This window comes from Streptomyces sp. NPDC002057 (assembly GCF_040296665.1).
Classification (GTDB): Bacteria; Actinomycetota; Actinomycetes; order Streptomycetales; family Streptomycetaceae; genus Streptomyces.
In genome coordinates this window covers 171,536-224,745 of record NZ_JBEOXR010000007.1, presented here as the reverse complement: position 1 = coordinate 224,745, position 53,210 = coordinate 171,536, and the positions used below count along the sequence as shown (strand labels likewise).

Genomic DNA, 53,210 nt, shown 5'->3' with positions numbered 1-53,210 from the left:
TGGGCCGGTGTGGGCCGTCCGGGGCGTTGGGGGGGCGGTGTGGGCCGGGGGGGGCCCACGGGGGGCCCGCACGGCGCCCTTACACCAGCGCGCTGCCCGGCAGCTCGACCTTGGCGCCGAGCTCGACGAGCTTCTCCATGAAGTTCTCGTAGCCGCGGTTGATCAGCTCGATGCCGTGCACCCGGGAGGTGCCCTGGGCCGCGAGCGCCGCGATCAGGTACGAGAAGCCGCCGCGCAGGTCGGGGATGACCAGGTCGGCGCCCTGGAGCTTCGTCGGGCCGGACACGACCGCCGAGTGGAGGAAGTTCCGCTGGCCGAAGCGGCAGTCGGAGCCGCCGAGGCACTCGCGGTACAGCTGGATGTGAGCGCCCATCTGGTTGAGCGCGGAGGTGAAGCCGAGCCGGGACTCGTACACCGTCTCGTGGATGATGGAGAGGCCGGAGGCCTGCGTCAGGGCCACGACCAGCGGCTGCTGCCAGTCCGTCTGGAAGCCGGGGTGCACGTCCGTCTCCAGGTGGATCGCGTTGAGCGAGCCGCCCGGGTGCCAGAAGCGGATGCCCTCGTCGTCGATCTCGAAGGCGCCGCCGACCTTCCGGTACGTGTTGAGGAAGGTCATCATCGAGCGCTGCTGGGCGCCGCGCACGTAGATGTTGCCCTCGGTCGCGAGCGCCGCCGACGCCCAGGAGGCCGCCTCCAGGCGGTCCGGGAGCGCCCGGTGGGTGTAGCCGTCGAGGCGGTCGACACCGGTGATCCGGATGGTCCGGTCGGTGTCCATGGAGATGATCGCGCCCATTTTCTGCAGGACGCAGATCAGGTCCTCGATCTCGGGCTCCACGGCGGCGTTCGACAGCTCGGTGACGCCCTCGGCGAGCACCGCCGTCAGCAGCACCTGCTCGGTCGAGCCGACCGAGGGGTACGGCAGCCGGATCTTGCAACCGCGAAGGCGCTGCGGGGCCTCCAGGTACTGCCCGTCCGCCCGCTTCTCGATGGTGGCGCCGAACTGGCGCAGCACGTCGAAGTGGAAGTCGATGGGCCGGCCGCCGATGTCGCAGCCGCCCAGGCCCGGGATGAAGGCGTGGCCGAGGCGGTGCAGCAGCGGGCCGCAGAAGAGGATCGGGATACGGGACGAGCCGGCGTGGGCGTCGATGTCGGCGACGTTCGCCGACTCGACGTGCGTCGGATCGAGGACGAGCTCGCCGGGCTCCTCGCCCGGGCGGACCGTCACTCCGTGCAGCTGGAGCAGTCCGCGGACCACGCGGACGTCACGGATGTCGGGCACATTGCGCAGGCGGCTCGGGCCGCTGCCGAGCAGGGCGGCGACCATCGCCTTGGGCACGAGGTTCTTCGCGCCGCGGACGCGGATCTCGCCCTCCAGCGGGGTTCCGCCGTGGACAAGCAGGACATCGTCTGTGCCGGTCATGAATCTCGCGTTCCGGAGTGGGGTCGGTCGGGTGGCCAGTGAAAAGGGTAAGGGGCCATGAGACCTCCATCGGGTGCCCCGGGGGGCCTGTCAGATGTAATGAATTCGGCACAACACCCTCTGTTCTCGTGATCTTGCGGAGCGTCACCGTCCGGTTCCCCCGCCGGGGCGGCCCTTGGCCCCCTCTCCGTCCCGGCGGTCACCGACCTGATCTGCGGTGGTCGGCGCGTTCCCGCCGTCCCGTCCGCCCGTCGCCCCCGACGGCCCCCGCGAACGCCGAAGATGCGGGATCATGTGTCGCATGACCGAGGTGTCCTCGCTCACAGGACGGCTGCTCGTCGCCACCCCCGCCCTCGCGGACCCGAATTTCGACCGGGCGGTGGTGCTCCTCCTCGACCACGACGACGAGGGCTCCCTCGGCGTGGTCCTCAACCGGCCGACCCCGGTGACCGTCGGCGACATCCTCGCCCCCTGGGCCGGACTCGCCGGTGAACCCGGCGTCGTCTTCCAGGGCGGCCCCGTCTCGCTCGACGCGGCCCTCGGCGTCGCCGTGATCCCCGGCGACGAGGGACCGCTCGGCTGGCGGCGGGTGTACGGGGCGATCGGCCTGGTCGACCTGGAGACCCCGCCCGAACTGCTCGGTCCCGCCCTCGGCTCGCTGCGGATCTTCGCCGGATACGCGGGGTGGGGCCCCGGCCAGCTGGAGACCGAGCTCGGCGACGGCGCCTGGTACGTGGTCGAGTCCGAGCCCGGCGACGTCTCCTCGCCGCGGCCCGAGTCGCTCTGGCGGCAGGTGCTCCGGCGGCAGCGCGGCGAACTCGCGATGATCGCGACCTACCCCGACGACCCGTCGCTCAACTGACTCCTCGCCCGACCGGGGGCCGTCGGGCGAGGGCCCTCAACCGAGGGCCCCGGCTTTCAGTACCCTTGGCGGTTATGAGCACTCTCGAGCCCGAGCGCGGGGCAGGTACGGGAACCCTCGTCGAGCCGACGCCGCAGGTGTCCCACGGTGACGGCGACCACGAGCGCTACGCCCATTACGTCCAGAAGGACAAGATCATGGCGAGCGCTCTCGACGGTACGCCCGTCGTGGCGCTGTGCGGAAAGGTCTGGGTGCCGGGGCGCGACCCCAAGAAGTACCCGGTCTGTCCGATGTGCAAGGAGATCTACGAATCCATGGGCGCCGGCGGCGGCGACAAGGACAAGGGCGGCAAGGACAAGTAGCCGGGTTCCGGCGTTCGGGTCCTGAAGTCGGGGGCGGCCCCCGGTGCGTGTACTTCGGTACGGGCACCGGGGGCCGTTTCGTGTTCCCCGGGCACTTTTTCCGTGCTCTTCGGACGCTATGGGCGCTCCGGGCCGTTTCGCGTTCCCCGGGTCTTCGCCGTGGCGTTGCGCAGGGTGCTTTCGCCGGTCACGGAGTGGTTGAGGTGGTCGAGACCTCTTGTCGGGCCGCCCGGGGCGCGCCTAACCTCACGCGTGTTGTGCAGAACGAAACGCGCATTGCGCATGTTGCAACGCACCGCATTCGGAGGGGATCCGTCATGAAGCTTCCTGCCCTCCCCCAAGCGCTCGGCTCCGTTCGAGCGGGGGGCACCCCCATCGCCGCCAAGGCGGCCGCACTGCTGCTGGCCGGCCTGACCGCCACCGCCTGCGCGCCCCAGACCTCGGACGGCAAGGCCACGACGGACGAGAAGACCGGCACCCTGCGCGTCTGGCTCTTCCAGGAGGTGAGCAACAAGCCCAAGGAGCAGGTCGTCCAGCAGGCCGTCGCCGCCTTCGAGAAGAAGAACCAGGGCGCGAAGGTCGAGGTCGAGTACATCCCCGTCGAGACCCGCGCCCAGCGCGTCAAGGCGGCCTTCAACGACCCCAAGTCGGCGCCCGACCTCATCGAGTACGGCAACACCGACACCGCCGGATACGTCAAGGACGGCGGACTCGCCGACATCAGCGCCGAGTTCGCGGCCTGGGACGAGGCCAAGGACACCGACCCCACCGCCCGGCAGTCCGTCACCGTCGGCGGGAAGGTCTACGGCTCCCCGCTCTTCGTCGGCGTCCGCGCCCTCTACTACCGCACCGACGTCTTCGGGGAACTCGGCCTCGCCGCCCCCAAGAGCCAGGCCGAACTCGTCTCCACCGCGAAGAAGATCCGCAAGGCCAGGCCCGAGCTCTACGGCATCGCCGTCGGCGGCGCGTACACCTACGGCGCCATGCCCTTCGTCTGGGCGGCGGGCGGCGAACTCGCCACCGCGAACGGCGACACGTACAAGGCCGCCGTGAACAGCGAGGCCGCCGTCAAGGGCATCGCCACCTACACCTCGCTCTTCGGCGACGACAACTGCCCCGCCGCCAAGTGCGCCCAGATGGGCGGCAACGCCACCGTCACCGCCTTCGCCTCCGGCAAGGCCGCCATGGCCATCGGCGGCGACTTCAGCCACGCCGCCGTCGAGGACGGCACCGTCAAGGGCAAGTACGCCGTCGTCCCGCTGCCCGGCACCACCCCGGGGTCCATCGCCCCGGCCTTCGCCGGCGGCAACAACATCGGCGTCCTCAGGAGCACCTCGCACCGCACCCTCGCCGTCGACCTCCTCAAGTCCCTGACCGGCAAGGAGACCCAGGGCCGGCTCTTCGACGCGATGGGCTTCCTGCCCACCTACACCGACGTCCGGGCCACCGCCGCGCAGCGCCAGCCCTTCGTGAAGCCCTTCATCGACACCCTCGGCGCGGGCACCAGGTTCGTCCCGGCGTCCCCCGGCTGGGGCCAGATCGACGCCTCCCTCGTCCTGCCCACGATGTTCCAGGAGGTCGTCAGCGGCCGCAAGGACGTCAAGGCGGCGGCCGACGACGCCGCGAAGAAGATGGACGCGGCCTTCGCGCCGGCGGGCTGAGACGCATGACGACCCAGCTCACCGCCCCTTCGAGGCGGCCGGGGGCGACCGCGCCCCCGGCCCCCCGGCCCGCGCGGCGCGGCGGCCCCCGGGGCCACCGCCCGTGGACCCCCTGGCTGTACCTCCTGCCCGCCCTCGTCGTCCTCGGCGGACTCCTCGTCTACCCCGTCTACCAACTGGGCCTGATCTCCCTCCTGGAGTACACCCAGGCCCAGGTCAGCGGCGGCGAACCCACCACCTTCAAGGGGTTCGGCAACTACACGGCCCTCTTCGCCGACACCCAGTTCTGGCAGGTCCTCCTCGCCACCGTCCTCTTCGCCGCCGCCTGCGTCGTCACCACGCTGGCCGTCGGCTGCGCGCTGGCCGTACTCCTCACCCGGGTCCGGGCGCTGCCCCGGTTCGTCCTGATAGTGGCCGCGCTCGGCGCCTGGGCCACCCCGGCCGTCACCGGCTCCACCGTCTGGGTCTTCCTCTTCGACCCCGACTTCGGCCCCGTCAACAGACTGCTCGGGCTCGGCGACTTCTCCTGGACGTACGGGCGGTACAGCGCCTTCGCGCTCGTCCTCCTCGAAGTCGTCTGGTGTTCCTTCCCGTTCGTGATGGTCACCGTCTACGCGGGCATCAAGGCCATCCCGTCCGAGGTCCTGGAGGCCGCGGCCCTCGACGGCGCCTCGCAGTGGCGGATCTGGCGCTCGGTCATGGCGCCGATGCTCCGGCCGATCCTGGTCGTCGTCACGATCCAGTCGATCATCTGGGACTTCAAGCTCTTCACCCAGATCTACGTGATGACGAACGGCGGCGGCATCGCCGGCCAGAACCTCGTCCTCAACGTGTACGCCTACCAGAAGGCCTTCGCCTCGTCCCAGTACAGCCTGGGCTCGGCGATCGGCGTCGTCATGCTCCTCATCCTGCTGGCCGTGACGCTCGTCTACCTGCGCCTGCTGCGACGCCAGGGAGAAGAACTGTGAGCGCCCCGACCTCCTTCCGCATCCGCCGCCCCGGGCGGCTCGCCGCCGAGGCCGTCACGCTGCTCGTCGCGGCCGCCGTCGCCTTCCCGCTGTACTGGATGGTCCTCTCGGCCTTCAAGCCGGCCGGCGAGATCCAGTCCACCGACCCGCGGCCGTGGACGCTGTCGCCGTCCCTCGACTCGTTCCGGCGCGTCTTCGAACAGCAGGATTTCGGCCGCTACTTCCTCAACTCGCTGCTCGTGGCCGGCACCGTCGTCCTCGCCTCCGCGCTGATCGCCTTCCTGGCGGCGACGGCCGTCACCCGGTTCCGCTTCAGGTTCCGGACGACGCTGCTCATCATGTTCCTGGTCGCCCAGATGGTGCCGGTCGAGGCCCTGACCATCCCGCTGTTCTTCCTGATGCGGGACGCCGGCCAGCTCAACACCCTCGGCTCGCTGATCCTGCCGCACATCGCCTTCTCGCTGCCCTTCGCGATCTGGATGCTGCGCGGCTTCGTCAAGGCGGTCCCGGAGGCCCTGGAGGAGCAGGCCCAGATCGACGGGGCGAGCCGCACCCGGTTCCTGTGGCAGATCCTCTTCCCGCTGGTCTTCCCCGGCCTCGTCGCGACGAGCGTCTTCTCGTTCATCTCCACCTGGAACGACTTCCTCTTCGCGAAGTCGTTCATCATCAGCGACACCTCGCAGTCGACCCTCCCCATGGCCCTGCTGGTCTTCTTCAAGCCCGACGAGAACGACTGGGGAGGCATCATGGCCGGCTCGACCGTGATGACCGTCCCGGTGCTCGTCTTCTTCGTACTCGTACAGCGCCGTCTGGTCTCCGGACTGGGCGGGGCGGTGAAGGACTGACGCGATGACCCACCCCACGGACCTGATTCCCGCCCCGCTGTCGGCCGGGTGCTCGGGGAGCACCCCCGGCCGCCTCCCGCTCGACGAGCGGACCACGCTCGACGCGGGACCCGGCACCGAGTCCACCGCCCGCTGGCTGCGCACCGTGCTGGGCGCCGCCACCGGCCTCCCGTTCGCCGACGGGACGGGCACCCGCGCCGTGCGCCTGCGGATCAGCGAGGAGGTGGCACGGGAGCACGGCCCGGAGGCGTACCGCCTGACCACCGAGACCCCCGACGCCGCGGTCGTCATCGAGGGCGGCGGCCCCGCCGGGGTGTTCTGGGGCGCCCAGACCCTCCGTCAGCTGCTCGGCCCGGAGGCGTACCGCACGGCGGCCGTGGGGAAGGGCCCCCGGGACCTCCCGTACGTGACGGTCGAGGACGCCCCCCGCTTCGGCTGGCGCGGCCTCATGCTCGATGTCTCCCGGCACTTCACGCCCAAGGAGGACGTGCTGCGGTACCTCGACCTCCTCGCCGCCCACAAGCTCAACGTCTTCCACTTCCACCTCACCGACGACCAGGGCTGGCGCATCGAGATCAAGCGCCACCCCCGGCTCACCGAGGTCGGCTCCTGGCGGGCCCGCAGCCGGTGGGGCCACCGGGCCTCGCCGCTCTGGGACGACACCCCGCACGGCGGGTTCTACACCCAGGACGACATCCGCGAGATCGTCGCGTACGCCGCCGAGCGGCACATCACGGTCGTCCCCGAGATCGACCTCCCCGGCCACTCGCAGGCCGCCATCTCCGCGTACCCCGAACTCGGCAACACCGACGTCGTCGACACCGCCGCCCTCACCGTCTGGGACACCTGGGGCGTCAACCCCAACGTCCTGGCCCCCACCGAGGCCGTCCTGCGCTTCTACGAGGGCGTCTTCGAGGAGGTCCTCGACCTCTTCCCGTCCACCTTCGTCCACGTCGGCGGCGACGAGTGCCCCAAGGACCAGTGGAAGGCCTCCCCGGCCGCGCAGGCCCGCATCGAGGAACTCGGGCTCGCCGACGAGGACGGGCTCCAGTCCTGGTTCATCCGCCACTTCGACCGCTGGCTCACCGCCCGCGGACGGCGGCTGATCGGCTGGGACGAGATCCTGGAGGGCGGCCTCGCCGACGGGGCGGCCGTGTCGTCCTGGCGGGGGTACGGCGGCGGGATCGCCGCCGCCGAGGCCGGCCACGACGTCGTCATGTGCCCCGAACAGCAGGTGTACCTGGACCACCGTCAGGCGCCGGGCGAGGACGAGCCGATGCCCATCGGGTACGTCCGCACCCTGGAGGACGTCTACCGCTTCGAGCCCGTCCCCCCGGGCCTCTCCCCGGAGGCCGCCGCCCACATCCTGGGAACCCAGGCCAACGTCTGGACCGAGGTCATGCAGAACCGGGCCCGCGTCGACTACCAGGTCTTCCCCCGCCTCGCCGCCTTCGCCGAGGTCGCCTGGTCCGCGCTGCCCGCGCCGGAGGCGCGCGACTACCCGGGCTTCGAGCGCCGTATGCGCACCCACTACCGGCGCCTCGACGCCCTCGGCGTCGACTACCGGCCGCCCGCCGGACCTCACCCCCGGCAGCGGCGCCCCGGGGTCCTCGGCCGTCCTCTGGAGGGCACGCCCCCGATCGTGTGAGAGGCGCGCGCCCGACCCGGTGTCCCCCGTGACGGCACCGTCACGCCCCGGTCCCGTCCCCCGTCCGGCGCCCGTCACCCAAGTGCGGCGAAACGGAAGTTACCGTCGCTCCTCGGGGCGTCCGGGACGGATCAGTCCTTCGCGGACCCTCGCGCCGGACCGCTCGGAAGATGTGCCAGAGTTGCCACGTCCGGCCTGTGAGCACGTACGGTACGCCCACACGCAGGCGCGACCGCCGGGCACAGTCGGGGACCACCGGGACACCGGGAAGGGGCAGCGGGTTGACCACGCACGCACCACAGACGGCGCAGTCCGTGACGCTGCCCGCCTCGCTCGACGAGGCCGTGGCGGCGCTCACGGCCATGCCGGCCGCCGTGCCCGTCGCCGGTGGCACGGACCTCATGGCGGCCGTCAACAAGGGTCAGCTCCGCCCCGCCGGACTCGTCGGCCTGAGCCGCATCAACGAGATCCGCGGCTGGCAGTACCAGGACGGACACGCCCTCCTCGGCGCGGGTCTCACCCACGCCCGGATGGGCCGCCCCGACTTCGCCGCCCTCATCCCGGCGCTCGCCGCCGCCTCCCGCGCCGCCGGCCCGCCCCAGATCCGCAACGCGGGCACCCTCGGCGGCAACGTCGTCACCGCCGCGCCCACCGGCGACTCGCTGCCCGTCCTCGCCGCCCTGGAGGCCGACCTCGTCGTCCTCGGGCCGCTCGGCACCCGCGAGATCCCCGTCTCCCACCTGCTCGCGGGCCGTGACCTCCTCGCCCCCGGCGAGCTCGTCGCCTTCGTCCGCGTCCCGCTGCTCCACGCCCCCCAGGTCTTCGTCAAGGCCACCGGCCGCACCGGACCCGCCCGCGCCACCGCCTCCGTCGCCGTCGTCCTCGACCCGGCCCGGCGCGGGGTGCGCTGCGCGGTCGGCGCCGTCGCGCCGATGCCGCTGCGCCCGCTGGAGGCGGAGCGCTGGATCGCCTCGCTGGTGGACTGGGACAACGACCGGGGCCTCGCCCCCGAGGCGCTCGCGGCCTTCGGCGAGTACGTCGCCGCCGCCTGCATCCCGGACCCGCCGGGCGACGAGGTGTTGCCCCCGGCCGTACAGCACCTGCGGCGCACGGTCGCCGCACTCGCCCGACGGGCACTGGGGAGGGCACTCGCGTGAGCAGCGACGAACAGCAGCAGAACTCCGGCGGCTGGGAGCCGATCCCGCAGAGCGAGGGGTACGACGGCGACGCCACCGCGTTCGTCCAGCTGCCGCCCGACTTCATGCTGGACGGCGTCCCCCTGGAGGCCCCCGGCCACGGCTACGTACCGCCGATGATCACGCCGCTCCAGCCGCTCGCCCCGACGCCGGAGACCGACCCGGCGGCGACCGGCCAGTGGTCGGTGCACCTGCCCACGCAGGCGGAGCAGCCGCGGTACTTCGACGGCGCCGAGTACGCCGAGCGGGACCCGTCGTTCCAGGGCGCCGAGCAGTTCCGGACGCCCCCGTACGTCGATCGGCCCGGGCAGGTGGAGTACACCGAGCAGCCCGAACACTTCGGGCGGAACGAGCAGTTCGGGCGGACCGGACACGACGGCCGGACCGGTCACGGCGAGCAGGCCGGGTACGCCGAGCGGGACCCGCAGGCGACGGCCGAGTGGCGCTTCACCGGCGCTCCGGCGCCCGCCGCCGACTCGGGCGCCACGGGCCAGTGGACGATTCCGGTGGAAACGGACACGGTCGAGGGCGCCGAGGCGGCCGAGACGTACGGGGCCGGCGAGGCGGGGGATGAGCCGGAGGGCTTCGCGCCCCGGGCCACCCGGCAGGACCTTCCCACCCCGCCCGTCCCGCCGTACGCCGAGGCCCCGGCGACCCTGCCCGGCGGCGCGCCCGCGCCGTGGGCGCTTCCGGCGGAGCCGGTGACGGAGGCCGCGGAGGCCTCCGCCGAGCCGGGCGACGGCCGGGACCCCCACCCGCAGACCGGACCGGACGCCGGGCCCGATGGCGAGGCGGTGCCGGACGAGACGACCGCCGCCGCGGCGACCGCTCCGGACGGTGACGGGGAAGCCGGGGCGGCCCCGGACGCGGGGGAGGCGACGGACACCCCCGACGCGGTCGCCGGCGCTCCCGAACCGGAGCCCGTGGTCGAGCCCGCGGTCGAGCCCGAGCCCGCGCCCGCCGTCTACGCCTCCACCGACAGCGACGAACACCCCCACACCTCGTACACCCTGCGGGTCAACGGCGCCGACCGCCCCGTCACCGGGGCCTGGATCGGCGAGTCCCTGCTCTACGTCCTGCGCGAGCGCCTCGGCCTCGCCGGGGCCAAGGACGGCTGCTCGCAGGGCGAGTGCGGCGCGTGCAACGTGCAGGTCGACGGCCGGCTCGTCGCCTCCTGCCTCGTCCCCGCGGCGACCGCCGCCGGGAGCGAGGTGCGGACGGTCGAGGGCCTCGCGGTCGACGGGGAGCCCTCCGACGTGCAGCGGGCCATGGCCAAGTGCGGCACCGTCCAGTGCGGCTTCTGCATCCCCGGCATGTGCATGACCGTGCACGACCTCCTGGAGGGCAACCACGCCCCCACCGAGCTGGAGGCCCGCCAGGCGCTCGCCGGCAACCTGTGCCGCTGCTCCGGCTACCGGGGCGTCCTCGAAGCCGTACGGGACGTCGTCACCGAGCGCGAGGCGAGCGCGGCGGCCACCGCGTCCGACGCCGCCGACGAGCCCCGCGTCCCGCACCAGATTCCCCACCCGCACGACGGAGGCATGGCGTGAGCACCGACGCGACCACCGCCGTTCCCACGGCCCCGGTCCTGGACACCCCCGGGCCCCTGGGGCAGGAGCAGGCCGCGCACGGCCTCGGCACCTCGCTGCCGCAGGCCGAGGCCCGGGCCAAGACCGAGGGCACCTTCCCGTACGCCTCCGACCTGTGGGCCGAGGGGCTGCTCTGGGCCGCGATACTGCGCTCCCCGCACCCGCACGCCCGCATCGTCTCCGTCGACACCGCCGCCGCCACCGCCATGCCGGGCGTACGGGCCGTGGTGACGGCCGCCGACATGCCGGGCGCCTCGACCTACGGCCGCCGCGTCGCCGACCGGCCGGTCTTCGCCGCCGACCTGGTCCGGCACCACGGCGAGGCCATCGCCGCCGTCGCCGCCGACCACCCCGACACCGCCCGGCTCGCCGCCGCCGCGATCAGCGTCGAGTACGAGCTCCTCGACCCGGTCACCGACCCGGAGAAGGCCTTCGCCGCCGAGGCGCTGCACCCCGACGGCAACCTGATCCGCCACATTCCGCTGCGCTTCGGCGACCCGGACGCGACCGGCGAGATCGTCGTCGAGGGCCTCTACCGGATCGGGCGCCAGGACCCGGCGCCGATCGGCGCCGAGGCGGGCCTCGCCGTACCGCGCCCCGACGGCGGGGTGGAGCTCTACACCGCCTCGACCGACCCGCACACCGACCGGGACCTGGCCGCCGCCTGCTTCGGGCTGCCGCCCGAGCAGGTCAAGCTGGTCGTCACCGGCGTCCCCGGCGCCACCGGAGACCGCGAGGACCCGGGCTTCCAGATCCCCCTGGGCCTCCTCGCGCTCCGCACCGGCTGCCCGGTCAAACTCACCGCCACGCGCGAGGAGTCCTTCCTCGGCCACGCCCACCGCCACCCCACGCTGCTGCGCTACCGGCACCACGCGGACGCGGAAGGACGCCTGGTGAAGGTGGAGGCGCAGATCCTGCTCGACGCGGGCGCGTACGCCGACTCCTCGTCCGAGTCCCTCGCGGCGGCCGTGGCCTTCGCCTGCGGCCCGTACGTCGTCCCGCACGCCTTCGTCGAAGGCTGGGCGGTCCGCACGAACAACCCGCCGTCCGGCCACGTGCGGGGCGAGGGCGCCATGCAGGTCTGCGCCGCCTACGAGGCGCAGATGGACAAGATCGCGGCCAAACTGGGCGTGGAACCTGCCGAGTTGCGCATGCGGAACGTCATGGCCACCGGCGACATCCTGCCCACCGGCCAGACGGTGACCTGCCCGGCCCCGGTGGGCGAACTCCTCGCCGCCGTACGGGACTTCCCGCTGCCCCCGCTCCCCAAGGACACCCCCGAGGGCGAGTGGCTGCTGCCCGGCGGCCCCGAGGGCGCGGGCGAACCCGGCGCGGTGCGCCGGGGCGTCGGCTACGCGCTCGGCATGGTGCACATGCTGGGCGCGGAGGGCGCCGACGAGGTCTCCACGGCGACCGTCCGGGTCCAGGACGGGGTGGCCACGGTCATCTGCTCGGCCGTGGACACCGGCTCGGGCTTCTCGACCCTCGCCCGCCAGATCGTCCAGGACACCCTCGGCATCGACGAGGTGCACGTCGCCCCCGTCGACACCGACCAGCCGCCCGCGGGACCGGCCGCCCACGGCCGCCACACCTGGGTCTCGGGCGGAGCCGTGGAACGGGCCGCGAAGATGGTCCGCACCCAGCTCCTCCAGCCGCTGGCCCACCAGTTCGGCATGTCGACGGAGCTGCTCCAGATCACCGACGGCAAGATCACCTCGTACGACGGGGTCCTCTCGACGACGGTCACCGAGGCGATGGACGGCAAGGAGCTCTGGGCCACCGCCCAGTGCCGGCCCCACCCCACCGAGCCGCTCGACGAGGACGGCCAGGGCGACGCGTTCGTCGGCCTCGCGTTCTGCGCGATCCGCGCCGTGGTCGACGTGGACATCGAACTCGGCGCCGTACGCGTCGTGGAGATGGCCGTAGCCCAGGACGTCGGCCGCGTCCTCAACCCGGCCCAGCTCGCCACCCGCATCGAGGCCGGCGTCACCCAGGGCGTCGGCGCGGCCCTCACCGAGAACCTCCGCACCGCCCGCGGCCTGGTGAGGCACCCCGACTTCACGGGGTACGCACTCCCGACATCCCTGGATGCCCCGGACATTCGCATCGTGAAACTGGTCGAGGAACGCGACGTCGTCGCCCCCTTCGGCGCCAAGGCCGCGAGCGCGATCCCGGTCGTCACCTCACCCGCCGCAGTGGCCTCAGCGGTGCGTGCGGCGACCGGACGGCCCGTCAACCGCCTTCCGATCCGCCCGCAGGCGGCCGTCGCCGTGCCCAATTCGTGACCATGTGATGTCCGTTGCTTGTGCAACCCGGAGGTGCGCACTGTCGTCGTTCCTGACTACAGTGAACTTCTAGACTTGTGCGGTACACGGCATGGTTGTTCACGGGGGAGGAGCGCGAGCATGCTACCTGCGATGGGTGGTCTGGCGTCCGGGATGCGGACGCAGGCGGTCAAGTACAGCGCCGACTCCATGGCTGAGCTGAAGACCGACGTCGACAAGCTCATCGTCTCGCTCGACAAGACGATGAAGACCACGGCCGATCCGAACGGCAGTGTGTCCGAGGTCGACCGGACGAAGTTCGGCGGCGGCGGCGCCGCCTGGGCCGAGGCGCAGAGCGCGTACACGTCGTACGCCAAGGTCCGGCAGAGCCTGGTGGACCTGTCCAAGCTCCTCAAGGACTGCCTGGAGGGGCTCGGCATCGCCGCGGTCGCCTCCCAGGGCGGCATCGAGGCCATGGACGAGGACATCAAGCTGAAGATGCGGGGCATCTACGAGCGCACGAAGGTCGCGCACGACCAGCACGAGCAGCAGAAGAACCAGAGCGACCCGACGGCCAACGGCAGCGACGGCACCACGGGCGGCGGATCCTTCCAGTAGGCGCGGCGCGGACGACCATTCGGGGACACGGGGAAGAGGCGAGAGATGATTCCGGCAGACGGAGGCGGGGGCTACAGCGGAACCAACTTCCGCGGTATGAGCCACCAGCAGATGCTGGCGTGGCTGGACGAGGCCAGCACGTTCTACGTCGGCGACGCGGCGAACGTGCTGCGCTCGACCGGTGAGCAACTGAAGGGCATCGCCGACCGGCTCGTCAAGCGCATGAAGGAGATGGACTGGGAGGGCGAGGCGGAGAAGGCGTTCTCCGAGTGGGCCATCTCGGTCGCCTCGTCGACCGACTCGCTCGGCGCGTACAGCGACGACGCCGCGTACTGGATGGAGGGCAACGCCACGGCCATCGCCGCGGCCGCCAGCGCCATCCCCCGGTACGTCTCGTACGAGAGCGCCAAGGAGAACCTGGCCGCCGCGCAGAAGTACCGCAACGACCCGGACGCGCAGACCGTCGCGCGCAACGCGAAGAACTCGATGCCCGCGTCCGAGGAGCTCTCGGCCATCAAGGCCAAGGAAGAGGCCAACCGGCTGGCCGCGGCCGAGCAGATGGAGCGGCTCTCGGGCACGTACGACTGGTCCAGCGACCGGATGGCGAGCCTGCAGGCACCCACGTTCCCGCCGCCGCCGGGGGCGTTCGTGCCGCCGGCCCAGGTCACCAGGGACAGTGGCGAATACATCGGCTCCTCTTCTCAGCAGTACGTTCGCTCCACGGGAACGGACTCCGGCACGGACTCGGGGCCGAGGCGGCCCGCGCCGACGCAGCCGGACCTGCCGCACGCGCCCGACACCAACGTCGTCCCGCCGACCGGGGACACCACCAGGCCGACGCACGTCGTGCCGCCGGTGCGCCCCGAGGCCCCGGTGGACCTCGGCATCGACAGCGTGAACACCCTGCCGCCGACGACCACGCCCGGACCGCAGACGCCGACCCCCGGCGGTCCGCCGCCGCTCACCAAGCCGGACGGAGGCACGCCTCCGTTCATCACCACCACCGGCATGCCCCCGTTCACGTCGAAGGGCGGCCCCGGACCGCTGGCACCCACCAGCCCCGTCACCGGCGGGACGCGCAACCCGATGACCGGCGGCCCGCGCGGCCTGCCGGGCGTCACCGGTCCGCTCGGCGGCGCTCGCGAGGGCATCAGCGGCGGTCGCGCGGTTCCCCAGACCACGGGCCGGCCCGCGACCGGCATCCCGCGCAGCACCGTCATCGGCACGGAGCAGGGCGCTCGCGGCGGCGCCGGAATGGGACGCGGTCCCATGGGCGGTGGCATGGGCGCCGGTATGGGCGGCGGCATGGCCGCCGGACAGAACGGCATCAGCGGCGGACGCCGCCTCGCCGGTGAGACCGGCGGGGTCGTCGGCGGCAAGGCGCAGCGCCCCGGCGCCGCGGGCGCGGCCGCGGGTGGCGCGCGTCCCTTCACGCCCGGCGGCTCCGGCCTCGTGCGCGGAGGCTCCACGCAGGCCGGCGAGGAGCGCGAGGAGCGGAACGGAGAGCGTCCCGACTACCTGGTCGAGGACGAGGAGACCTGGCAGCAGGGCAGCCGCCGCGCGGCCCCGCCCGTCATCGACTGATTCAGCGCGAGGAAGCAGCAGATGCGTACCAGCAGTATTCGACGGAGTCGTGCCCGAGCCACCGCTTCGGCCGCCTTGGGGATGCTGCTGGTGGGCATCGCTTCCGTCCCCGCCCACGCGGAAGGCGTCCGGGACCAGCAGTGGCACCTGGACGCCATGGGCGCCGAGAAGATCTGGCAGCTCAGCACCGGTAAGGGCATCACCGTCGCGGTGATCGACTCCGGGGTCGACACGAGCGTCCCGGACCTCCGCGGCCGGGTGCTCCCGGGCAAGGACCTCGCGCCGGAGGAGTCGGGCGACGAGACCACCGACTACATCAACCACGGCACGGGGATGGCCACCCTGATCGCCGCCACGGGAGGCAAGGACGGCGGGAAGGGGTCCTTCGGTCTCGCGCCGGACGCCAAGATCCTGCCGATCCGCATCCCCGGTGTCGACGGGGGCGACGGCAGCCTGGCGGACAGCGAGAAGGAGTTCAACCTCGTCGTGCCTCAGGCGATCAGGTACGCGGCCGATTCCGGCGCCCAGGTCATCAACGTCTCCCTGGGCTCCAGTGCGGGCTCGAAGGCCCTCACCGACGCGGTGAAGTACGCGCTGGACAAGGGGTCCCTGGTCTTCGCCGCCGTCGGGAACAGCGGCGACAAGGGCAACGCGGTCGAGTACCCGGGGGCGACCCCCGGCGTCGTCGGAGTCGGCGCCGTCGACAACCAGGGGAAGCGCGTCGCGATGTCCCAGTACGGCGCCCAGGTCGACGTCGTAGCCCCGGGCAAGGACATGGTGCACGCCTGCAGCGGTGGCACCGGGCTCTGCAAGTCCACCGGTACCAGTGACGCCACCGCCCTCGCCTCGGCCGCCGCCGCGCTCCTCTGGTCGAAGCACCCCGACTGGACCAACAACCAGGTCCTCAAGGTCATGCTCAACTCCGTCGCCGGGCCCAGCGGGGGTGAGAAGCGCAGCAACCACGTCGGCTACGGCGCCCTGCGCCCCCTGCGTACGCTGAAGACGCCCGGCGACCCCGGTCCGGCCGACGTCCGGCCCATCGACGACCTCACCGAGGCCCCGACCGCCACCCCGACCCCGACGGCGGGCGAACTGCCCTCGGCCGATCCGGCTCCGGCGGAGTCCTCCGCCGCCCCGGCGCCCGGGCCCGTCGCGAGCGAGGACGAGGGCGGCGGCACCGGCCTCTGGATCGGGCTCGGCATCGGCGCGGCCGTACTGATCGGTGCCGCCGTCGCCGTACCCGTACTCCGGTCCCGGCGGGGCTGAGCGCCGCGTCGGGCGGGAGAACGCGTGTGACGTCCATGAGGTCCGCGTCGGTCGGGGCGGGCGCGGTCCTCGCCGTGGCCGCCCTCCTCACGAGCTGTTCCAGCGGCGACGGCGGAGGGGACACGGCGCCGAAGGGAGCGGCGGCGGCCGAGGTCTGCGAGGGCTTCGCCGGGGATGCCCCCGCCGCGGCGGCGCTCAGGGCCGTCATGGGAGCCGAGCGCTTCACCGACGACCTCTCGGAGCCGGAGGAGGCCCTCGACGGCCTGCGGGACGCCACCCGCGTGCCGCGGGCCGACACGTACCGGCCGCGGCCCCTGACGTACTGCCGGCTCCTGCCCGCCGAGGGCGGTACCACCGACCTCGCCGTCGAACTGGGCACCGCCGCGAAGGCCCCGGGGCTGCGCCCGGAGCACGCCGGGACGGTGACGTCCTACACCTCGGGGCTCCAGGCCTTCTCCTCCTCCGGGATCGGCAGGCTCTACTTCTCCTGCCGCCTCCCGGCGCCCGCCCACGGCATCGTCGTCGAGACGGTCGTCCGCGGCCCCGCCGGCGTCCCGGACGGTGACCTGGAGCAGCGGACCCGGCTGATCACCCTCGCCAACGCCGCCGCCCGGCAGGTCTCGGCCGAACTGGGCTGCGCGGGCGACGGGCTGGCGCCGGGGGTGCCGGCCGGGACGACGGGCTGAGCCCCTCCGGCTCAGCTGCCGTAGACCGGCATGGCGTAGACCCGCCCGCCACGGGCGACGAAGACGCGGTTGCCGTCGCTCACCAGCTGGTAGGCGCCCGCGCGCGGGACCGTCGCGGTGAAGAGACTCTCGTGGCTCGTCCTGTGGAGGACCTCGATCTGGCTGTTGTCGGGTGAGCTGACCCAGATCGTCGCGCCCGCCACGGCAGGGGGGTTGCGGGGACCGGAACTGGGGCCCAGGCCGTCCAGGACCGCCGACCAGTCGGAGACCGGGAAGTCGACGTCCAGCATCGTGCCGTAGCGGTAGACCTGGTAGCCCTTGACCGCGATGACGTAGTCGCCGTCGACGGTCAGGGTCTCCCAGGTGCTGTCGCCGTTCGCCTCCTCGTCCCACAGGTAGTCGCCGCGTTCGAGTCGGCGGGCCGTGAGCACCCGCCCGCCCAGGTAGGCGGTGTTGTCGCCGAGGACGGGTGTCTCGCCGTCGGTGCCCTGGTTCTTGACGTCCCAGTCCGTCTCGCCCGTCTCCGTGAAGAGGGCGGTGACATGGCCGTCCCTGCCGTGGATCACGAGCCGCTTCCTGCCCACCGCGGCCCTCGCGGGGCCGGTCGGGAAGCGGGGGGACGGCATCGGGCGCGTCCATGTGGTGGCGAGGGTCCAGGCGTCGAGCGCGCGGACCTCGTTCTTCCGGGTCACCAGGTAGACGTGGGTGTCGTCGGCGGCGAGGAGGTGGTCGACGTCGTCCTGGCTCTGCCAGACGGGCTTCCCGGTGGAGGCGACGAAGGCGTGCGCGACGCCGTTCTTGTCCACGCCCACGACGAGCCGGTCGGCGACGGAGACGAAGCCCGGGGCGGCGTCGATCTCCTTCGCCCGCCACCGCTCCTTGCCGTTCGTCACGGAGAGCGCGAGCAGCCCGCCCTCCGCCGCCTGCATGATCACCACGTCCCGTACGGGAAGCGGGAGCGGGCCGTTCGGCGCCGCGACCTGCCGGGGACCCCACAGGGGCTCGGGGCGCTCGCCGTACGGGGTGTCGATGATCGAGACGAAAGCCGCCTCGGGGGTCGGCACGGCGGGCGGCACATCGGCGGTCGGCGACTTCTCTCCCTCCCGGTTCAGCCACCAGGCTCCCGCCCCGCCGCCCGCGCCCAGGACCGCCACGCCCACCGCCGCGCCGGTGAGGAAGCGGCGCCGGGACGGCCCGGAGCCGGGCACGGCCGTCTCCTCGGGGGCCGCCAAACGCTTCGTCGCGGTCTCGCGCCGCCTGATGTCGTCGGCGAGCGGACCCTTGCGCCAGGCGCGGTCGGCGCCCTTCGGCGGGGCGAAGGCCTGGGCCACCTGCGGCGGGGACGGCCGGAAGGCCGGGTCCTTCGCCAGGCACGGGCCGATCAGCTCCTGGAGCTCCGCCGGCACCTGGCCGAGGTCCGGGGCGCCGTGCACGACCTCGTACTGCACGGCCGCCACGTGCGCCGCGACGAAGGCGCGCCGGCCGCTCGCCGCGAAGGCGAGGACCGCGCCGAGCGAGAACACGTCCGACGCCGGGCCGACGCGCTGCCCGAGGACCTGTTCCGGCGCGCCGTACCCCGGGGTGACCGGGATCTGCCCGGTCGTCGTGAGGGTGAGTCCGTGCTCGGGGCGGGCGATGCCGAAGTCGATGATCCGGGGACCGGTCGAGGTGAGCACGATGTTCGCGGGCTTCAGGTCGCGGTGGACGAGCCCGGCGGCGTGGATGTCCCGCAGCGTCCGGGCGAGCTGCGCGGCGAGGGCGCGGACCGTCGGCACGTCCATCGGCCCGTGGTCCTGGACGGCGACGTCCAGCGTCGGTCCCGCGAGGAACTCGGCGGCGATCCACGGCCGTCCGCCCTCCGTCCGCGCGTCGAGGACCCGCGCCACGCCGGGGCTGGTGACGGCCCGCGCCATGTCGGCCTCGCGGACGAAGCGCTGGGCGAGGTGCTGGTCGTGGGCGAGTTCGGGACGCAGGACCTTGACGGCCGCGGGGGCGCCGGAGCCGTCACGGCCGACGTACACCTTGCCCATGCCGCCCTCGCCGAGGATGCCGAGCAGGCGGTACGGGCCGAGCCGGAGCGGATCGCCGACGGCGAGGGGCTGCGTGGTCACGAGGGATGCTTTCCGGTTCTGTGGTGGGGAGGGCGGCTGGGGTGGGCGGGGCGGGGATCATTCGAACGGGATGGCCATGACGGACGTCTCCCCGGCCCCGATGACGCGGCTCCGCTCCTGGTCGACGACGTACCGCTGGGCGTCCGTCGGGAAGACCCAGGCCGAGGTGTGGGTCGACAGGTCGACCGCGCTCAGGCCGCCCCGTACGGGGGCGTAGGCGTACTTGGTGCCGATCACCGGCTTGGCCAGGGCGAGCGGGGTCAGCGGGCGGGTGCCGGGCTCCTCCGTCCAGCGCGTGAGCCCGTTGGTCGCGCCGACGGACACCAGCCCCTTGCCGGCCACGTTCGCGTAGACGAGGTTGCCCGCGACGGCGGGGACGCCGTAGCCCAGCGGATCGGTGCCGGTGCCGAACTCCCAGGCGATCGCCCCGTCCGACAGGCGGATCGCCCGCAGGCGGTCGCCGCCCGTGTAGATGTGCCGGTCGTCGATCGTGAGGTGGCCGGGGATGAGCGAGGCGGACTCCGTCAGCGGCAGCCGTCGCTTCCACAGCTGCCGGCCCGTGCGCACGTCCCGGGCCTGGAGCAGGAAGCTGTCGAGGTCACCGCTGTTCTTGCCGAGGATCAGCCGGTCTCCGACGACCTGGGCGAGCCAGGGCCGGACGCCGTCCCACTCGTACGCCTGCCGCCACGCCTCCTTGCCCGTCCGCAGGTTCACGGCGAGCAGCTGCCAGCCGACCTTGTCCGCGTCCGGGTCGATCTCCCGCTTGCCGAGGCGCGAGGCGGTGAAGAGGGTTCCACCGGACGCCGTCAGGAGCTGCGTCGTCGTTCCGTCGATGCCCTTCAGCTCGATGGTCCGTGCCGTCTCCTTGCCCGTGCGCGGCGCGAGGGTACGGATCTTCAGGAGACCCGGACCCTCGAACGGGCCGTCGGACAGGTAGTAGCTCGTGCCGTCGGTGGTGACCTGGTGGGGCTCCATGACCGCCGACTCCTCCCAGAGCTCCGCGCCGCTCTTCGTGTCGACGGCGCGGAAGGAGACCGTCTCCGCGAAGCCCACGACGTCGTCACCGGCGAGCAGTGGGGTGATCCGCTCCTCGCGGTCGAGGACCGTGCCCTGCCACAGCGGCTTGGGCGAGCCGTCGGCCGCGGTCGGGGCGGGGAGGGCGGTGGGACCGTCCGAGGCCTGGGAGCCGCCGGTGGACCGCGGGGCGTCCCGGGAGTTCAGCCACGCCCACCCTCCGGCGCCCGCCGCCGCGAGGCCGAGGAGGGAGCCGCCGCCGAGGGTGAGGGCGCGGCGGCGGGAGAGCGGGGTGCCGGGGACGGTCTCGGCCACGGCCGCGCCCGCCGGGGCGGGCAGCCGGTGCGGCGCGTGCAGCCAGACGTCGGTCGCGCGGCGGGCGATGTCGGCGAGGACCAGCGGCGGCAGGTGGTCGGCGAACTCGCCGTGTCCGTCGTGGAGTCGGTCGATCAGGGTGCCGGTGGTGGGGCGGGCGGCCGGGTCCTTGGAGAGGCAGGCCGTCAGGAGCGGCAGCAGCGCCTCCGGCACGCCGGTGAGGTCGGGATCGGCGTAGCGGACCCGGTAGAGGAGGTCGGCGGCGGAGCCCGTACCGAAGGGGCCGTGGCCGGCGGCGGCGAAGACGAGCACGCCGGCGAGGGCGAACACGTCGCCCGCGGGCGGGTGTTCCTGGCCGCTCGCCTGCTCCGGCGACATGAAGGCGGGGGTGCCGGCCGCCGCGCCCGTACGGGTGAGGTGCTCGTCACCGGCCGCGCGGGCGATGCCGAAGTCGATGATCTTCGGGCCGTACGCGGTGACGAGGACGTTCGACGGCTTGAGGTCGCGGTGGACGACGTCCGAGGAGTGCAGCTGGGCGAGGGCCCCGGCGAGCGCGGCGCCGAGGGCGCGGACGGTCGGCTCGGGGAGCGGGCCGCCGAGCGCGACGGCGTCGTCGAGCGGCGGGCCGAGGACGTACTCGGTGGCCAGCCACGGCGTCTCGGCCAGCGGGTCGGCGTCGACGACGGCCGCTCCGTGGCGCGCGCCGATGATCCGCGCCGCGTCCGCCTCCAGGCGGAAGCGGGCCCGGAAGGCGGGGTCGGTGGCGAGGCGGGCGTGCACGGTCTTGAGGGCGACGGTACGGCCGCCGGGGGTGCGCGCCAGATAGACCGTGCCCATGCCGCCGGAGCCGAGGCGGGCGAGGAGACGGTACGTGGCGACGGCGGCCGGGTCGTCGTGGGTCAGGGGCGACAGCATGGGATGTGGGGTCCGTCAGTCCGGGGGAGGGAGGGGGGGAGAGGCGAGGGCGGGGGTCTTCGGGGGTGGTCAGACCCGGGCCGGCGCGGGGAGTTCGGCGGCGAGGAGTTCGGAGGACTGCCGGGCCAGTGCGGCGACCACCCGGCCCGGCAGCCAGCCGGGGGCGAGCAGCGAGCCGGCCGAGTTCAGCACCGTCTCGTGCGTGGTCGGCGGCGCGAGCGCGGCCATCAGGGCGGCCGCCGTGGGCCGGTCCGCGGGGTCGCGGGCCAGACAGGAGGAGATCACCGGGCGCAGGGCGGGCGGGAGTTCGTCCCGCTCGGGAACGGTGTGACCGGTGGCGGCGTACGCGAGGACCGCGCCGAGCGCGAAGACGTCGCCCGGCGGGCGCGGACGGCCGCCCGAGGACTGCTCGGGGGCGAGCGCCCCGGGGTCGAGGCCGGGCAGGCCGGTGCGCGGTTCGCCGTCGGCCGAGGCGGCCCGCACCGCGCCGTAGCAGGTCAGCCGGGGGCCGTCGGCGGTGAGCAGGACGGCGGCGGGGGAGACCCCGGCGTGCGTGAGGCCCTGGCCGTGCGCGGCGGCCAGCGCCTCGGCGAGGGCGGCGCCGACGGCCCGGACGGTGGTCTCGGGCAGCGGGCCGCCGTGCACGGAGAGGGCCACCGGCAGCGGGAGCGCGGGAAGGTACGGGCTCGCGTACCAGGGGGCTTCGCCGGGGCCCGCCACTCCGGACACCGGGGCGATCCAGGCGCCGAGGAGGAAGCGGGCGGCGTCGGCCTCGACCGCGAACCGGGCGGGATCGGTGCCGGGCAGCGGGGTGCTGAGCAGCACGGTGTGCGCGCCGTCCTCGGTGCGGGCCACGAAGCGGCGGCAGGGGAGGGTGGCGTGGGGCGGGTCGAGGCGGGTGATCAGCCGGAAGGGCCCGATCCGCCGCGCGGAGTCCCTTTCCGTACGCGACTGTTCCACCGGTCCTGCCCCCCGTCGTCCGTGCGCCCCGTGGTGACGGGGGCATGTCGAGCCTACCGAGGCGGGGTCGCGGGGCCGTGCCCGGGAGGGGCGCCGGGGCGGGGCCGGCCGTGCGCCGGTCGTCGGGGCGGTGCCCGGGGCGGCCGTGAAGTGGTCCGGGAAGTCCGGGCTGTCCGGGTTCGCGAAGGTGAAGTGGGCATGCGGAGGCCGTGAAGATCCCGGGAGCGGCGCCGAATCCCTGTGGGGAGTGCTCGAACAGGTGCCCATGGGACTACGATCGCCGTGTTTCCGTGGGCACGGAACTTGCTGAGGCGAAGCCGGAACGATCACCGTCACGGGGGAGAGCATGTCGTTCGATCAGGAGTGGGCGTCGGTACGCACCACGTCCACCGCCAGCGTGGACATGAGGCTGAACCAGGTCGCTCCGGAACCCGGGAGCGGGGGCGGCGGAAACGCCGACCTCAACGTCGACCAGGACAAGCTCGGCGCCATCGGCGGCGCCGCCTACGCGCTGCACGGCCGGCTGGTCAAGGACGGGAACCACGCGCGGACGAACACGACGGAGGCGGCGACGGGCATGTCCAGCCACGGCTTCCTCACCGGGTCCGCGATGTCGACGGTGCAGGAGACGTGGGGCTCGCAGCTGAACACGCTGCTCGACGCCTGCGCCAACATCTCCAACCACCTCGACTACAGCGCGTCCTCGCACGCCAAGGAAGAGGCGGACATCCAGGCGGCCCTCGCGGCCTCCAAGATCAACGAGTACTTCAAGTAGGCGGGGGACCTGCTGTGCTGACCTTTGACAACGTGTACCAGGCACCGCTCGACAAGATGAAGTCCGCGGCCGACGACTGGTCCGCGATGAAGGGCAAGCTGGACAAGCTCGCCGAGGACGCCCGTACGACGATGGCGGCGAAGGCCAAGGACGAGTACTGGCGCGGGGTGAACGCCGAGGTCACGAAGCCCTTCGTGGACAAGACCGCGAAGGAGTTCGACGACGCGGCCAAGTCCGCCGACGGCATCCACAAGGTCCTGGAGGACGGCTACAACGCCTTCAAGAAGGCCAAGGACGACCTCAAGAAGATCGTGGACACGGAGGCGCCGACCAAGCGCTTCCGGGTGACCTCCGCCGGCAAGGTCGAGGCCGTCGAGCCGCTGTCGCAGACCAAGGACCAGGGGATGCGGCACGACCCCGACTTCCAGGACATGGTCCGCAAGGAGAGCGCCGACATCGCCGAGATGCAGCGGCGCATCGACGCGATCGTCGAGACCTGCGACGACGCGGACGTGTCCTGCTCCAACGCGCTCAAGGCCAACGTCACCGGCGACAAGCACAACTTCAGCGGGCCCAAGTACACCAGCCTCGACGCCGAGGAGGCGCAGCGCGCCGTCGACCTGGCGAAGAAGGGCCGGGACATCTCGCACGAGGAGCTGATGCGCCTCAACGAGCTGCTCAAGGACAACAGCGGCTCGAAGGAGTTCTCCCGGACCTTCTACGACGGCATGGGCCCGAAGGGCGCGCTGGAGTTCTTCGGCCAGCTCTCCACGGACACGTACGACTACACGAAGGTCGACAAGCAGCGCCTCGCCGACGTCCAGGACCTCCAGAAGAACCTGGGCCTGAACCTGGCCACGGCGACGCAGGGCGGCGACGCGTGGACCGACAAGTGGTCCACGGAGATGCGCAAGCTCGGCACGGAGCGCATCCCGCTGATCAAGTACGACAACAACCCGGCCTTCGGCTACCAGTTGCTCGGCGGCATCATGCGCTACGGCGACTACGACAAGAAGTTCCTGGTCCCGATCGCCGAACACGTCACCCAGCTCCACGCGAAGGACCCGTACCTCTTCGCGAACAGCAAGCCGATGATCAACGGCGGGCTGCAGAACCAGTACAACCCCTCCGGCGTCAACGGCGCCGGCTTCGACCCGATGGTCTCGATGCTGGAGGCGCTGGGGCACAGCCCCGAGGCGTCGAAGGAGTTCTTCTCGAAGGATCCGACGTCCTACAACAAGGACGGCAGCCTCGGCGGGACGGTGGACCTCAACGGCAAGAAGGACGGCAAGCAGGCCGACTACCTCGACTACTTCGCCAACAAGGACTACACCTTCTTCCCCGACATCGACGGGCACGACCCGGACGCCGCCAAGAAGTCGGCCGACTACATGCCCGACGCCCTCGGCCACGCGCTGGAGGCGGCGACGCTCGGCCACGCCTGGGACGACCCGACGCCGCAGCTGAAGCGGGACGAGACCACGGCCGAGATCATGACGGACGTCATGACGAAGTACGGCGACGACCCCGAGCTGCTCAAGAAGTGGCAGTCCCCGCTGTCGGACAGCCTCGGCAACATGGGCGCCGGCTACATCGACGACCTCAACTGGGGTCTGGACAAGAACAACCCGGACAGCGTCTTCAACCCCACGAAGGACCCGTCGGCCCACCCCGAGTTCGGGCGCGAGGCGACGGTCAAGTTCCTCAGCACCCTCGGTCAGCACCCGGACGCCTACGCGACGATCTCGACGGCCGAGCGCCTCTACACCACCAGCGTCCTCGAAGCACAGGTCGGCCCGGACGGAAAGATCGACGAGGGCCGCGCGCGGGGCGCGGTGTTCACGGGCGCCACCCTCCAGGGCCTGCTCGACGAGTCCCGGGGCGCGCAGGTCGAGGCCGAGGGCATGAAGAAGCACGAGGAGTACGAGAAGGCCCAGGCCGCCAAGGCCGGCTGGGTGGAGCTCGGCGCCACGGTGGGCATCGCGGCCGGTGTCGCCTTCCTTCCTGCCACCGCCGCGGTCGGCGCGGCCGCCATCCTCGTACCGCTCGCCGTCGACACCGGTTCGGGTGTCATGGAGCAGCTCGCCGGACAGGTCATCGGCGACTGGTCCGACAAGTCGATCGAGGAGAGCAAGGACAAGACCGAGGACAAGATCCACGAGGACAACGCGGCCATGTACACGGCCGGTCGGTACAGCGCCGAGTCCCCGATGGAACGGTTCCTGTACGAGCACCGCGGCCAGGTGAGCAGCGAGTTCCGCCAGGACATGATCGAGTCCGTGGGCAACGGCTACGGCATGGGCAACGATCACGCGAAGCAGACCGGCAACGCCCCCGAGACCGGCTGAGCACCGGTCGACGACTCCACGAGGAATCCCGATGAGAAGAGCATCCGCGTCCGTGTCGACGGTGTTGGCCCTCGGCCTGCTCCTCACCGCCTGCGGGGGCGGCGAGGAGGAGCCGCCGCAGGCCGCCCAGAAGTGCGACGGGACGCTGTCGCCCGCGGCCGTCGGGGCGCTCGAATCGGTCCTCGGCACGAAGGAGTTCCACTCGACCGGTGCCGGCCTCGATCGGACAGCGAAGGTGCTGACCGAGGACCGGGCGAGCACGGGCAGGCCGCCGGGCCACCCCGCGATGTGCGAGGTCGGCACGGACGCCGCCCCCAGGCTCGGGGTCAAGATCGACCTCAGGCTCTACGAGGCCGCCGACCTGTACGACGACGGCACCCAGTGGACGAAGTCCGGCCGGTACCTCTACGCGATGGGCCGGGAGACGAGCGCGGACAACAAGACCGCGCGCCTCTTCCTGGGCTGCGCCAGCCCGAACCTGAAGGGCGCGGACGGGCAGCCCGCCCCCATCGAGGGCGTGCTCACCTTCGACAAGTCGGCCAAGGGGGCCTACCCCGCCAACACCCCCGCCACCCGCGAGGCCTACCTCACCGTCCTCCACTCCGTCACGCTCGCGGTCGTGAAGGAACTGGGCTGCGAGAACGACGCGGGACTCACCGAGAAGCCCGTCTTCGAGGTGAGGAAGTGGCGGGGCGAGCAGTAGGGGCCGCGGCGGCCGCCGCGCTCCCCGCGCGGCCGGCCGGCCCCGTCAGTCCTCCGCCGGCACCCTCCCCGCCGACGGTGCCAGCTGGGAGACCAGCAGGACCGTCGTGCGGGTGATCAGGGCCGCCAGGAGGATCGTTCCGACGCCCTCGACCCGCAGTTCCGAGACCTTCGGGCCCAGCCAGGACAGCAGCCACCAGATGAGGGCGTCCTGGGCGAAGCCCGCCAGGCCGAGGGCGGCCAGGGCGGGGAGGGGGACGCGGCCCGAGGGGCCGATGTGGATCAGCTGGGTGAGGACCACCAGGACCACCGTGGCGACGAGGACGGAGAGGACGACGTCGACCGTCTCCGCGCCCAGGGTGATGCCGGGCAGCAGCGCCCCGGCGAGGGCCACGCCGACGAGGACGGCCGGCTTGCGTCTGCCTTGATCGCTCATGGGCGGACTCTGGCACAGCCGTCGCGGGTTGTGAAGATCCAGTGGAGACGGATCCCGTGGAGACCGTGATCGGAATCGAACCGACGTAACCCGCTTTGCAGGCGAGTCCCTCAACCACTCGGGCACACGGTCATGTGGTGCTTGATGACGACCGTAGGGCGGGGCCGGGTGGGGCTCAAGGGTTTCGGGGGCCGTGCCATGCGACTGCCATACCGCTGCCACACGCCGTTCACAGTCGTACGTCCAAGGGCTGAGTCGGATCGGGACTCCTGACAGGGGTCATTCATGACTTCACCTCTTACTCTGGGGGGATGAGCGCCCTCGAACCCCGCGACGCCGACGCGGCCACGGACCCGGACATATCCACCGACGCCGTGGGTAGACCCGGGCCCCCTGCCGCCGCCTACGACGACGCCGAGGGGTCCGTCCTCGACCCGGCCCACCGGGCGCTCAGCATCGGCATCGTCTCCGTCGTCCTGCTCATCGCCTTCGAGGCGACCGCCGTCGGCACCGCCATGCCGGTCGCCGCCCGCGAGCTGAACGGCGTCTCCCTCTACGCCTTCGCCTTCTCCGCGTACTTCACCACCAGCCTCTTCGCCATGGTGCTGGCCGGGCAGTGGTCCGACCGGCGCGGCCCGCTCGCGCCCCTGACCGCCGGGATCAGCGCCTTCGCCGCCGGACTGCTGCTCTCCGGGACCGCCGGCGCCATGTGGATGTTCATCCTCGGCCGGGCCGTCCAGGGCCTCGGCGGCGGGCTCGTGATCGTCGCCCTGTACGTGATCGTCGGGCGGGCCTACGCGGAACACCTCAGGCCCGCGATCATGGCCGCGTTCGCCGCGAGCTGGGTCATCCCGTCCGTCGTCGGCCCCCTCGCCGCCGGAACCGTCACCGAGCACCTCGGCTGGCGCTGGGTCTTCGTCGGCATCCCCGTCCTCGTCGTCTTCCCGCTGGCCCTCGCCCTCCCCGCGATCCGCCGCACCGCCTCCGGACCCGCCGACCCGGCCGCGCCCGTCTCCCCCTGGGACCGCCGCCGGATCCGGCTGGCGCTCGGCATCTCGGCGGGCGCGGCGCTCCTGCAGTACGCGGGCCAGGAGCTGCGCTGGCTCTCCCTGCTCCCGGCCGCCGTCGGCGTCGCCCTCCTCGTGCCCGCCGTCCGCGGTCTCCTGCCGCACGGCACCTACCGGGCCGCCCGCGGCCTGCCGTCCGTCGTCCTGCTGCGGGGCGTCGCGGCCGGAGCCTTCATCGCGGCCGAGTCCTTCGTGCCGCTGATGCTGGTCACCCAGCGGGGCCTGAGCCCCACCCTGGCCGGTCTCTCGCTCGCCCTGGGCGGCCTCACCTGGGCCCTCGGCTCCTGGATCCAGGCCCGGCCCTGGACGGAGCCGTACCGGGAGCGGCTGGTGGTCCTCGGCATGGTGCTGGTCGCGGTCGCCATCGCGGCCGCTCCGAGCGTCCTGATCACGGCGGTGCCGGTCTGGGTGATCGCGGCCGCCTGGGGCCTCGGCTGCCTCGGCATGGGCGCGGTGATCGCCTCGACGAGCGTGCTGCTCATGAAGCTCTCCGCGCCCGAGGAGGTCGGCGCGAACTCGGCCGCCCTGCAGATCTCGGACGGTCTCTCCAACGTCCTGCTCCTCGCCGCCGGAGGCGCCGCCTTCGCGGCCCTGGGCGGCGGCGCGGTCGGCCACGCGGTCACCTCCCACGCCTCCACCGGCTCCCATCCGGCGGCCTTCGCCGCGGTCTTCCTGCCGATGGCGGGCGTGGCGGCGGTGGGGGCGTGGGTGGCGACGCGGCTGCACGCGGCGCCGGTACGGGGCTGAGCAATCCGGTACCAGATTGACCCCATGGTGGTACCGTTCTGGTATGGCTATGAACCTGCGTCTCCGTGACGACCAGACCGAGGCCCTGAAGCAGCGCGCCGAGCAGGAGGGCACCAGCATGCACGCCCTCCTGCTGCGGGCCGTCGACGACTACCTGGCGCGGACCGCCCAGGAGGCCATCGTGCGCAGGACGGCCATGGAGCAGGCGACCAAGTGGCACGAGCTGATGGAGCGGCTCAAGTGACCTGCGTCTACCTCACCGGCGAAGACGTCCTGGTCATCGCCGAGCACGCGGTCGACGACCAGAAGATCGTCGTCCGGGACGCCGGACTCCTCGACTCGGCGGTGCACCGCCCCTCGGCCGCGATGTTCGGGGAGGAGGCGTATCCCGACCTCATGGGGAAGGCCGCCGCGCTCCTGCAGTCCCTGGCGGTCAACCATCCCTTCGTCGACGGCAACAAGCGCACGGCCTGGCTGTCCTGCGTCACCTTCCTCGCCATGAACGGAGTCCAGCTGCGGCCGGACATCGACACGGCGGAACGCCTGGTCATCGCCGTGGCGACCGGCGAGACCGACGAGGTCGGGGCGATCGCGGCAGGGCTGCGCGAGCTGATCGCCCCCGACGCGGGGTGAGTTCCCCCGCGACGTGAGCTGAATCGCAACCGGGCCCCACCCGCCCCGTCTCGTACGACGTTCCGGCCGGGCCGCCGGTAAGGTGGCCCGGTTGTCATATCTGGACGAGCGTCGAACCCGGAGATCGTGACTACTACCACCACCTCCTCCCATCACCTTTCTCCCGCCTTCCCCGGACGGGCCCCTTGGGGTACCGCGGGCAAGCTGCGCGCCTGGCAGCAGGGCGCCATGGAGAGGTACCTCCAGGAGCAGCCCCGTGACTTTCTCGCCGTCGCCACCCCCGGCGCCGGCAAGACCACCTTCGCCCTGACCCTCGCGTCCTGGCTGCTGCACCACCACGTCGTGCAGCAGATCACCGTCGTCGCGCCCACCGAGCACCTGAAGAAGCAGTGGGCCGCCGCCGCCGCGCGGATAGGCATCAAGCTCGACCCGGACTACAGCGCCGGGCCGCTCAGCAAGGAGTACGACGGGGTCGCCATCACCTACGCCGGAGTCGGCGTACGGCCCATGCTCCACCGCAACCGCTGCGAGCAGCGCAAGACCCTCGTCATCCTCGACGAGATCCACCACGCCGGAGACTCCAAGTCCTGGGGCGAGGCCTGCCTGGAGGCGTTCGAGCCCGCCACGCGGCGCCTCGCGCTGACCGGTACGCCCTTCCGGTCCGACACCAACCCCATCCCCTTCGTCACGTACGAGGAGGGGAACGACGGCATCCGGCGCTCCTCGGCCGACTACACGTACGGCTACGGCAACGCCCTCGGCGACGGCGTCGTCCGGCCCGTCATCTTCCTCTCCTACAGCGGCAACATGCGCTGGCGCACCAAGGCCGGCGACGAGATCGCCGCGCGCCTCGGCGAGCCGATGACCAAGGACGCCGTCTCGCAGGCCTGGCGCACCGCGCTGGACGCCAAGGGCGATTGGATGCCGAACGTGCTGCGCGCCGCCGACCAGCGGCTCACCGAGGTCCGCAAGTCCATCCCCGACGCGGGCGGCCTCGTCATCGCCTCCGACCAGGACTCGGCCCGCTCCTACGCCAAGCTGATCCGCGAGATCACCGGCACCAGGGCCACCGTCGTCCTCTCCGACGACACCGGCGCCTCGAACCGCATCGACGAGTTCAGCGAGAACAACGACCGCTGGATGGTCGCCGTCCGGATGGTGTCCGAGGGCGTCGACGTACCCCGCCTCTCCGTCGGCGTGTACGCGACGACGATCTCGACCCCGCTCTTCTTCGCGCAGGCCGTCGGCCGCTTCGTGCGTTCCCGCAGGCGCGGCGAGACCGCCTCCGTGTTCCTTCCCACGATCCCCAGCCTCCTCGGTTTCGCCAACGAGATGGAGGTCGAGCGCGACCACGTCCTCGACAAGCCCAAGAAGGCGGGCGAGGAGGACCCGTACGCCGAGTCCGAGAAGGAGATGGCGGAGGCGGAGCGGGAGCAGGACGAGGACACCGGCGAGCAGGACATGCTGCCCTTCGAGGCGCTGGAGTCCGACGCCGTCTTCGACCGCGTCCTCTACAACAGTGCCGAGTTCGGCATGCAGGCCCACCCCGGCAGCGCGGAGGAGCAGGACTACCTCGGCATCCCGGGCCTCCTCGAACCCGACCAGGTCCAGCTGCTGCTGCAGAAGCGCCAGGCCCGGCAGATCGCGCACAGCCGCAAGAAGCCGGACGACGAGGCGGACCTCCTGGAGCTTCCGGCGGAGCGGCGTCCTGTCGTTTCCCACAAGGAGCTGCTCGAACTGCGCAAGCAGCTCAACACGATGGTCGGCGCGTACGTCCACCAGACCGGCAAGCCCCACGGTGTGATCCACACGGAGCTGCGCCGGGTCTGCGGCGGACCGCCGAGCGCGGAGGCCACCGCCGGCCAGATCCGGGAACGGATCAAGAAGGTGCAGGAGTGGGCCACCCGGATGCGGTGACCCCCCGGTCCGCGGCCGGTGACCTCCCGGTCCCGCCGACCGCCCCCTGACGCCGCTGAGGCCCGTACGACGGCGTTCGTACGGGCCTCACTCGTGCCGCGGCGGCGGAACCATCGCCGGAACCGCCGGCGTGACCGGCAACGGAGACCGGCCCCCACGGTCGGTCTCCGGCGGCTCCCACGCTACGGGCACGACAAAGCCGATCTTGTCCGCCAAAGTCCCGCGTCCGACCGACGAAGGTCCCGAACCGTCTCGATACGGTCGCCGACGCCCGGATTCTGGACGAGGTCTTCCGCTGAGCGGAGCGGGTCGCTACTGTCCCGGCTCAAAAGCAAACGCCCCGTGGCAGCGCCGCCGCGGAGCGCAGCCGGTGTACCCCTTCCTGCCGGCGGCCTCTGACGTGCGTCGCCGACGGGACCGGCGACGCAACCCCGTGAGAGTCCCGCCGCCACTCACTCCGAAGGAGAGGGCGTCGTGACCGCGGAGACCTCCCAGACGCTCGACCGGGGACTCAGAGTCCTCAAACTGCTCGCCGACACCGACCACGGCCTGACGGTCACCGAGTTGTCCAACAAACTCGGTGTCAACCGGACGGTGGTCTACCGGCTGCTCGCCACCCTCGAACAGCACGCCCTCGTCCGCCGCGACCTCGGCGGACGCGCCCGCGTCGGCCTCGGGGTGCTGCGGCTCGGCCGCCAGGTCCACCCCCTCGTACGGGAGGCCGCGCTGCCCGCGCTGCGCTCGCTCGCCGAGGACATAGGCGCGACCGCGCACCTCACCCTCGTCGACGGGGCGGAGGCGCTCGCCGTCGCCGTCGTCGAACCGACCTGGACCGACTACCACGTCGCCTACCGGGCCGGTTTCCGTCACCCGCTCGACCGGGGCGCGGCGGGCCGCGCCATACTCGCCGCCCGGCAGGGCGGACTGATCGAACCCGGCTTCACCCTCACCCACGGCGAACTGGAGGCCGGCGCGAGCGGCGCCGCGGCACCGCTCGTCGGCGTGACCGGAGTCGAGGGCAGCGTCGGCGTCGTCATGCTCGCGGACGCGGTGCCGGAGCGGGTGGGGCCGCGGGTGGTGGACGCGGCCCGAGAGGTCGCGGACGCGCTGCGCTAGAGCCCGCGGAGACCGGACCGCGCCTCCGGCCCCCGCCGGGTCGCCGCCCCGCCCCTCCCGTGCGGGCGCCGTCCCGCAGGGTGGTGCGGCGGGTCGCGTGCCCCGTGACGGAGGCGGTCGTGCCCTCGGCCCAGGGGCGGGGCGGGGCCCAGTAGATTGGGGGTGTGCTCTCCCGTCTCTCTCGTCCCCGCGCGCTCGCGCTCTGCGCCCTTCCCATCGCCGCGCTCTTCGCCGTCGTCGGGCTCGCGCCGCTGCCGTACGCGATCGCGCAGCCCGGCACGACCGTCGACGTGCTCGGTGAGGACAACGGGACGGAGGTCATCTCGATCACCGGCGCCCCGGTCCGCGCGACCCAGGGGCAGCTGCGGATGACGACGATCGTCGCGACCGGACCGTCCGCCGACGTGGACCTCGCGGACGTGGCCGACGCCTGGTTCCGTACCGACCGGGCCGTCCTGCCGCACGACTCCGTCTACCCATCGGGGAAGTCCGACGCGGAGGTCGAGAAGCACAACCTCGGCCAGATGAAGGAGTCGCAGGACGCCGCCACCCTCGCCGCCCTCGGCTTCCTGGAGAAGGACCCCGAGCAGGTGAAGGTGGTGCTGAACCTCGCCGACATCGGCGGGCCCAGCGCCGGGCTGCTCTTCTCCCTCGGCATCGTCGACAAGCTCGACGGCGACGGAGACGGCGGAGACCTCACCGGCGGCCGGACCGTCGCCGGCACGGGCACCATCACGGCCGACGGCAAGGTCGGCGCCGTCGGCGGCGTCTCCCTCAAGACCCAGGCCGCCGCGCGGGACGGGGCCACCGTCTTCCTCGTACCGAAGGCGGAGTGCTCGGACGCCGAGGCCGAGCTGCCGAAGGGGATGCGGCTCGTCCCCGTGACCGCGCTCAGCGACGCCGTGGCGTCCCTCCGGGCTCTGGAGCAGGGGCAGGACGCGAAGGTTCCGGCCTGCTGATCTCCCCCGGCGCCGTGGCGTCCATGGTCCGCCAGGACGGGAAGACCAGCGGGGAGAGGGTGGTCAGGAAGTACAGCCCCCCGATGCCGAGCAGGGTCGAGGTCAGGCCGACGCGCTCGACGAGGAGGCCCGCCACCAGACCGCCCAGCGGGGTCGTGAGCAGCACCCCCGCCGTACTCGCGCCCATGACCCGGCTGCGCAGGGCGTCGGGGACCTGTTCGTACATGACCGTGGTCAGGATCGGGTTGAGGACCCCGACGCCGAACCCGGCCGCCGCCATCGTCACGAGCAGCGGCGCGGTGGTGTCGGTGAACGCGGCCACCACGTACGGCGGGGCGCCGCCGAGCAGGAAGCCGGCCGTGAAGACCGCCCGGCGCGGGAAGCGGTCCCCGACCGCCCCGTAGAGCAGGGCCCCGGCCAGGGCGCAGCCGCCGAAGACCGAGACGAGCAGGCCCTGGGCCGCCGGACCGCCCAGCGCCTCCCCGGCGTGGACGGGGAGCAGCACCGAACTCCAGCTCTGGCCGAGGCCGTTGGTCACCATCACCATGACGGTGATGCCGAGCAGCAGCCGGGCGCGGAACAGGAAGGCGTACCCCTGGCGCAGGTCCGCCCGGTAGCGGGCGGGGGAGAGGCGGGGGCCGTCCCGTACGGGCTCCGCCGAGGGCACCCCGCGCAGGCCCGCGGCGACCAGCAGCGCGGAGAGGGCGAAGGTGGCCGCGTCGAGGACGAGGACCGTGTCGGCGCCCATGAAGGCGATCAGGAGGCCGGCGGCCGCCGCGCCCGCCATCCGGGCCCCGCGCGACACGGCGTCGTACAGGCTGGCCGCCCGGGGGAGCGAGGTCCCGGCGCGCCGGGCGAGGTCGGGGACGAGCACGTGCCGGGCCATCTCCCCGGGCGCGTGGCACAGCCCGTTGACCGCCATCAGCGCGCACAGCATCCAGAACTCCAGGACGCCGGTGTGGTGCAGCAGCGGGATCGCGGCGAGCGCGAGCCCGCAGACCAGGTCGGAGGCGATGCTGACGCGGCGCCGCCCGAGCCGGTCGATGACCGGGCCGCCGGCGATCGCGGAGACGAGCACGGGCAGCGCGGCGCAGAAGGCGACCAGACCGGCCTTGCCGGGGCTTCCCGTGGTGTCGAGCGCGAACCACGGCACCCCGATGAGGGTGAGCGAATTGCCGGTGATGGAGACGGCGTTGGCGGTCAGTACGGTGGCCAGCGGGGTGCGGTCGTTCTTCGTCGTGTCCGTGCCCTCGCCCCCCGGCGCGGTGGGTGCGGCGCGTCCCCCCGGAGCGGTCATGCGGCCAGGGGGGCCGGGCGGCCGGTGGGCGTGGCCATCCGCAGGCCCCATTCGACCAGCTTCCAGCCGAGCCGGACGCGGAGGGCGAGGGAGGGCCGGTGGGGTGCGGTGCGCGACCGGGCGGCCGCGGCGGCGGCCCGGTGGAGCTCCCCGGCGCGCAGCCGGTGGAGGCGGAGGTGAAGGTCGGCGTGCATGACTGCGTGGTCCCTTCCGTCAGTTCCCGTGCTGGGGGAACGCGTGCAGATGGATCCGTACGCGCTCGGCGTCCGGCGCGTCCGCCTCCTCGACGTCCCGGTACTCCTCGATGAGGGCGTGCAGCCTCCCGTCGAGCTCGCGGAGCTTCTCGGGCGGCAGGCGCAGCGTGAAGTCGCTCATGTCGGAGGCGCCGAGCCAGCGCGGGTCCCAGTCGTGCCGGGTGCCGAGGTAGGTGCTCAGCTCCTGCGTGTGGATGGTCGCGACCTCGTGGACGTAGACGTCGAGTGCGCCCCGGATCTCCGGGTCCGGGTTCCGGTAGAGCGACTCGTCGACGCTCGTGCTCTGCGGGCCCGCCTTCCACCAGCGCTCCCGCCCCTTGCCGCGTGTCGGATCGTCCTGGACGAAGCCGTGGACCGCGAGCTGACGCAGGTGGTAGCTGGTCGCTCCGCTGGACTCGCCCAGCTGCGCCGCCAGTTGGGAGGCGGTGGCGGGTCCGTGGTGGCGCAGGGAGCGCAGCAGCTGGATGCGGAGAGGGTGGGCGAGCCCGCGCAGGGAGCGCGGGTCCAGGGTGCGGTGGGGGAGTTCCTCGGGCTCGGGCATGGCTCGACCGTAGGGTTGCAAAGGAAGGGCTGCAAGGGATTCTTTGCAACAGCTCCTTTGCAACTCCGGCGGCGGCGGAATCCCCTTGCCTCCGGCGTCCGGCGTCCGGCGTCCGGCGTCCGGCGTCCGGCCTCCGCTCTCCGCCCTCCGCTCCGCGCCCTCCGGCCGTTCCGCCCCGGCTACTCCCGCGCCGCCTGCTCCACCAGCGGGATGATGCGCAGGGGTACCGGGTTCTCCATCACGATCGCCGTGGACGCCCGGACGATGCCCTCGAAGCCGACCACCCGGTCGATCACCCGCTGGAGGTCCGCGTTCGAGCGGGCGACCAGGCGGCAGAGCATGTCGCCGTGGCCCGTCGTCGTGTGCAGTTCGAGGACCTCCGGCACCGTCGCCAGATGGCCCCGCACGTCCGCCCCCTGGCCCTGCTTGATCTCCAGCGTCGCGAAGGCCGTCACCGGGTAGCCCAGCGCCGCCGGGTCCACCTGCGGCCCGAAGCCGCGGATCACCCCGCTCGCCTGGAGCCGGTCGAGCCGTGCCTGCACCGTGCCCCGCGCCACCCCGAGCCGTCGGGAGGCCTCCAGGACCCCGATGCGCGGCTCGCGCGCCAGGAGCGCGATCAGCCGCCCGTCCAAATGATCGATCGCCACAGCGGCCTCCCCGTGGTCAGGATGTACAAGTCGCCCGGTCATCCTCGCGGATAGCTGTGCAACATGACCAGGGGAACAGCGAACTCTTGCGCACCTTGCAGAACGGAGGGACATTGCTGCCATGACTGAGACCATCGATCACACCCCCTCCACGGCGCGGCAGGCCGATCCCTTCCCCGTGAAGGGAATGGACGCGGTCGTCTTCGCCGTCGGCAACGCCAAGCAGGCCGCGCACTACTACTCCACGGCCTTCGGCATGAAGCTCGTCGCCTACTCCGGACCGGAGAACGGCAGCCGCGAGACCGCCAGCTACGTCCTCACCAACGGCGCCGCCCGCTTCGTGTTCACCTCCGTCATCAAGGTCTCCACCGACCGGGGCCGCTTCCTCGCCGACCACGTCGCCGAGCACGGCGACGGCGTCGTCGACCTGGCCATCGAGGTGCCGGACGCGCGCGCCGCCTACGCCTACGCCGTCGAGCACGGCGCCACCGGCCTCACCGAGCCGCACGAGGTGAAGGACGAGAACGGCACCGTCGTCCTCGCCGCCATCGCCACGTACGGCAAGACCCGCCACACCCTCGTCGAGCGCTCCGGCTACGACGGCCCGTACCTCCCGGGCTTCGTCGCCGCGAAGCCGATCGTCGAGCCGCCGGCCAAGCGCACCTTCCAGGCCATCGACCACTGCGTCGGCAACGTCGAGCTCGGCAGGATGAACGACTGGGTCGGCTTCTACAACAAGGTCATGGGCTTCACGAACATGAAGGAGTTCGTGGGCGACGACATCGCGACCGAGTACTCGGCGCTGATGTCGAAGGTCGTCGCGGACGGCACCCTCAAGGTGAAGTTCCCGATCAACGAGCCGGCGATCGCGAAGAAGAAGTCGCAGATCGACGAGTACCTGGAGTTCTACGGCGGCGCCGGCGTCCAGCACATCGCCCTCGCCACCAACGACATCGTCGCCACCGTGCGCGCGATGCGGGCCGCGGGCGTCTCCTTCCTCGACACCCCCGACTCGTACTACGACACCCTCGGCGAGTGGGCCGGCGAGACCCGCGTGCCCGTCGAGACCCTGCGCGAGCTGAAGATCCTTGTCGACCGCGACGAGGACGGCTACCTGCTGCAGATCTTCACCAAGCCGGTCCAGGACCGCCCGACCGTCTTCTTCGAGATGATCGAGCGCCACGGCTCCATGGGCTTCGGCAAGGGCAACTTCAAGGCGCTGTTCGAGGCCATCGAGCGCGAGCAGGAGAAGCGCGGCAACCTCTAGCACGCGTCCGTACGGTGAGGGGCCCGGGGCCATGCTCCGGGCCCCTCACCGTGCGCCACCTACCGGGTCGGCCCGGGCACCCGGCGACAGCCGGCCCCGGACCGGCCCTCGGCGTCCCGGCGGGACACGGGGCTCGCCCGGGACGCCGCACCCGTCGCGCCGGGCGGGGGCCGCCGGGCCGCCGAGGGCCGGCCCCGGGCCGCGAGACCCGCCCGGCGCCCGCGCCGTCACCCGCCCTACGGCTTCGCCGCCCCCGCCTGCTCCTGCGGCTCGGACGGCTCGGACGGCTTCGAGGAGCCCGCGGCCCGCGACGACTCCGCGGATTCCGACGCCCCAGACGCCCCCGCCGCCCCCGTGGCCTTCCGCTGCCGTCCGGGCGCGCCCGCCGCCGCGGTCGAGGGCTCGTCGGGCTCCTGGCGGAGTTCCTTCGGGAGCTCGTCCGGGGGCTCGCCCACGGCCGCCAGCGCCTCCGCCGCCTTCGGCGCGAGCAGCGGCGAGAACTCCGGGTTGATCCGCAGCGCCTCCGCCAGATGACGGCGGGCCGGTCCGGACTGTTCGAGGGCCCGCTCGATCTCGCCCCGGTGGTACGCGAACAGCGCGCTCCGCAGCCCCTCCTCCGTGGCCCGCTTCGCGAACTCCAGCGCCTCCGTCGGCCGGCCCGTCCGGAACAGCGCCCACCCCAGCGCGTCCGCGACCCGCACCGACCGGTGCCCGCGTGCCCACTCCGCCCGCATCCGGGTGACCGCGGCCGCCGGATCGCCGTGGTCCGCGTCGAGCAGCGCCAGGGGCACCTCACCCCGGGCCCAGGTACCCGTCCGCAGGCGCGCGTACTGGGCCCGCGCCTCACCGTCCCGGCCGAGCGACTCGTACAGCTCGCCCATCTCCAGGACGTACTCCGGCAGCGGCAGCCGGGCCAGGGCCGCCCGCCACTCCCGCAGCGCCTCGTCGGTGCGGCCGAGCGCCGTGAGCGCCCGCGCCCGGCCCGCGAGCGAGGGCCCGTGGTCCCGTACGAGCCGCAGCGCCGTCCCGTACCGGGTCAGCGCCTCCTCCGGCTCGCCCCGCTCCCACGCCAGGTCCCCGAGCCGGGCGAGCGCCGCCGCCTTCTCCGCGCCCGTCTCCGCGAGCGCCGCCGCCGCCAGGGCCGCCGCGTCGGCGTCCTCGCGCCAGCCCCGGTCCCGGTAGGTCTGCGCCGCCCTGGTCCGCACCACCGCGCCCGCGTGGAGCCCCTCCAGGCCCTCCATCGCCTTCTGGGCCGCCTTGTAGTCGCCGAGGCCGTTGTACGCGTCCATCAGGACCGGGTACGCGGACCAGCGGCGCGGGTCCGCCTTCCGCACCCGCTCGCCCCACTCCCTGGCCGTCTTCCAGTCGCCGCGCGCCCCCGCGAGCGCCCCCAGCCCCAGCTGCGCGTCCAGGTTGCCGCGCGCGGCGGGCTTCTCCGCGAGGGAGCGCCGCAGCGCCCGTTCGGCCCGCGGATAGTCCCGTACGTCACCGAGGCGCGTCCCGCGCTCCGTGTACGCCGCGCCCAACTCCGCCCAGGACGCCTCGTCGTCCGGGTGGGCCCGCAGCCACGTCTCCCGGTCGGTGATCAGCGCGGCCAGGTCGGGCAGCGCGGCCTGCGCGCCCGCGTGTGCCGCGATCGTCGCCCGCTCCGCTGGGCCGGGCGGGCGCGGCGGCCCCTGGCCGACCAGCTCGGGGAGGTACACCAGCGCCGTGGCCGCGAGCACCGCGCCCACTCCGGCCGCCAGGACCGTCCTCGACACGTTCTGCGTCTTCATGGCGCTCACTGTGCGCCCGCCCGCACCTGTACGAAGAGCACACGAAGCGCCCGCCCCGGCGGGTTCACACCGATGGCCCCGGGTGCCACGCTGGACGTATGGACGATCTTCTGACGCGGCTGCGCGCCGGGCTGCCCGCCGAGGCACTGCTCACCGACCCGGACGTGACCGCCTCCTACGCGAACGACATGGCGAGCTTCTGCGAGGCCGGCAGCCCCGCGGTCGTGGTGCTCCCGCGCACCGTGGAGCAGGTCCAGCACGTCATGCGCACCGCCACCGAGTTCCGCGTCCCGGTCGTCCCCCAGGGGGCCCGTACCGGTCTCTCCGGCGGCGCCAACGCCTCCGAGGGCTGCATCGTGCTCTCCCTGGTCAAGATGGACCGGATCCTGGAGATCAACCCGGTCGACCGGATCGCCGTCGTCGAACCGGGCGTGGTCAACGCCGTGCTGTCACGCGCTGTCGCCGAACACGGCCTGTACTACCCGCCGGACCCGTCCAGCTGGGAGACGTGCACCATCGGCGGGAACATCGGCACGGCCTCCGGCGGCCTGTGCTGCGTGAAGTACGGGGTGACCGCCGAGTACGTCCTCGGCCTCGACGTCGTCCTCGCCGACGGCCGCCTCCTGACCACCGGCCGCCGCACCGCCAAGGGCGTCGCCGGCTATGACCTGACCAGGCTCTTCGTCGGTTCGGAGGGCAGTCTCGGCATCGTCGTGGGGGCCGTGCTCGCCCTCAGGCCGCAGCCCCCGGCGCAGCTCGCGCTCGTCGCCGAGTTCCCCTCCGCGGCCGCCGCCTGCGCGGCCGTCTGCACGATCATGGAGCGCGGTCACACCCCGTCGCTCCTCGAACTCATGGACCGCACCACGGTCCAGGCGGTCAACAGGCTGGCGCGCATGGGGCTGCCCGACACCACCGAGGCGCTGCTCCTGTGCGCCTTCGACACCCCGGACCCGGCCGCCGACCTGGCCGCCGTCGGGGAGCTGTGCGGGGCGGCGGGGGCCACCGAGGTCGTCCCGGCCGCGGACGCCGCCGAGTCCGAACTCCTCCTCCAGGCGCGCCGGCTCTCCCTCACGGCCCTGGAGACGATCAAGTCCGCGACGATGATCGACGACGTGTGCGTGCCGCGGACGCGGCTCGCCGAGATGCTCGACGGCACGGCGGCCGTCGCGGAGAAGTACGGCCTGACCATCGGCGTCTGCGCGCACGCCGGTGACGGCAACACCCATCCCGTCGTCTGCTTCGACCACACCGACGAGGACGAGTCGCGGCGCGCGCGGGAGTCCTTCGACGAGATCATGGCGCTCGGGCTCGCGCTGGGCGGCACGATCACCGGCGAACACGGCGTGGGCGTCCTCAAGAAGGAGTGGCTGGCGCGGGAGCTGGGGCCGGTCGGTCTGGAACTCCAGCGCGGGATCAAGGCGACGTTCGACCCGCTGGGCCTCCTCAACCCCGGAAAGCTCTTCTGACTCCGTACCGAGCCCTCCGGCACGGGGGTCACAGCTCGCCGTCCTGCGACTCGTCCGACGGCCACGGGTCGCGCAGCCACAGCTCGTCGGTGGCCGCGGCGGTCGCCAGGAGTTCGGCGAGGCCGTCGTCGATGCCGAGCCGCTCGGACTCGGTGCCCGGCGGCACCGCGCGCAGGGTCCGCTCCAGCCAGGCGGACACCTGCGAGGACGGGGCTTCGAGGAGGGCGTCGCCGTCGGGGGAGGAGAGCGCCATCAGGATGACACCGCGCCCGTCGACCTTGGTGGGCCAGATCCGCACGTCGCCGTGCCCGCACGCCCGGAACACGCCCTCGACCAGCAGTTCGCGTGCGAACGTCCAGTTGACCGGGTGGTCCGTGCCGATGTGGAAGGTGATGTGGACGGCGTAGGGGTCGTCGGTGCGGTAGGCGAGGCGGGCGGGGACGGGGACGGCGCGCTCGGGGGAGAGCACCAGCTTCAGCTCCAGCTCGCGCTCGACGGTGGTGTTGTCGGTGTTCTGCATGGTCGTACTCCCTCTCGCGGACCGGCCCCTGGTGGGCCTTCACTGGGAGAGAGCGGGGTCCCCACGGTTCATTACGCGACTTCGGGAAGTTTTTTCGGGAAGTTTTTCCTGGCCGCTCCGGGGCAGGGGTATGTAACGGCCCGAACATCACCGGGAGTGATCGATTCCGGTACGTGTCCCCCCGAAGGCGGCCTTTCTCGCGGGCTCTTTGTTCCCTCGGGGACGTTCTTCGTTACTGTCCTCCTTGGGCGCGGCACGCCCGGCACGCGGCCGCGCGGTTCAAGGGCGTTGTGACTGAACGGAGTCGGGGCAGTGGCTACTCCTCCTGGAGGCGGCGAAGAGGTACCGCAGGCGGGGTACTACCCGGACCCGTCCATTCCCGGGTACATCCGGTACTGGAACGGGGGCGCCTGGGTTCCCGGTACGAGCCGGCCCGCCCCCCGGGACGGCGAGGTTCCGCCCGGCCCGCCCGCCTCGGCGATTCCGGCGGGCCCGATCCTGGCCTCCGGCCCCGCCCCGGCACCGGTCTCCGCGCAGACCGCCGAGCCGGTGCGGACCGCCGAGCCCGTGCGGACCGTCGAGCCCGTGCGCTCGGTCGAGCCCGTGCCTTCCCCCGAACCCGCGGGTCCCGCCGCCTCCGTCCCGGCCCAGGTCCAGGCGCCCGCGCACGTCACCGCCCAGGCCCTGCCCCAGGCCCCGTTCCAGCCCCGGCCCGTCGCGCCGGCTCCCGTACCGGCCGTGGAGGAGACCGGGCCCGTCTTCTTCGACGAGGAGCCGGTCGCCCCGGAGCCCGCCTCCGCCTGGCAGGCGGACACCTCCCGCCAGACCGGCTTCGGCGGCGACCGCGACCAGCGGGTCTCCTGGGGCGCGCCCCGGACCCCGGACCCGCGCACCCCGGCGGAGTGGCCGGTCGCCGGTGCGGCTGAACCCGCCGGGGCACCGGCCCCCGCGCCCGAACGGGCGGCGGACCCCCGGGCCACCGGGGGAGCGGCGCGACTCGGCGGGATGCCGGTCACGCCGATCCCCACGCCCGCCCCGGCGCCCCAGCAGCCCCAGCCGGCGCCCCAGCAGCCCCAGCCGACGCCCCGGCAGTCGCGGCCCGCCCCCCGGTCGGCTCCCGAGCCCGTAGCGGCCGCACCGGCCCCCGCGCCCACGCCCGCCCCCGTACACCAGGCCGCCCCCGCACCCGCGCACCAGGCGCCCGCACCGGCTCCCGCGCCCGCCACGCCCTCCTGGGCCCAGCAGTCCCCGCCCCAGCCCCAGACGCAGCAGCCCCAAGGGCAGCAGCAGTCCCAGGGTCAGCCGCCCGTCGTCCCCTGGAAGCCGCCGGTCGACGACCTTTTCGTCCAGGCGGCCCGCGCCCAGGCCTCCGCGCGCCCCGCCGGGCTCGGCAGGCGTCTGCTCGCCCGGCTGATCGACACCGTCGTCCTGGGGGCGCTCGTCGGCGCCGCCTCCTTCCCGTTCGTGACCGCCGCCCTCGCGCACATCGACGGCAAGATCGAGGCGGCCAAGCAGTCCGGCGTCACCGTCCAGGTCTGGCTGGTGGACGGGACCACGTCCGTCCAGTTCGGCATCGCGCTGGCCGCGCTGTTCGTCATCGGCGTCCTGTACGAGGCGCTGCCCACGGCCAAGTGGGGCCGCACGCTCGGCAAGAAGCTGTGCGGGATCGAGGTGCGGGACATCGAGGCGCACCAGCCGCCGAGGTTCGGGGCCTCCCTGCGCCGCTGGCTCGTCTACAGCGTTCTGGGTCTGCTGGCCGTCGGCGTCCTCAACGTCCTGTGGTGCCTCTTCGACCGTCCCTGGCGGCAGTGCTGGCACGACAAGGCGGCCCGTACCTTCGTGGCGCGCTGACCTGGCGCGGGGGGCCGCCGGACCCCTGATGGCGGAGGGTCCCCCGAACGGGCGGTGATTCCTTGCGGGGGCGCCGTGCCCGGGATGCACTGCCCCCATGAGCACCGATCAGCCGCCGTCCGGCCAGCCGCCCGAGGAGGACCCGTTCCTCAAGAGGCCCCAGGAGCCCCCGCCCCCCTCCGCCGGCCAGCCGCCCCCCTCCGACCCGCCGCCGCCCGGGCCGCCGCCGGGAGGTCAGCCGCCCGGGAGTCCGTACGGCCCCTCGGGCGGTTCCCCGTACGACGGCGGCATGCCGCCGCCGCCCCCGCCTCCGTACGGGAGCGGCTACGGCAGCGGGTACGGCGGGACCGATCCGCTCTCCGGGATGCCGCCGCTCGCCGAGTCCGGCAAGCGGATCATCGCCCGGATCATCGACTGGCTGATCATCGCGATCCCGCTGGCGATCATCGGTATCCCGTTCGACATCTACCAGCGGGCGACCGAGGACGGCAGCGACTTCGGTGACACGGTCAACAGCCTCAACGGCGGCAGCCAGCTGATCTTCCAGCTGATCACGATCGTCGCGTACGTCGCCTACGACACGGTGATGGTGGCCAAGAACGGCCAGACCCTCGGCAAGAAGTGGATGAAGCTGCGGGTCGCGATGCTCAACGACGGCTCGACGCCCCCGATGAGCCAGTCACTGCTGCGCGCGATCGTCCTGTGGCTGCCCGCGCTGATCTGCTGCGCCTGCCTGTGGCCGCTGCTCCTGCTGATCCTGATCCTGGTCGACAAGCCCTACAAGCAGGGTCTGCACGACAAGGCGGCGAAGACGGTCGTGGTCTCCGCCGCGCGGTGACACATCCGCCTCAGCGCGGACGAAGCGTCACGAACCGGTCCGGGTATCGGCCCCCGCGCCCACGCGCGCGGTCGGTACCCGGATCTCTTCGTTCCCGGAAGGGGGCGGGGTGGGCTCCGGAGTCTTGACGGCGGCCGTCCGCACCGGCATCCTCACCGCCACGAGCAGTCCGAGCAGCAGGCCCGCGAGGCTGATCACCGTGATGCCCAGCGTCGACGTGGTGCGCGAGAGCAGCAGCAGGGCGACGGTCGCGAGGACGACGGTGGCCGAACCGTAGGCGAGCTGTGCGGCGTTCGGACGCTGCATGACAGGTACCGCCCTCTCAGGACAACGGTTCGACTCTATGACAGTGGATGCCCGAGCGGCCCGCGCGTAAGCGTGACGTAACCCACGGTGCCGGGGGCACAGGGGGGCGCACGGAGTCATCCTGGCGGGCAAGTGCCTCCGTCAATGCGCCTGTTGGGGTCTCCGGGGTGGCTGGGGAGGGGTGGAAGAGTGTCCGGATATCGAAATTCGGCTCCCACATAGTGCAGTTGGTCTGTGCAAGTCAAGATCTGTCTTTTCTTGCCTCCCTCCGGTCGAATGTCGTCACTTGTGACGCGCGACCCCGCCGGACGGACACCCCACCTTCGGTCCGAAGAGCGCGGGCGCCGGGGAGGACATTTCAAGTGACCAACAGACGACGGGCGATCAGAACGTCCGCAGTCGTCGTGGCGCTCGCGGCTACCGCCGCCACCGCCTCGACCTTCACCACCGCTTGGGCCGACAATCACGGCAGCGTGACGCCGGCCGACGTTCGTCACGACCCGGCGCCCGGCGCCGGCGTCGACAAGGCGGCGGTCGACCACGACCTCGAGGGGCCCTTCAGCCGGCAGCAGGAGCAGCAGCGCAAGGCTGCCCTGGAGCAGGTGCTGAGCGGTGAGTCGAAGGTCGAGCGCCGCGGCGGCTCGCAGGTCGTCAAGCTCGACAGCAAGAAGTACGTCGAGCTGGGCCGCGAGAAGACCGACAAGATCTTCACGATCCTCGTCGAGTTCGGCGACAAGGTGGACACCACCACCCTCGTCGACCGTGCCGACGACGACACGACCGAGCCGAAGCCGAAGTTCGGCGGCACGCCCGGTCCGCTGCACAACCAGATAGCCAAGCCGGACCGTAAGCACGACAACTCCACGGACTGGAAGGCCGACTACAACCAGCAGCACTTCCAGGACCTGTACTTCGGCACCGGCAAGGACGCCAAGGGTCAGGCCAAGCAGTCGCTGAAGACCTACTACGAGAAGACCTCGTCCGGCCGTTACTCGGTCGACGGCAACGTCTCCGACTGGGTCAAGGTCGAGTACAACGAGGCCCGTTACGGCTCGAACTACTGCGGCAACAGCAACTGCTCCAACGTCTGGGACGCGGTCCGCGACGGCGTCACCGCCTTCGTGGCCGACCAGAAGGCCAAGGGCCGCACCGACGCCCAGATCAAGGCCGACATGGCCCAGTACGACCTCTGGGACCGTTACGACTTCGACGGCGACGGCAACTTCAACGAGCCCGACGGCTACATCGACCACTTCCAGATCGTCCACGCGGGCGAGGACGAGTCGGCGGGCGGCGGCGCCCAGGGCGGCGACGCCCTGTGGGCCCACCGCTGGTACGCGTACGGCACCAACGCGGGCAAGACCGGCCCGGCGAACAACAAGGCCGGCGGTACGCAGATCGGTGACTCGGGCATCTGGGTCGGCGACTACACGATGCAGCCGGAGAACGGCGGCCTCGGCGTCTTCGCGCACGAGTACGGCCACGACCTCGGTCTGCCGGACCTGTACGACACCTCCGGCCTCCCGGGCGCCGAGAACTCGACCGGCTTCTGGTCGCTCATGTCCTCCGGCTCCTGGCTCGGCCGCGGCAAGGACGCCATCGGCGACCTGCCCGGCGACATGAACGCCTGGGACAAGCTGCAGCTCGGCTGGCTGAACTACACCAAGGTCGCCAACGAGGGCCGCAAGTGGAACTCCACCCACAAGCTGGGCGTGGCGGAGTACAACACCAAGAACCCGCAGGCGCTGATCGTCGAGCTGCCGAAGAAGCCGGTCACCACCGATGTCGTCGCCCCCGCCGAGGGTGCCACGCAGTGGTGGAGCAACATGGGTGACGACCTCAAGAACACCCTGACCCGCTCCGTCGACCTGACGGGCAAGACGTCCGCCTCCCTGGAGCTCCAGGGCTGGTACGACATCGAGCTCGACTACGACTACCTGTACGCCGAGGTCTCGACCGACGGCGGCTCCAACTGGACGGCCCTCGACGGCACCGCCGACGGCAAGGCCATCCCGCGCGACGCGAGCGGCGCCCCGGCGCTGACCGACGTCTCCGGCACGCACAAGAAGCTCGTCTACGGCCTCAACGCCTACGCGGGCAAGAAGTTCGACCTCCGCTTCCGTTACCAGACGGACGGCGGCGCGGGCGGCAAGGGCTTCACCGCCGACGCCATCACCGTGACCGCCGACGGCGCCCCCGTCTTCTCCGACGGCGCCGAGAACGGTGACAACGGCTGGGTCGCCAAGGGCTTCTCGCGGGTCGGCAAGGGCTTCACGAAGGAGTACGAGCAGTACTACATCGCGGAGAACCGCCAGTACGTCTCGTACGACGCCACCCTCAAGGTCGGCCCGTACAACTTCGGGTTCACCGGTGAGAAGTCCAGCTGGGTCGAGCACTACCCGTACCAGAACGGTCTGCTCATCTGGAAGTGGGACCTCTCCCAGAAGGACAACAACACCGCGGTCCACCCGGGCCAGGGTCTGATCCTTCCGGTCGACGCCCACCCGACCCCGCTGAAGTGGAAGGACGGCACCCTGATGCGCAACCGCGTCCAGGCGTACGACTCCACCTTCGGCACCTACCGCACCGACGCCCTCCAGCTCCACAAGGCGGACGTCGCGACGTGGGTGAACTCCCAGAAGGGCAACCCGGTCTTCGACGACCGCAAGGGCACCTACTGGTTCCAGGAGACCGCTCGCGCCGGTGTCCAGGTAACTGACACCAACACCAAGATCGAGGTCGTCAAGGAGCCGAAGAACGGCGAGACGATCACGGTCCGCGTGGGTCCGTCCAAGAAGTAGTCAGTAAAACCGCAGGTCAAAGCATGATCGGCCGTCGCCCCCTAGCGGGCGACGGCCGATCGTGTTTAGGTGCGTCTGACGCTTTTCTTATTGACATTCGATCCACGGGGGAGTGGTTCCGCATGCCCAACGGAGGGTTCTGCAAGTTGCCGGGAGGCAGTGTGGTCGTCGCGATAGGGCTGCCGAGCCCGGCCCGCGACGGCGCCACCGTCCGCTTCCTGGTCCACGCCGCCAACCGTGCCCGCGCCCTGACCAGGCTGCGGAACCTCGGTCTCCGGGCGGTCTACCTCCGAGGCAACAGCGAGCCGCCCACCCCGGACGAGATCACCGCCGTCCTGCACCACCCGGACGGCCTGCTGTGGAGATCCACCCCGGGCGCCGCCCAGGAGCTCTGGCACCCCGTACGGTCCCTCCCCAGGGAACCGGCGGCCTAGGGCGCGTCCCGTCCGCCGTCAGGCCACGACCGGCTTCCCGGTCAGTTCCACGCCCGCCGCCCGCAGCTCCTCCAGGGCCCGGTCCGTCGACGCCTTCGCGACGCCGGCCGTCAGATCGAGCAGCACATGGGTCCGGAAGCCCTCGCGGGCCGAGTCCAGCGCCGTCGCCCGGACACAGTGGTCGGTGGCGATGCCCACCACGTCGACCTCGGTGACGTCCCGCTCGCGCAGCCACTCCGCGAGCGTCCGCCCGTTCTCGTCGTGCCCCTCGAACCCGCTGTACGCCGCCGAGTACGCGCCCTTGTCGAAGACGGCGTCGATCGCCCCGCTGGCGACGGCCGGCGCGAAGTTCGGGTGGAAGCCGACCCCCTCCGTACCGGCCACGCAGTGCACCGGCCAGGAGGTGAGGTAGTCCGGCTCCTCACCGGCCGGGGCGAAGTGCGCCCCCGGGTCGACGTGGTGGTCGCGGGTGGCGACCACGTGCCGGTAGGAGGTGCCCGCCGTCTGGCCGACCAGGTCGGTGATGGCGGCGGCGACGTCCGCGCCGCCGGTCACCGCGAGGCTGCCGCCCTCGCAGAAGTCGTTCTGAACGTCCACAACGATCAATGCGCGGTGCATGGCGGGTGTCCTTAGCGCGTCGGGGAGGGGTGGGTTCGAGCCTAGAGACTTCCCTCTCCCGGTGGGAGGGGGCCGGAGGACCTACAGGTACTCCGTCGGCAGCACCGGCTCGCCCCGGGAGAGCTGGATCGCCGACATCGGCAGTCCGGAGCGGGCCGAGATGTGCCGGGACCTGGCGGCCTCCAGCGGCTCCCTGGCCACCACGTCACCGCCCTTCACCAGCTCGACCAGGAGCTGGTGGTCGGCGAGCTCCGGCGGCACCGGCCCGGTGCCCACGACCTCCGCCTCGGCCACCCCGTCCGCGTCGGGCCTGCGCGCCGCCCACTTGCGGCCGCCGACCGAGGCCTTGCCGCCGAGGGACTTCTTGGCGACCGGCACCAGGGGCGCCCTGAGGTCGGCCGAGGCCGCCCGCGCCACCAGCTTGTAGACCATGGAGCAGGTCGGGTGGCCGCTGCCGGTGACCAGCTGGGTGCCCACCCCGTACGCGTCGACCGGGGCCGCCGCCAGAGAGGCGATGGCGTACTCGTCGAGGTCGGAGGTGACGACGATCCTGGTGTCCCGCGCGCCCAGCTCGTCCAGCTGCGCCCGCACCCGGTGCGCGACGAGCAGCAGGTCGCCGGAGTCGATCCGGACCGCCCCGAGCTCGGGTCCCGCGACCTCCACGGCCGTACGGACGGCCTCGGCCACGTCGTAGGTGTCGACCAGCAGCGTCGTTCCCCGCCCGAGGGTCTCGACCTGGGCCCGGAAGGCGTCCCGCTCGCTGTCGTGGAGGAGGGTGAAGGCGTGGGCGGAGGTGCCGACGGTCGGGATGCCGTAGCGGAAGCCGGCCGCCAGGTCGGAGGTGGAGTCGAAGCCGCCGACGTAGGCGGCGCGGGAGGCGGCGACGGCCGCCAGCTCGTGGGTGCGCCGGGCACCCATCTCGATCAGCCGGCGCCCGCCGGCCACGGCCGACATGCGGGAGGCGGCGGCGGCGATCGCCGAGTCGTGGTTGAGGATGGAGAGGATCACCGTCTCCAGGAGCACGCACTCGGCGAAGGAGCCCTCGACGCGCAGGACGGGCGAGCCGGGGAAGTACACCTCGCCCTCGGGGTAGCCCCAGATGTCGCCGGAGAAGCGGTAGCGGGCCAGCCATTCCAGGGTCGGCTCGTCGACGATGCCGCGTTCGCGCAGGAAGGCCAGGACGGCCGGGTCGAAGCGGAAGTTCTCGACGGCGTCCAGGACCCGGCCGACTCCGGCGAGGACGCCGTAGCGCCTGCCCTCGGGCAGCCGCCGGGTGAAGACCTCGAAGACGGATCGCCGGTCGGCGGTGCCGGCCCGGAGGGCCGCCTGGAGCATGGTCAGCTCGTACTGATCGGTGAAGAGCGCGGTCGACGGCACGTCCACCGGCAACCCAAGGTCCGCAGCGTTCATGTCAGCGATGCTAGCGCAGAAATCGTCAAAGTGACGAATAGGGGGCCGGGTGAGTGACGGATCATGGGCCGAGCGGGTGGCCCGCCCGTCCGCGCGCAGGTGACCCGTTTGTGCGACGGACCCCTCGGGGTGGCAGCATGGGGTGAGTGAGCGTCGCGCCTATTGAGATCGAACGTACGGAATCGGCCGAGAAGGTGTCGGCCGTCGTCGAACCGGACGTGCCGTGGGTGACCCTCGTGCACAACGATCCGGTCAACCTGATGAGCTACGTGACCTACGTCTTCCAGGCGTACTTCGGCTACTCCAAGGACAAGGCGCACAAGCTGATGCTCGACGTGCACCACAAGGGCCGCGCGGTCGTCTCCAGCGGCACCCGCGAGGAGATGGAACGCGACGTGCAGGCCATGCACGGCTACGGCCTGTGGGCGACCCTCACCCAGGACCGCGGCTGATGGCCGGCCGCTTCGAGACCCTGCCCGGCGGCGGCGCGGCCGTCGCCCTCGACGACGTCGAGATCTCCATCCTCCGCTCCCTCGCCGTCCAGCTCATGGAACTGATCGGGCCGGGCGACGAGCCCGCCGCCGACGCGGACCCGCTGGCCGCGCTCTTCGCCGAGGGCCCGAGCAAGCCGCCGTCCGACCCCGCGCTCAAGCGCCTCTTCCCCGACGCGTACGGGGACGACAGCGAGGAGCTGCGGGCGGCCGCCTCCGACTTCCGCCGCTACACCGAGAACGACCTGCGGGCCCGCAAGCGCGAGGACGCCCTCGTCGTCATCCGCGCCCTGGACGGGCTCTCCGCCGACGCGACGGACGAGGGCGGCGTCGTCCTGAAGCTGACCCCGGACGAGTCCCGGGCCTGGCTCGGCGCGCTCAACGACCTCCGGCTGACCATCGGGACCCGCCTGGAGGTCACCGACGAGGAGAGCGAGCAGCTGTACCGGCTGCCGGACTCCGACCCGCGCAAGCCGATGGTGATGGCGTACCTCTGGCTGGGGGCGCTCCAGGAGTCCCTCGTCGAAACCCTGATGTCGTAGCGGCCCCGCCACCCCTCCGCGGCGGGGTGTTCGCTCAGCGGACGCTCAAATCCGGATAACGAATGCGTTATCGGAGCGTCCGCTTTGCCGTGTTGAATCCTTTTCGCCTGGCGATTCATGTGGCGTGCGCCACAGCCGATTCCCTCGATCGCGTCCCACCCCGTGATAAATCTTCACGACCGCTCGGGGACGCCACCCCTGTTCCCGAGGGCGCTCCGACCGGCTGACCGCCGGTGGCACTCCATCCACATCCGGGGGGATCAGGATCTGATCCGCGGCAGACGCACTCGCAGTCGCGCGGATCAGCATGGAGAAAGGCGCACCACCATGACCTCTGTGCAGGTCGACAAGCAGCACGACGGCACCGACGGGGCCGTGGACGGCGGCGAGGGCTACCAGCGTGGCCTCGGCGCCCGGCAGATCCAGATGATCGCGATCGGCGGTGCCATCGGCACCGGCCTCTTCCTCGGCGCCGGCAAGGCCATCGCCAAGGCGGGCCCCAGCCTGATCCTCGCGTACGCCATCGCGGGCCTGGTCATCTTCTTCATCATGCGGGCCCTGGGCGAGCTGCTCATGTACCGCCCCGTGTCCGGCTCCTTCGCGGAGTACGCACGCGAGTTCGTCGGCCCGTTCTGGGGCTTCGTGACCGGCTGGACGTACTGGCTCTTCTGGGTCGTCACCGGCATCACCGAGGTCACCGCCGCGGCCACGTACATGACCTATTGGTGGGACATCCCGCAGTGGATCTCCGCACTGGTCTTCACGGTCATCCTCTACGGCGCCAACCTGATCTCCGTGAAGCTCTTCGGTGAGCTGGAGTTCTGGTTCTCCATGGTCAAGGTCACCGCGATCATCGGCATGATCCTGATCTGCGCCGGCATCCTCACCATCGGCTTCTCCGACGCCGGCGACACCGCCTCCGTGACCCACCTGTGGGACCAGGGCGGCTTCTTCCCCACCGGCATCGGCAACACGCTGATGACCCTGCAGATCGTCATGTTCGCCTTCCTCGCCGTCGAGCTCGTCGGCGTCACCGCGGGCGAGTCCAAGGACCCGAAGACCGTCCTGCCCAAGGCCATCAACACCGTGCCGTGGCGCATCGCCGTCTTCTACGTCGGCGCGCTGATCATGATCCTGTCGGTCGTCCCGTGGACCGAGTTCCAGCCGGGCGTCTCCCCGTTCGTCGCCGCCTTCGAGAAGATGGGCCTCGGCGTCGGCGCCGCCATCGTCAACTTCGTGGTCCTGACCGCGGCCCTCTCCTCCTGCAACTCGGGCATGTACTCCACCGGCCGCATGCTGCGCGACCTCGCGCTCAACGGCCAGGGCCCGAAGGTCTTCACGAAGCTCACCAAGAGCGGCACCCCGCTGCTCGGCCTGACCTTCTCGGCCTCGCTGATGCTCGTCGGCGTCTGGATCAACTACGTCGCCCCCGGCAAGGCCTTCGAGTACGTCGTCTCCTTCGCCACCATCTCCGGCATGTGGGCCTGGATCATGATCCTGGTCTGCCAGATCCGCTACCGCGCCAAGGCGAACCGCGGCGAACTCCCCGAGTCCACCTTCAAGGCCCCCGGAGCCCCGTACACCAGCTGGTTCGCGCTCCTCTTCATCGGCATGGTCATCGTGATGATGGGCATCGACGAGGGCGCCCGGGTCTCCCTGTACTGCGCCCCGGTCTGGGGTCTGATCCTGGGCGTCTCCTACCTGGTCCTCAAGGCCCGCAACCCCGAGGGTGCGGCCTTCGCCAAGCGGTCGTAACCGGCCTTCCCCAAGAGGCCGCCACCTCGACCGTCTCGGCATGCGGGCCGTTCCGTACCACTCCCCGGTACGGAACGGCCCGCACGCTTATCCTGTCGCCATGCTGACCATCACCCGGGCCCTGTACGACCAGATCGTGGACCACTCCCGCGCGGACCACCCCGACGAGGCCTGCGGCGTGGTCGCGGGCCCGGCCGGCACCGGGCGCCCCGAGCGCTTCGTCCCGATGCTCAACGCGGCCCGCTCGCCCACGTTCTACGAGTTCGACTCCGCGGACCTGCTCAAGCTCTACCGCGACATGGACGACCGGGACGAGGAGCCCGTCATCGTCTACCACTCGCACACCGCGACCGAGGCCTACCCGTCCCGCACGGACATCACGTACGCCAACGAGCCCCAGGCCCACTACGTCCTCGTCTCCACCGCCGACAGCGACGGCACGGGACCCTTCCAGTTCCGTTCCTACTCGATCGTCGACGGCGTCGTGACCGAGGAGGAGGTCAAGGTCGTCGAGGCGTACGACGCCTGAGAGACTGACCCGGAACCCGGGCGGCAGGACCCAGGAAGCCGGTGAGAATCCGGCACGGTCCCGCCACTGTGACCGGCGCCTCCGGGCGCCGGGAGCCAGGAACTGACCTGCCGCCTCCCACCACCGACTGGGGACGTGGAAATCCCCGGAGGAGGCACTCCGCCATGACCTGGCACCGTCGTACCCTGCTGCCCGCCGCCGCCCTCGTCCCCCTGCTCGCCGGCTGCTCGGCCCCCGCGGAGCAGGCGCCCGCGGCGAAGGCCGCGCCCGGATTCCCGTACACCGTCACCAACTGCGGTGCGAAGGCGACCTACCAGGCCCCGCCGAAGCGCGCGGTCACCATGAACCAGCACGTCACCGAGATCATGCTCGCCCTCGGCCTGGAGAAGTCGCTCGTCGGCACGGCCTACCTGGACGACGCGATCCTCCCCGCCTACAAGAAGGCGTACGACACGGTCCCCGTCCTCGCCAAGGAGTACCCCTCCAAGGAGGCCCTCCTCGCCGCGAACCCCGACTTCGTGTACGGCGGTTACGGCTCCGCCTTCGACGCCAAGGACGGGCGCGGCCGCGACGACCTGAAGCGCGCCGGCATCGCCACCCGCCTCAACACCGAGTACTGCCCCTCCGGTTCCCCCTCCCTCGACGACCTCTACCGCGAGGTCCGCGAGATCGGCCGGACCTTCGGCGTCGGCGACCGGGCCGAGACCTGGATCCGCGAGGCCCGCGGCACCGTCGCCGCCCAGGAGAAGCGCCTCAAGGGCGTGAAGCCCGTCTCCGTCTTCGTCTACGACAGCGGCGACAAGACCGCGTTCACCGCGGGCGGCAAGGGCATCGGCAACGAGCTCATCACCCGCGCCGGCGGCCGCAACGTCTTCGCCGACCTC

General features: G+C 72.3%; 47 protein-coding genes, 1 tRNA gene and 1 riboswitch (1 of these 49 cut by a window edge). Of the genes, 33 read left to right on the top strand and 15 right to left on the bottom strand.

Features of this window, described 5'->3' with window-relative positions:
* Window positions 1-79: 79 nt before the first annotated feature.
* Window positions 80-1,420, bottom strand: coding sequence for a UDP-N-acetylglucosamine 1-carboxyvinyltransferase (murA, locus tag ABT129_RS09170; protein ID WP_351898524.1), 1,341 nt, complete (start codon window positions 1,418-1,420; stop codon window positions 80-82).
* 301 nt (window positions 1,421-1,721) lie between these two features.
* Here murA and ABT129_RS09165 point away from each other — a divergent pair, with 301 nt between their 5' ends.
* The 13 genes from ABT129_RS09165 (at window position 1,722) to ABT129_RS09105 (ending at window position 16,969) form a co-directional block, all read left to right on the top strand.
* Window positions 1,722-2,282 carry a YqgE/AlgH family protein gene (locus ABT129_RS09165; protein ID WP_351898521.1) on the top strand — a complete coding sequence of 187 codons (561 nt, stop codon included), beginning with the start codon at window positions 1,722-1,724 and terminating at the stop codon, window positions 2,280-2,282.
* 74 nt (window positions 2,283-2,356) lie between these two features.
* Window positions 2,357-2,644 carry a DUF3039 domain-containing protein gene (locus ABT129_RS09160; RefSeq protein ID WP_024761666.1) on the top strand — a complete coding sequence of 96 codons (288 nt, stop codon included), beginning with the start codon at window positions 2,357-2,359 and terminating at the stop codon, window positions 2,642-2,644.
* 317 nt (window positions 2,645-2,961) lie between these two features.
* The gene (locus ABT129_RS09155; protein ID WP_351898518.1) at window positions 2,962-4,305 is read left to right on the top strand and encodes an extracellular solute-binding protein; all 1,344 of its coding nucleotides are present in this window, start codon (window positions 2,962-2,964) and stop codon (window positions 4,303-4,305) included.
* 5 nt (window positions 4,306-4,310) lie between these two features.
* Window positions 4,311-5,273: a carbohydrate ABC transporter permease gene (locus ABT129_RS09150; protein ID WP_351898516.1), complete on the top strand. Its 963-nt coding sequence runs from the start codon at window positions 4,311-4,313 to the stop codon at window positions 5,271-5,273.
* Entirely contained in the window at window positions 5,270-6,118 is an 849-nt protein-coding gene (locus tag ABT129_RS09145) for a carbohydrate ABC transporter permease (RefSeq protein WP_351898513.1), read from the top strand. Before ABT129_RS09150 ends, ABT129_RS09145 begins: the two co-directional genes overlap by 4 nt.
* A gap of 4 nt (window positions 6,119-6,122) precedes the next feature.
* On the top strand, window positions 6,123-7,766 hold the full coding sequence (locus ABT129_RS09140; RefSeq protein WP_351898511.1) for a beta-N-acetylhexosaminidase: 1,644 nt from the start codon (window positions 6,123-6,125) through the stop codon (window positions 7,764-7,766).
* Between the two features lie 281 nt (window positions 7,767-8,047).
* On the top strand, window positions 8,048-8,923 hold the full coding sequence (locus ABT129_RS09135) for an FAD binding domain-containing protein (RefSeq protein WP_351898508.1): 876 nt from the start codon (window positions 8,048-8,050) through the stop codon (window positions 8,921-8,923).
* On the top strand, window positions 8,920-10,512 hold the full coding sequence (locus ABT129_RS09130) for a 2Fe-2S iron-sulfur cluster-binding protein (RefSeq protein WP_351898506.1): 1,593 nt from the start codon (window positions 8,920-8,922) through the stop codon (window positions 10,510-10,512). The genes ABT129_RS09135 and ABT129_RS09130 overlap by 4 nt, the downstream gene beginning before the upstream one ends.
* On the top strand, window positions 10,509-12,836 hold the full coding sequence (locus tag ABT129_RS09125) for a xanthine dehydrogenase family protein molybdopterin-binding subunit (RefSeq protein ID WP_502981695.1): 2,328 nt from the start codon (window positions 10,509-10,511) through the stop codon (window positions 12,834-12,836). Before ABT129_RS09130 ends, ABT129_RS09125 begins: the two co-directional genes overlap by 4 nt.
* Before the next feature lie 120 nt (window positions 12,837-12,956).
* Complete coding sequence (locus ABT129_RS09120; protein ID WP_351898504.1) at window positions 12,957-13,433, top strand: hypothetical protein; 477 nt, start codon at window positions 12,957-12,959, stop codon at window positions 13,431-13,433.
* A 96-nt stretch (window positions 13,434-13,529) separates the two neighbouring features.
* Window positions 13,530-15,017, top strand: coding sequence for a hypothetical protein (locus tag ABT129_RS09115; RefSeq protein WP_351898501.1), 1,488 nt, complete (start codon window positions 13,530-13,532; stop codon window positions 15,015-15,017).
* A gap of 81 nt (window positions 15,018-15,098) precedes the next feature.
* Entirely contained in the window at window positions 15,099-16,283 is a 1,185-nt protein-coding gene (gene mycP, locus ABT129_RS09110; RefSeq protein WP_351898549.1) for a type VII secretion-associated serine protease mycosin, read from the top strand.
* 35 nt (window positions 16,284-16,318) lie between these two features.
* Window positions 16,319-16,969 carry a hypothetical protein gene (locus ABT129_RS09105; RefSeq protein WP_351898546.1) on the top strand — a complete coding sequence of 217 codons (651 nt, stop codon included), beginning with the start codon at window positions 16,319-16,321 and terminating at the stop codon, window positions 16,967-16,969.
* An 11-nt stretch (window positions 16,970-16,980) separates the two neighbouring features.
* On the opposite strand, the gene ABT129_RS09100 is transcribed toward ABT129_RS09105, so the two are convergent.
* The 3 genes from ABT129_RS09100 to ABT129_RS09090 all read right to left on the bottom strand — a co-directional run bounded on the left by ABT129_RS09100 (window position 16,981) and on the right by ABT129_RS09090 (window position 22,284).
* Entirely contained in the window at window positions 16,981-19,080 is a 2,100-nt protein-coding gene (locus ABT129_RS09100) for a serine/threonine-protein kinase (RefSeq protein WP_351898499.1), read from the bottom strand.
* A gap of 57 nt (window positions 19,081-19,137) precedes the next feature.
* The gene (locus ABT129_RS09095) at window positions 19,138-21,324 is read right to left on the bottom strand and encodes a serine/threonine-protein kinase (RefSeq protein WP_351898496.1); all 2,187 of its coding nucleotides are present in this window, start codon (window positions 21,322-21,324) and stop codon (window positions 19,138-19,140) included.
* A gap of 69 nt (window positions 21,325-21,393) precedes the next feature.
* Complete coding sequence (locus ABT129_RS09090; protein ID WP_351898494.1) at window positions 21,394-22,284, bottom strand: protein kinase family protein; 891 nt, start codon at window positions 22,282-22,284, stop codon at window positions 21,394-21,396.
* 346 nt (window positions 22,285-22,630) lie between these two features.
* On the opposite strand from ABT129_RS09090, the gene ABT129_RS09085 reads away from it, so the two are divergent.
* From ABT129_RS09085 to ABT129_RS09075, 3 genes are read left to right on the top strand one after another with little or no spacing between them, the layout of a single operon-like run.
* Complete coding sequence (locus ABT129_RS09085) at window positions 22,631-23,059, top strand: hypothetical protein (RefSeq protein WP_351898491.1); 429 nt, start codon at window positions 22,631-22,633, stop codon at window positions 23,057-23,059.
* Window positions 23,060-23,073: 14 nt separating this feature from the next.
* On the top strand, window positions 23,074-25,407 hold the full coding sequence (locus tag ABT129_RS09080) for a hypothetical protein (RefSeq protein WP_351898489.1): 2,334 nt from the start codon (window positions 23,074-23,076) through the stop codon (window positions 25,405-25,407).
* 31 nt (window positions 25,408-25,438) lie between these two features.
* A complete protein-coding gene (locus ABT129_RS09075; protein WP_351898486.1) occupies window positions 25,439-26,110 on the top strand; it encodes a hypothetical protein in 672 nt (223 codons plus the stop codon).
* A 45-nt stretch (window positions 26,111-26,155) separates the two neighbouring features.
* Here ABT129_RS09075 and ABT129_RS09070 read toward each other — a convergent pair whose 3' ends face one another.
* Together ABT129_RS09070 and ABT129_RS09065 are read right to left on the bottom strand one after the other, a co-directional pair.
* Window positions 26,156-26,545 carry a hypothetical protein gene (locus ABT129_RS09070; protein ID WP_351898484.1) on the bottom strand — a complete coding sequence of 130 codons (390 nt, stop codon included), beginning with the start codon at window positions 26,543-26,545 and terminating at the stop codon, window positions 26,156-26,158.
* Between the two features lie 57 nt (window positions 26,546-26,602).
* Window positions 26,603-26,677 (bottom strand) — tRNA-Cys (locus ABT129_RS09065).
* A 179-nt stretch (window positions 26,678-26,856) separates the two neighbouring features.
* Between ABT129_RS09065 and ABT129_RS09060 the strand changes: the two genes are divergently transcribed.
* The 6 genes from ABT129_RS09060 (at window position 26,857) to ABT129_RS09035 (ending at window position 32,984) form a co-directional block, all read left to right on the top strand.
* Complete coding sequence (locus ABT129_RS09060; RefSeq protein WP_351898481.1) at window positions 26,857-28,359, top strand: MFS transporter; 1,503 nt, start codon at window positions 26,857-26,859, stop codon at window positions 28,357-28,359.
* A gap of 43 nt (window positions 28,360-28,402) precedes the next feature.
* Complete coding sequence (locus ABT129_RS09055) at window positions 28,403-28,603, top strand: ribbon-helix-helix protein, CopG family (RefSeq protein WP_351898479.1); 201 nt, start codon at window positions 28,403-28,405, stop codon at window positions 28,601-28,603.
* Window positions 28,600-28,992 carry a type II toxin-antitoxin system death-on-curing family toxin gene (locus tag ABT129_RS09050; protein WP_351898476.1) on the top strand — a complete coding sequence of 131 codons (393 nt, stop codon included), beginning with the start codon at window positions 28,600-28,602 and terminating at the stop codon, window positions 28,990-28,992. The genes ABT129_RS09055 and ABT129_RS09050 overlap by 4 nt, the downstream gene beginning before the upstream one ends.
* Before the next feature lie 126 nt (window positions 28,993-29,118).
* Entirely contained in the window at window positions 29,119-30,909 is a 1,791-nt protein-coding gene (locus ABT129_RS09045) for a DEAD/DEAH box helicase (protein WP_502981694.1), read from the top strand.
* 474 nt (window positions 30,910-31,383) lie between these two features.
* Window positions 31,384-32,025: an IclR family transcriptional regulator gene (locus ABT129_RS09040; protein WP_015033894.1), complete on the top strand. Its 642-nt coding sequence runs from the start codon at window positions 31,384-31,386 to the stop codon at window positions 32,023-32,025.
* A 164-nt stretch (window positions 32,026-32,189) separates the two neighbouring features.
* Window positions 32,190-32,984, top strand: coding sequence for a S16 family serine protease (locus tag ABT129_RS09035; protein ID WP_351898474.1), 795 nt, complete (start codon window positions 32,190-32,192; stop codon window positions 32,982-32,984).
* On the opposite strand, the gene ABT129_RS09030 is transcribed toward ABT129_RS09035, so the two are convergent.
* The 4 genes from ABT129_RS09030 to ABT129_RS09015 form a co-directional block, all read right to left on the bottom strand.
* The gene (locus ABT129_RS09030) at window positions 32,917-34,281 is read right to left on the bottom strand and encodes an MFS transporter (protein WP_351898471.1); all 1,365 of its coding nucleotides are present in this window, start codon (window positions 34,279-34,281) and stop codon (window positions 32,917-32,919) included. The two genes, ABT129_RS09035 and ABT129_RS09030, sit on opposite strands and share 68 nt — an antisense overlap.
* Window positions 34,278-34,475 carry a hypothetical protein gene (locus ABT129_RS09025; protein ID WP_351898469.1) on the bottom strand — a complete coding sequence of 66 codons (198 nt, stop codon included), beginning with the start codon at window positions 34,473-34,475 and terminating at the stop codon, window positions 34,278-34,280. Before ABT129_RS09025 ends, ABT129_RS09030 begins: the two co-directional genes overlap by 4 nt.
* 19 nt (window positions 34,476-34,494) lie before the next feature.
* Window positions 34,495-35,076, bottom strand: coding sequence for an ArsR/SmtB family transcription factor (locus tag ABT129_RS09020; RefSeq protein ID WP_351898466.1), 582 nt, complete (start codon window positions 35,074-35,076; stop codon window positions 34,495-34,497).
* A 179-nt stretch (window positions 35,077-35,255) separates the two neighbouring features.
* Entirely contained in the window at window positions 35,256-35,723 is a 468-nt protein-coding gene (locus ABT129_RS09015; RefSeq protein WP_351898464.1) for an Lrp/AsnC family transcriptional regulator, read from the bottom strand.
* A gap of 121 nt (window positions 35,724-35,844) precedes the next feature.
* Between ABT129_RS09015 and hppD the strand changes: the two genes are divergently transcribed.
* Window positions 35,845-36,990 (top strand): 4-hydroxyphenylpyruvate dioxygenase, encoded by a 1,146-nt coding sequence (gene hppD / locus ABT129_RS09010; protein WP_351898462.1) that lies wholly within the window; start codon window positions 35,845-35,847, stop codon window positions 36,988-36,990.
* A 236-nt stretch (window positions 36,991-37,226) separates the two neighbouring features.
* Here the strand turns inward: hppD and ABT129_RS09005 are convergent, their stop codons facing one another.
* Window positions 37,227-38,765: a tetratricopeptide repeat protein gene (locus tag ABT129_RS09005; RefSeq protein WP_351898459.1), complete on the bottom strand. Its 1,539-nt coding sequence runs from the start codon at window positions 38,763-38,765 to the stop codon at window positions 37,227-37,229.
* A gap of 98 nt (window positions 38,766-38,863) precedes the next feature.
* Between ABT129_RS09005 and ABT129_RS09000 the strand changes: the two genes are divergently transcribed.
* On the top strand, window positions 38,864-40,231 hold the full coding sequence (locus ABT129_RS09000; RefSeq protein ID WP_351898457.1) for an FAD-binding oxidoreductase: 1,368 nt from the start codon (window positions 38,864-38,866) through the stop codon (window positions 40,229-40,231).
* 28 nt (window positions 40,232-40,259) lie between these two features.
* Here the strand turns inward: ABT129_RS09000 and ABT129_RS08995 are convergent, their stop codons facing one another.
* Window positions 40,260-40,751 carry an SsgA family sporulation/cell division regulator gene (locus ABT129_RS08995; RefSeq protein ID WP_351898455.1) on the bottom strand — a complete coding sequence of 164 codons (492 nt, stop codon included), beginning with the start codon at window positions 40,749-40,751 and terminating at the stop codon, window positions 40,260-40,262.
* Window positions 40,752-41,063: 312 nt separating this feature from the next.
* Between ABT129_RS08995 and ABT129_RS08990 the strand changes: the two genes are divergently transcribed.
* Both ABT129_RS08990 and ABT129_RS08985 read left to right on the top strand, forming a co-directional pair.
* A complete protein-coding gene (locus ABT129_RS08990; protein WP_351898452.1) occupies window positions 41,064-42,602 on the top strand; it encodes an RDD family protein in 1,539 nt (512 codons plus the stop codon).
* A 97-nt stretch (window positions 42,603-42,699) separates the two neighbouring features.
* Window positions 42,700-43,440 carry an RDD family protein gene (locus ABT129_RS08985; protein WP_351898450.1) on the top strand — a complete coding sequence of 247 codons (741 nt, stop codon included), beginning with the start codon at window positions 42,700-42,702 and terminating at the stop codon, window positions 43,438-43,440.
* A 27-nt stretch (window positions 43,441-43,467) separates the two neighbouring features.
* On the opposite strand, the gene ABT129_RS08980 is transcribed toward ABT129_RS08985, so the two are convergent.
* Entirely contained in the window at window positions 43,468-43,746 is a 279-nt protein-coding gene (locus ABT129_RS08980; RefSeq protein ID WP_351898448.1) for a hypothetical protein, read from the bottom strand.
* Between the two features lie 362 nt (window positions 43,747-44,108).
* Between ABT129_RS08980 and ABT129_RS08975 the strand changes: the two genes are divergently transcribed.
* Entirely contained in the window at window positions 44,109-46,547 is a 2,439-nt protein-coding gene (locus ABT129_RS08975) for an immune inhibitor A domain-containing protein (protein ID WP_351898445.1), read from the top strand.
* Between the two features lie 122 nt (window positions 46,548-46,669).
* Complete coding sequence (locus tag ABT129_RS08970; protein WP_015033879.1) at window positions 46,670-46,981, top strand: hypothetical protein; 312 nt, start codon at window positions 46,670-46,672, stop codon at window positions 46,979-46,981.
* Between the two features lie 18 nt (window positions 46,982-46,999).
* Here ABT129_RS08970 and ABT129_RS08965 read toward each other — a convergent pair whose 3' ends face one another.
* Together ABT129_RS08965 and ABT129_RS08960 are read right to left on the bottom strand one after the other, a co-directional pair.
* A complete protein-coding gene (locus ABT129_RS08965; RefSeq protein ID WP_351898442.1) occupies window positions 47,000-47,599 on the bottom strand; it encodes a nicotinamidase in 600 nt (199 codons plus the stop codon).
* 81 nt (window positions 47,600-47,680) lie between these two features.
* Window positions 47,681-49,009: a nicotinate phosphoribosyltransferase gene (locus tag ABT129_RS08960; protein ID WP_351898440.1), complete on the bottom strand. Its 1,329-nt coding sequence runs from the start codon at window positions 49,007-49,009 to the stop codon at window positions 47,681-47,683.
* A 146-nt stretch (window positions 49,010-49,155) separates the two neighbouring features.
* Here ABT129_RS08960 and clpS point away from each other — a divergent pair, with 146 nt between their 5' ends.
* From clpS to ABT129_RS08935, 5 genes are all read left to right on the top strand, one after another.
* Window positions 49,156-49,461 carry an ATP-dependent Clp protease adapter ClpS gene (clpS, locus tag ABT129_RS08955; RefSeq protein ID WP_351898438.1) on the top strand — a complete coding sequence of 102 codons (306 nt, stop codon included), beginning with the start codon at window positions 49,156-49,158 and terminating at the stop codon, window positions 49,459-49,461.
* Window positions 49,461-50,042, top strand: coding sequence for a DUF2017 domain-containing protein (locus ABT129_RS08950; RefSeq protein ID WP_351898436.1), 582 nt, complete (start codon window positions 49,461-49,463; stop codon window positions 50,040-50,042). Before clpS ends, ABT129_RS08950 begins: the two co-directional genes overlap by 1 nt.
* A gap of 327 nt (window positions 50,043-50,369) precedes the next feature.
* Window positions 50,370-51,797: an amino acid permease gene (locus ABT129_RS08945; RefSeq protein WP_351898433.1), complete on the top strand. Its 1,428-nt coding sequence runs from the start codon at window positions 50,370-50,372 to the stop codon at window positions 51,795-51,797.
* Window positions 51,798-51,897: 100 nt separating this feature from the next.
* Window positions 51,898-52,326 (top strand): M67 family metallopeptidase, encoded by a 429-nt coding sequence (locus tag ABT129_RS08940; protein WP_351898431.1) that lies wholly within the window; start codon window positions 51,898-51,900, stop codon window positions 52,324-52,326.
* A gap of 31 nt (window positions 52,327-52,357) precedes the next feature.
* A riboswitch (cobalamin riboswitch) is annotated at window positions 52,358-52,431 on the top strand.
* Window positions 52,432-52,490: 59 nt separating this feature from the next.
* Window positions 52,491-53,210, top strand: partial view of an ABC transporter substrate-binding protein gene (locus ABT129_RS08935; RefSeq protein ID WP_351898428.1) — the 5' portion only. Its footprint extends 255 nt past the window's final position; the window shows 720 of its 975 coding nt (coding positions 1-720); its start codon is at window positions 52,491-52,493; its stop codon lies off the right edge, out of view.

Bases quoted from the DNA above. Each gene is read 5' to 3' on its own strand.
- murA (WP_351898524.1), bottom strand. From the start codon at position 1,420: ATGACCGGCACAGACGATGTCCTGCTTGTCCACGGCGGAACCCCGCTG.
- ABT129_RS09165 (WP_351898521.1), top strand. From the start codon at position 1,722: ATGACCGAGGTGTCCTCGCTCACAGGACGGCTGCTCGTCGCCACCCCC.
- ABT129_RS09160 (WP_024761666.1), top strand. From the start codon at position 2,357: ATGAGCACTCTCGAGCCCGAGCGCGGGGCAGGTACGGGAACCCTCGTC.
- ABT129_RS09155 (WP_351898518.1), top strand. From the start codon at position 2,962: ATGAAGCTTCCTGCCCTCCCCCAAGCGCTCGGCTCCGTTCGAGCGGGG.
- ABT129_RS09150 (WP_351898516.1), top strand. From the start codon at position 4,311: ATGACGACCCAGCTCACCGCCCCTTCGAGGCGGCCGGGGGCGACCGCG.
- ABT129_RS09140 (WP_351898511.1), top strand. From the start codon at position 6,123: ATGACCCACCCCACGGACCTGATTCCCGCCCCGCTGTCGGCCGGGTGC.
- ABT129_RS09120 (WP_351898504.1), top strand. From the start codon at position 12,957: ATGCTACCTGCGATGGGTGGTCTGGCGTCCGGGATGCGGACGCAGGCG.
- ABT129_RS09115 (WP_351898501.1), top strand. From the start codon at position 13,530: ATGAGCCACCAGCAGATGCTGGCGTGGCTGGACGAGGCCAGCACGTTC.
- mycP (WP_351898549.1), top strand. From the start codon at position 15,099: ATGCTGCTGGTGGGCATCGCTTCCGTCCCCGCCCACGCGGAAGGCGTC.
- ABT129_RS09105 (WP_351898546.1), top strand. From the start codon at position 16,319: ATGAGGTCCGCGTCGGTCGGGGCGGGCGCGGTCCTCGCCGTGGCCGCC.
- ABT129_RS09095 (WP_351898496.1), bottom strand. From the start codon at position 21,324: ATGCTGTCGCCCCTGACCCACGACGACCCGGCCGCCGTCGCCACGTAC.
- ABT129_RS09085 (WP_351898491.1), top strand. From the start codon at position 22,631: ATGTCGTTCGATCAGGAGTGGGCGTCGGTACGCACCACGTCCACCGCC.
- ABT129_RS09075 (WP_351898486.1), top strand. From the start codon at position 25,439: ATGAGAAGAGCATCCGCGTCCGTGTCGACGGTGTTGGCCCTCGGCCTG.
- ABT129_RS09070 (WP_351898484.1), bottom strand. From the start codon at position 26,545: ATGAGCGATCAAGGCAGACGCAAGCCGGCCGTCCTCGTCGGCGTGGCC.
- ABT129_RS09060 (WP_351898481.1), top strand. From the start codon at position 26,857: ATGAGCGCCCTCGAACCCCGCGACGCCGACGCGGCCACGGACCCGGAC.
- ABT129_RS09055 (WP_351898479.1), top strand. From the start codon at position 28,403: ATGGCTATGAACCTGCGTCTCCGTGACGACCAGACCGAGGCCCTGAAG.
- ABT129_RS09030 (WP_351898471.1), bottom strand. From the start codon at position 34,281: ATGACCGCTCCGGGGGGACGCGCCGCACCCACCGCGCCGGGGGGCGAG.
- ABT129_RS09025 (WP_351898469.1), bottom strand. From the start codon at position 34,475: ATGCACGCCGACCTTCACCTCCGCCTCCACCGGCTGCGCGCCGGGGAG.
- ABT129_RS09020 (WP_351898466.1), bottom strand. From the start codon at position 35,076: ATGCCCGAGCCCGAGGAACTCCCCCACCGCACCCTGGACCCGCGCTCC.
- hppD (WP_351898462.1), top strand. From the start codon at position 35,845: ATGACTGAGACCATCGATCACACCCCCTCCACGGCGCGGCAGGCCGAT.
- ABT129_RS09005 (WP_351898459.1), bottom strand. From the start codon at position 38,765: ATGAAGACGCAGAACGTGTCGAGGACGGTCCTGGCGGCCGGAGTGGGC.
- ABT129_RS09000 (WP_351898457.1), top strand. From the start codon at position 38,864: ATGGACGATCTTCTGACGCGGCTGCGCGCCGGGCTGCCCGCCGAGGCA.
- ABT129_RS08995 (WP_351898455.1), bottom strand. From the start codon at position 40,751: ATGCAGAACACCGACAACACCACCGTCGAGCGCGAGCTGGAGCTGAAG.
- ABT129_RS08985 (WP_351898450.1), top strand. From the start codon at position 42,700: ATGAGCACCGATCAGCCGCCGTCCGGCCAGCCGCCCGAGGAGGACCCG.
- ABT129_RS08980 (WP_351898448.1), bottom strand. From the start codon at position 43,746: ATGCAGCGTCCGAACGCCGCACAGCTCGCCTACGGTTCGGCCACCGTC.
- ABT129_RS08970 (WP_015033879.1), top strand. From the start codon at position 46,670: ATGCCCAACGGAGGGTTCTGCAAGTTGCCGGGAGGCAGTGTGGTCGTC.
- ABT129_RS08965 (WP_351898442.1), bottom strand. From the start codon at position 47,599: ATGCACCGCGCATTGATCGTTGTGGACGTTCAGAACGACTTCTGCGAG.
- ABT129_RS08960 (WP_351898440.1), bottom strand. From the start codon at position 49,009: ATGAACGCTGCGGACCTTGGGTTGCCGGTGGACGTGCCGTCGACCGCG.
- ABT129_RS08950 (WP_351898436.1), top strand. From the start codon at position 49,461: ATGGCCGGCCGCTTCGAGACCCTGCCCGGCGGCGGCGCGGCCGTCGCC.
- ABT129_RS08945 (WP_351898433.1), top strand. From the start codon at position 50,370: ATGACCTCTGTGCAGGTCGACAAGCAGCACGACGGCACCGACGGGGCC.
- ABT129_RS08940 (WP_351898431.1), top strand. From the start codon at position 51,898: ATGCTGACCATCACCCGGGCCCTGTACGACCAGATCGTGGACCACTCC.